Source organism: Cellulomonas sp. NTE-D12, from assembly GCF_027923705.1.
Taxonomy (GTDB): domain Bacteria; phylum Actinomycetota; class Actinomycetes; order Actinomycetales; family Cellulomonadaceae; genus Cellulomonas.
Genome location: NZ_AP026442.1, coordinates 1,022,010 through 1,079,264 on the forward strand (window position 1 = coordinate 1,022,010; position 57,255 = coordinate 1,079,264).

The following is a 57,255-nucleotide window of genomic DNA, read 5'->3' on the forward strand; positions in this document are numbered from 1 at the left end:
GGTCACCGTGGTGACCGCGACCCGCGGTGAACGCGGCGAGGTGATCGGCGAGCGCCTCGCCCACCTCGAGGGCGACGGGCCCGCGCTGGCCGCCCGTCGGGAGGCGGAGCTGGCGGCGGCACTGGCCGCCCTCGGCGTCCCCGACCAGGCGTTCCTCGACCGGCTGGCCCCGGTGTCCCCGAAGCGGTACGAGGACTCGGGCATGGTGTGGACCGGGTCGGCCCGCGCGGGGCTCGGCTCGGGGGTGCCCCCGGGCGCCTTCGTCGGCGTCCCGCTCGACGAGGCGGCCGAGCGGCTGGCCGGGCTGCTGCGTCGGCGCCGTCCGGACGTGCTCGCGACGTACGACCCGGAGGGCGGTTACGGCCACCCGGACCACGTCCGCACGCACCAGGTGACGATGCGCGCGCTGGAGCTGGCGACGGGACCGGCCTGGTGTCCCGTGGTGCTCTGGCGACGCGCGGGCCGGACCGAGACGGCGGCCGCCGCGGCGGCGCTCGACGCGCACGGGCCCTGGCCGGGCGGGCTGACGCTGACGGACCCCGCGGGGGAGACCGCCGCGCTCGTCGTGACGGACGACGCGGTGCACCTGGCGGTGGACGTGCGCCCCGTCCGTGACCAGGTGGTGGGCGCGCTGCGCGCGCATGCCACACAGGTGCAGGCCGTGACGTCGATCGACGACGACCCTCGGCTCGTCGGTGCGTTCGCCCTGAGCAACCGCCTCGTGCAGCCGCTCCTGCCCCACGAGGGCTACGAGGTGGCCGGCGGCGACCCCGGCGCCGTCGAGTGGCCGGCGCCCGTCCGCCGGCGCCGGACGGGCTCGGACGGCGCGCCCAGCACGCGCCGGTAGCCTGACCCGGTGCAACCCCTGACAGCCGCCGCGGCGGGTCGTGCCGCGGGTGCTCTGCTGCTCGGTGTGCTGGTCGGCACGGTCGGCACCGTCGTGCACCGCGCCTACCAGCCGTGGGGGATGGTCGGGGCCCTCGTCCTGGTGCTCAGCGCCGCCGTCACGGCGCGCGCCTGGTCCGGCTGGGTCACCTGGGTCGGCTTCCTCGGCGGTCTCTTCCTGGCGGTGCAGGTGCTCGCGCAGCGGGGACCGGGCGGGGACGTGCTGGTGCCCGCCGGGCTGCTGGGGCTGGTGTGGGTGATCGGGTCGCTGGTGGTGACGGCGGCGGTTGCGCTGCTGCCGCGCCGGCTGTTCGTCGACCGCCCGTGACCGCCGCCGACGAGCAGCAGGTGGACGCGTACCGGGCGGCCGCCGCCCGGCTCCCCGGTGGCGTGTGCGTGGTCACGGTCGGGTGGCGCGGGTCCGTGCACGCCACGACCGTCAGCTCCGTGGCGTCGGTCTCGTTGCGGCCGCCGCAGCTCCTGTTCTGCGTGCACGCCGACTCGCGGCTCGCGGATGCGCTCGACGAGACCGCGCGGTGGACGCTCAGCGTGCTGGCGGACGACCAGGCCCCGGTCGCGGACTGGCTGGCGTCGTACGGCCGGCCCGTCGTCGACCAGCTGGTCCGCGTGCCGCACACGGTCTCGGCGCTGACGGGCGGCGCTCGCGTGGACGGCGCCGCCGCCTGGTTCGACTGCGAGACCGTCGCGGCGTACGAGTCCGGTGACCACCGGATCGTCGTGGGCGGCGTGCTCGACGCGGTCCAGGGCGACGCCGAGGCCGGTTCGCTGGTGCACCTGAGAGGCCGGCTCCGACCGGTCCGCTGAGCCTGGCGGCGGCCTCGTCGGCGTCCGCACGTGGTCGCCGGGCGGCCGGCCCACGGGCACCTCCCCGGCCGCCGACCCCGGCCGCCGTAGAATCGCGCGACGCGGGAGAGCAGCCCCGCCACCCAGGGGGAGTGCATGACGAACGGGACCGACAGCGACTCCGTGCCGGTCGCCGATCCCACGCCGGGCGGTGATGGTGACGGCACCCGCTGGCCCACCTGGTCCGACATCAGCCGGCTGCACCACATCCCCTCGGCGCACCAGGGTGGCGACGGCCCGAGCACGCCGCGGGACGAGGCGGAGGCGACCCCGGTCGCTGAGACCCCGGAGCAGGCGCCGGAGGACGCCCCGGATGCGCGGGACGTCGTCGAGGGGACCGAACCACTCGACCGGATCCCCGGATCGGCGCCGGCCGAGCCGGTGGCCCCCGCTGAGAACGTGCCACCCGCCGAGACGGTGACCGGCGGCGAGACGGTGACCGGCGGCGACGTCGAGCAGACCGGCACCGCGGTGGAGACCCGGAGCGCGACGGAGCCCGCGCAGGCGGCCGACGGCGCCGACGCCCTGCCGGTCCCGCCGAGGACGCCTGACGGCCCTGTCGCCCCCGACGCCGCGGTTGCCGCCGACGCGCCGATCGCCCCCGACGCCCCGGTTGCCGCCGACCGGCCGGTGGCCCAGGACGCCCCGGTTGCCGACGGCACTGCTGAGCCGGTCACCGGTCCCCGCGAACCGACGGTCGAGACGGCCTCCGGTGGCTCGCCGGCCCCAGTCGATCCGCCTGTCGGCGCCCGTGCCGACGCGCCGGCGGTCCCCACGACCGCCGCCGAGCCAGCCGTCGCGGCCCCGGCCGTCTCTGCGGAGCCCACGGCTGCCACGGCGATCCCCTCGCGGACCAGCGCCTTCCCGGCGACCGCGGCCGGCGGCTCGTCGTCCCCGCACGTCCGGGCCGGCGCGGTTCCGGTCGTGAACCGAGAGACCTCCGTGCTCGACGACTTCGAGCCGGACGACGGCCGCCGTCGCTGGCCGCGCCAGCTGGCCGTCGTGCTCGGCATCGTCGTCGTGCTCGTCGGTGCGTACGCCGGTGCCTGCTACGCGCTCGGCCACCGGGTGCCGCGCGGGGCCACGGTCGCCGGGGTGGACATCGGCGGCCTGACCGAGACGGCGGCGGTGGACCGGCTGACTGGCCGCCTCGGCCCGGTCACCACTGGTTCGCTGGCCGTCGCGGCCGGCACCCAGCAGTCGCAGCTGGACCCCGCGCACGCCGGCCTGACGTTCGACGCTGCGGCGACCGTCCGGCGGCTGGTCGGCGTCGACCTGCTGCAGCCGGTCCGCCTCTGGAACCAGGTGGTCGGGGTGGGCGCCCAGCCCGCCGTCACCGCGGTCGACGCCGGCGCCCTGCACACCGCGGTCCAGCACCTGGCCGACTCGCTCCAGGTGGCGCCCGTCAACGGTTCGATCGTCTTCGCCGACGGCACCGCCCACGCCACCCCGGCGCAGGACGGCACCGACCTGGACGTCCCCGGCGCCGAGAAGACGATCCGGGACGGCTGGCTGGTCGGCGCACGACCTCTCGTGCTGCCGACCAGGTCGGTCGCACCGGACATCACCCAGGCCGAGACGGACGCGGCGCTCACCGAGGTCGCGCAGCGTGTCGCCGGTGCACCTGTGACGGTGACCGTCGCGGACCGGACGGTCAGCCTGCCCGCGAGCACCCTGGTCGCCAACGCGTCCTTCGTCGCCCAGGACGGCAAGCTGGTGCTGCAGCTCAACGGCCCCGCCCTGGTCGCCGCGGTGCTGGCGCAGACGCCGGGGCTGGTGACGCCGGCGTCGGACGCGCGCTTCGACTTCCAGAACGACGCCCCCGTGCTCGTCCCGGGGACCCCCGGCACGACGATCGACCCCAACGCCCTCGCGGCGGCGGTCGCCACGGCCGCGTCGTCCCCGACCCAGCGCACCGCCACCGTGTCGCTGGTGCCGTCGGACCCGGCGCAGAGCACGGCGGCGCTGCAGGCCCTCGGCATCAAGGAGATCGTCTCCGAGTTCGCGACGCCGCTGACCAGCGAGCCCCACCGCACGGTGAACATCACCGTCGGCGCGAGCAAGATCAACGGCGTGCTGGTGCGGCCCGGCGACACGTTCAGCCTCGGGACCGCGCTGAGCCCCATCGACGCCGCGCACGGCTACATCGACGCCGGCGCGATCGTCGACGGCGACCACGTCCAGGCCCTGGGCGGTGGGCTGTCGCAGGTCTCGACCACCACCTACAACGCCGCCTTCTTCGCGGGGTTCGAGGACGTGGCGCACACCCCGCACTCGGAGTGGTTCACGCGGTACCCGGAGGGTCGCGAGGCGACGATCTTCGTGCCGACGCTGGACATGAAGTGGAAGAACAACACGCCGTACGGCGCCCTCATCCAGGCCTGGGTGGCGGACAACCAGGTGCACGTGCGGATCTGGGGCACCAAGTACTGGACCGTCACGTCCACGACCAGCCCCCGGTCGAACGTGCACGCCCCGACGACCGTCTACTCCCAGTCGCCGACGTGCACGCCCCAGTCGGCGGGGAACCCGGGGTTCACCGTGACCGTGACGCGACAGCTGTCGCTGAACGGCGAGGTGAAGCAGTCGACGTCCCGGACCACCACCTACAAGGCGCAGGACACGATCATCTGCGGCCCTGCCCCGAGCGGGGCCTCACCGAGCCCGACGTCCTGACACCGGACACCGGACGGCAGCCTGGCGCTAGAGGGAGCGGGGCCGGCGACGCGGCGGTGCGGGCGGCACCACCTTGGTCAGCGCGATCGCACGTGCCGGGACGTGCACGTCACCGCGGCGGGTGCGGACCAGCACGCCCTCGTCGTCGACCTTCAGCAGGTCTCCCAGGACGTCCGTGTACCGGGGCTCACCAGGCGCGGGGCTGTCGTCGCGGAGTCGGCGCACCACCACGCGGATGCCCGGAGCCCACTCCCGCCAGCCGTCGTGGGTCACGCGGCGTCCCCGTCATGTGGACCGTGACCGGCCGGCAGGGGCATGTGAGCGATACTAGGCACGACTGATCCGGCGCCGGCACCCCGCCTGTCGCGCACCCGTGGAGGAGCACCGTGACGTACGTCATCGCCGAGCCCTGTGTCGACGTCAAGGACAAGGCGTGCATCGACGAGTGTCCTGTCGACTGCATCTACGAAGGGCGTCGTTCGCTCTACATCCACCCCGACGAGTGCGTGGACTGCGGCGCGTGCGAGCCGGTGTGCCCGGTCGAGGCGATCTACTACGAGGACGACGTCCCGGAGCAGTGGGCCACGTACTACCAGGCCAACGTCGAGTTCTTCGACGACCTGGGCTCGCCCGGCGGTGCCGCCAAGATGGGCCAGATCGACAAGGACCACCCGATCATCGCCACGCTGCCGCTGCGCATCAACGGCGAGTGACGTCCCCGTGGGACTGCTGACCGGCACCCTCCCGGACTTCCCCTGGGACACCCTGGCACCGGCGGCCGCCCGTGCTGCTGCGCACCCCGGCGGCATCGTCGACCTGTCCGTCGGCACACCCGTCGACCCGACGCCGGCCCTCGTGCGCGAGGCCCTCGCTGCCGCGGCCGACTCACCGGGGTACCCGACGACCCATGGCACCGGCGAGCTGCGCGAGGCGGTGTCGCGGTGGTTCGCCCGGCGTCGGCACGTGCCGCACCTCGACCCCACGGCGGTGCTGCCGACCGTCGGGTCCAAGGAGCTGGTGGCGCTGCTGCCGTCCCTCCTCGGGATCGGCCCGGGCGACGTGGTGCTGCACCCGGCGGTGGCGTACCCGACGTACGACGTCGGCGCCCGGCTGGCCGGTGCGACCCCGGAGCCGTGCGCCGACCCGGCCGCCCGGCTGGCCGCGGACGGCGCGGGTGCGGTGCGGCTCGTCTGGCTGAACTCGCCGGGCAACCCGGACGGCTCCGTGCTCGGCGTCTCGCAGCTGCATGCCGTGGTGGCGGCCGCACGGGAGGCGTCGGCCCGGCACGGGAAACCGGTCGTCATCGCGTCCGACGAGTGCTACGCCGAGCTCGCGTGGGACGCGCCCTGGGACGCCGAGGGTGTGCCGAGCCTGCTCGACCCGCGGGTGTGCGACGGCGACCACTCCGGTCTGCTGGCCGCCTACTCGCTCTCCAAGCAGTCGAACCTGGCGGGCTACCGGGCGGCGTTCGTCGCCGGTGACCTCGCGCTGGTGGGGGCGCTGCTGGAGGTCCGCAAGCACGCAGGCCTGATCGTGCCCGGGCCGGTGCAGGCGGCGATGACCGTGGCGCTGGACGACGACGCGCACGTGGCGGAGCAACGCGCTCGCTACGCACGTCGACGCCGGGTGCTGCGCGCGGCGCTCGAGGAGGCCGGGTACGCGGTGGACCGTTCGGCGGCCGGCCTCTACCTGTGGACCCGCCCGGCGGCCGGTGGGCAGGACTCGTGGGCGACCGTGGACGACCTGGCCGGCCTGGGCATCTTGGTGGCGCCCGGTGCGTTCTACGGGACGGCGGGAAGCGGCCACGTGCGCATCGCTCTGACGGCGTCGGACGAGCGCATCGGCGAGGCCGCGGCTCGTCTGACAGGGGCATGACGGACCGTGTGAGTCGCGTCACACATGGGACGAACGTCCGCCGGACGTTGGTCGTGTGACGAATTCGGCGGGTACTGTCACGCCACATCCTGCGGGGCCCTCACCACTGGCCCCGCCCGCTGAGGTACGCGACGATGCGGCTCATCCGGCCGGTGCAGGAAGGACGAACATGACGGAGACCCTCTCGGCGCCCACGCAGGCGCCGGTCCAGCTGGTGGTGGACGGCCAGGCCCGTGACCTGCCGATCGTCACCGCGACCGAGGGCAACGACGGCATCGTCGTCTCCTCGCTGCTGCGCGACACCGGCCTGGTGACCGTCGACCCCGGCTTCATGAACACCGCGTCGTGCGAGTCGAAGATCACCTACATCGACGGCGATGCGGGCATCCTGCGCTACCGCGGCTACCCGATCGACCAGCTCGCGGAGAGCTCCAGCTTCCTCGAGGTGGCGTACCTGCTGATCCACGGGGAGCTGCCGTCGCCGAGCGAGCTCGACGGCTTCGTCGAGCGCGTGAACCGGCACACGCTGGTGCACGAGGACTTCCGCACCTTCATGGGGACGTTCCCGCGCGGTGCGCACCCGATGGCCGTGATGGCCTCGGCGGTCAACGCGCTGTCGACCTTCTACCCCGAGTCGCTGGACCCGTTCGACCCCGAGGCGGTCGAGCTGGCCACGGTGCTGATCCTGGCCAAGACCCGCACCATCACGTCGTACGTGTACCGGGCGTCCAAGGGTGAGCCGCTGCTGTACCCCGACTACTCGCGGGGCTACGTCGAGGACTTCCTCCGCATGGCGTTCGCGGTGCCGTACCAGCAGTGGGCACCGAACCCGGTCGCCGTGAAGGCGCTCGACAAGCTGCTGATCCTGCACGCCGACCACGAGCAGAACTGCTCCACGTCGACCGTGCGGATCGTCGGCTCGAGCCACGCCAACGTGTACGCGTCGGTGGCGGCGGGCATCAACGCCCTCTCCGGACCGCTGCACGGCGGCGCCAACGAGGCCGTGCTCAAGATGCTCGTGGAGATCCAGAAGAACGGTGGCGACGCCACCTCGTTCATGCGGCGGGTCAAGGACAAGGAGGCCGGCGTCCGGCTGATGGGCTTCGGGCACCGCGTCTACAAGAACTACGACCCGCGTGCGGCGATCGTGAAGCAGAGCGCGCACGACGTGCTGCAGGCGCTCGGCACGCAGGACGAGCTGCTGGACATCGCCCTCCGCCTGGAGGAGATCGCGCTGTCCGACGACTACTTCATCTCGCGCAAGCTGTACCCGAACGTGGACTTCTACACCGGCCTGATCTACAAGGCGATGGGGTTCACCGAGGACATGTTCACGCCGCTGTTCGCCCTCGGACGCATGCCCGGGTGGATCGCGCAGTGGCGGGAGATGATGAACGACCCGCAGACCAAGATCGGGCGGCCTCGGCAGATCTACACCGGTGCCGTCGAGCGGGACTACGTGCCGGTCGAGCAGCGCTGACCGGGGCACTCGTCGCCGCACCGGTCGCGCCGCGCCGCACGCGGGACGCGGGCTCGGCTGCGGGCCCCGGGGTCGGCGGAGCGCGACGGCCGTCAGACGGCGAGCGTCAGCCGCACCTGACCGGGCGGCAGCGCGCCGGTGGTGGTCGGGTGCCAGCCGTCGGTGCCGCGCTTCCACACCTGGTCGGCGACGGCCACCTGGTCGACACCGACGGTCCAGGCCGCCGCGACCGCCCACTGGGCGGTCGCCCACCCCGCGCGGGCCGCGTCACCGGCGACCAGCGGCGTCGCGTCGAGCGCCACGACCGGCGCCGGAGCCACGGCGTGCCCCGAGCCCGGAGCCGGCGCGGCGGGGACGACGGTTCCGCTCAGGCCGAGGTCCCGGGCCGCCCTGCCCAGCACCGCGTCGGTGGTCCCTGGCGTCCCCGCCGGCCGCAGCGTGCAGCTCAGGGCGGCCGGTGACCATCCGGTCAGCGAGGAGGCCCAGGCCCGGGACCGGTCCTCGTGCACCGCGTACGCGTCGGGGAGGGCCGAGCGCTGCACGGCCTGGGCCGCCTCGGTGATCGGCAGGTTCTGGTAGTCGGGCACCTTCACCAGCCGGTCGTAGAACGTCCCGGTCGCGTAGACGGGGTCCATCACCTGGGCGGCGGTGCCCCAGCCCTGGGAGGGGCGCTGCTGGAAGAGCCCGAGCGAGTCCCGGTCGCCGTGGTCGAGGTTGATCAGGCCGGACTCCTGCAACGCCGTCGCCAGGGCGATCGTCGCCGCACGTGCGGGGAGCCCACGACGGACCGCCACCGCGGCGATCACGGCGGCGTTGTCGGACTGCTGCGGGCTCAGCCTGGCCGTGACGCCGTTGACCTCGGCGACACAGCTCTCCGCGACGGGTGGTCGGGGTGCCGCGTGGTCGAGCAGCGTCACGACCCCGGCCACCGCGGCGGCGACGAGCAGCAGCGACCCGACGACGGTGGCGAGGACGCGCCGCCCCCGCCGACGTCGCGGAGATCGACGCCCGGGGCGTCGGCCTGGCATCAGTTGGCGTGCAACGCCGCGTTGAGCTGCACGCCCACCCCGGTGCGCCGCACGGCCTCGACGGCCCCGGTGCGGGAGTTGCGACGGAACAGCACGCCGTCCGCACCGGACAGCTCGCGCGCCTTGACGACCTGGTGGCCGGGCTCGTCGTCGAACCCGACCAGCGTCACCTTGGTGCCCGCCGTGACGTAGAGCCCGGCCTCCACGACGCAGTCGTCGCCGAGCCGGATGCCGAGACCGGCGTTCGCGCCGAGCAGCGTCCGCCGCCCGATCGACACCCGCTCACGGCCACCGCCGGACAGGGTGCCCATGATCGACGCGCCACCGCCGACGTCCGAGCCGTCGTCCACGACGACGCCCTGCGAGATGCGGCCCTCGACCATGGAGACGCCGAGAGTGCCGGCGTTGTAGTTGACGAAGCCCTCGTGCATCACGGTGGTGCCGGGTGCGAGGTGCGCGCCCAGCCGCACGCGGTCCGCATCGGCGATCCGGACCCCGTCGGGGACGACGTAGTCGACCATCCGGGGGAACTTGTCCACGCCCAGGACCGTCACCGCACCGCGGGCGCGCAGGCGCAGGCGTGTCCGCTCGAAACCCTCGACGGCGCACGGGCCCGCCGAGGTCCAGACCACCGTGGGGAGCACGCCGAAGATGCCGTCGAGGTTCTGCTCGTTGGGCCGGACCAGGCGGTGCGAGAGCAGGTGCAGCCGCAGGTAGGCGTCGGCGCAGTCGGCGGGTGCGGCGTCGAGGTCGATCGACGTGGTCACCGCGACGACCGTCACGCCGCGCAGCGGGTCGTGGCCCGTCGCGGCCGCCAGCTCGGCGGGTGGCTCGGGATCGGCGGGCGGTGCGCCGAGCGCAGGCGCCGGGTACCAGACGTCCAGGGTGGTGCCGTCGTCGGCGACCGTGGCGAGGCCGTGGCCCCAGGCGGTGCGGGAGGACATGGCCGCCAGCCTAGGGCCGGGACCTAGGCCCGTTCGGCGGGCGTCCGGACAGTGTCTAGGGTGTGCTCGGCACGGGTGCCTGCCCGGTTCCGTGCCCCGGGCCGCCAGCTCCCCCGAAAGGGGCCCTGGCCTGCATCGAAGGGCAAGTGACGTGGCTGATCCCCGAGGGTTCCTCACCGTGCGGCAGCGAGCTCTGCCCGCCGACCGGCCCGTCGACGTCCGCATCCTGGACTGGCGCGAGATCCACGCGCACCGCGCAGGGGACCGGGACGCGCTCGCCACGCTGCACCAGCAGGCCGGCAGGTGCATGGACTGCGGCATCCCGTTCTGCCACAACGGCTGCCCGCTGGGGAACCTCGTCCCGGAGTGGAACGACCTGGTGTGGCGCGACCAGTGGGCCGACGCGACGGACCGGCTGCTGGCCACCAACAACTTCCCGGAGTTCACCGGTCGGCTCTGCCCGGCACCCTGCGAGACGGCCTGCGTGCTCGGCATCAACCAGCCGCCCGTCACCATCAAGAACGTCGAGGTCTCCATCATCGAGGAGGCCTACTCCCGCGGCCTGGTCACGCCGCAGGTGCCGCGCTGGTACACCGGGCACACGGTCGCGGTGATCGGCTCGGGACCCGCGGGCCTCGCCGCCGCCCAGCAGCTGACCCGGGCCGGTCACACCGTGGCGGTGTACGAGCGGGCGGACAAGCCGGGCGGCCTGCTCCGCTACGGCATCCCCGAGTTCAAGATGGAGAAGGACGTCATCGACCGTCGCCTCGCGCTGATGCGCGAGGAGGGGACCCGGTTCCACTCGGGTGTCGAGGTCGGCACCGACGTGTCCGGGGTGGAGCTGCGCGCCCGGTACGACGCGGTGGTCCTCGCGGTCGGCTCGACCGTCCCGCGGGACCTCGACGTACCCGGCCGCCAGGTGAGTGGCGTGCTGCAGGCGATGGAGTACCTCCCCCCGGCCAACCGGGCGGCGCTCGGCGAGGACGTGCCGGGCCAGGTGACCGCGACGGGCAAGGACGTCGTGGTGATCGGGGGCGGCGACACGGGTGCGGACTGCCTGGGCACCGCGATCCGGCAGGGTGCCCGCTCGGTGACGCAGCTCGAGATCATGCCGCGGCCGCCGCAGGACCGGCCCGCCGGCCAGCCGTGGCCGACGTACCCGAACCTGTTCCGCGTCGCGAGCGCCCACGAGGAGGGTGGCGAGCGCGTCTACGCGGTCAGCACGCAGGAGGTGCTGGCGGACGGCCAGGGCGCGGTGCGCGCGCTGCGGCTGGTGGACGTCGAGCTGGTGGACGGACGGATCGCCCAGGTTCCGGGCACGGAGCGCGACCTGCCGGCCCAGCTGGTGCTCCTGGCGATGGGTTTCACCGGGCCCGAGCGGAGCCCGCTGCTGGAGCAGCTCGGCGTGACGCTGACGGGCCGCGGCACGCTGGCGCGCGACGACGAGTTCGCGACGGACGTGCCCGGGGTGTTCGTCGCCGGGGACGCCGGCCGTGGCCAGTCGCTGATCGTGTGGGCCATCGCCGAGGGCCGTGCGGCGGCCCGCGCCGTCGACGCGTACCTGTCGGGGACCGGCACCAGCGAGCTGCCGGCACCGATCCGGGCCAGCACCGCGAGCCTGCGCCTCTGAGCCGTCGTCGGGGGGTCGTCGGTCTCCGGCGTCCCACATCGTGAGAACCAGCGGCCTTGCACGACGTCGTGCCGGCGCTGAACCTGGACGCCTGTCCATGCAGGTCAGACGCCTGATACGTCCGTTCTGACCGTTCTTTCGTGACGTGCTTCACGTCGTCTCGGGTAGACATGCCCGGTTTGCCGCCCCATGGTCGAGACACGCAAGTGCGGGCGCTGCAGGGCCATCCAGGTCGCAGCGAGACCGTCCTCGAGCCTTCGAGGGCAGGTCGTCCGCCGACCGGCGCCGACGACGCCGCCCATCCGCGAAGGAGTCTCTCCTTCGCGGCCTGGACGACGACGATGGAGGACCGGTGACCACGACCTTCGGGCGGCTGATGAGCGAGCCGCGCGCGACGGACGAGCCGTACGAGGTTCCTGCCCCGAGCGCCGAGAACGACGCGGCACGGAGCCCGTCGCTGGTGCTGCTCGTGCTGGCGGCCGCGGCGGGCGTCGTCCTGTACGCCGTCTTCCTGCTGAACCCGTCCAACCGCGGCGACTGGCTGCCGTACGTGATGGTGATGGCGGCCGAGGCGGTGCTCGTCGCGCACGCCCTGCTGGCGATGTGGACGATCCTCGCCGGCGGCGACAACCCCCGGAACTTCGCGTTCCACCATGCCCAGGACCGCCTGTACGAGATGGCGGAGATCGTCCGTGACCGCATGGAGGACGCGCCCTGGGCGTGGCGGATGTTCCTCAAGGACCGCGTGGTGGACGTGGACGTCTTCATCACCACCTTCGGCGAGGACCTCGGCACCATCCGCCGCACGGTCAGCGCGGCGATGGCGATGCAGGGCGCGCACGTCGTCTGGGTGCTCGACGACGGCGACGACGACGACGTCCGCGACCTCGCAGCCGAGCTCGGCGCCCGCTACGTGCGCCGGCTCGCCCATACCGGCGCCAAGGCCGGGAACATCAACCACGCGCTGTCGCTGAGCAGGGCGGAGCTGTTCGCGATCTTCGACGCCGACTTCGTGCCGGACCCGTCGTTCCTGCACGAGACGGTGCCCTTCTTCGCGGAGGACGACGTCGCGTTCGTCCAGACCCCGCAGGTGTACGGCAACCTCGACTCGATCATCTCCCGCGGTGCGGGCTACATGCAGTCGGTGTTCTACCGGTTCATCCAGCCGGGCCGGAACCGCTTCAACGCCGCGTTCTGCGTGGGCACCAACGTCGTGTTCCGCCGCGCCGCGATCGACTCCGTGGGCGGCATGTACGCCGACTCGAAGTCCGAGGACGTGTGGACCTCGTTGCGCTTGCACGAGCGCGGGTGGCGGTCCGTCTACATCCCCACGGCGCTCGCCGTCGGCGACACACCCGAGACCGTCGAGGCGTACACCAAGCAGCAGCTGCGGTGGGCGACGGGCGGGTTCGAGATCATGCTGCAGCGCTGGCCGTGGCGGCGCGGTCGCGGCCTGACGGTGGACCAGAAGGTCCAGTACACCGTCACCGCGACCCACTACCTGACGGGCATCGCGCCGGCGCTCCTGCTGCTGGTGCCGCCGCTGCAGATCTACTTCGACATGACGCCGATGAACCTGCACCTGACGCCCCTGACCTGGGCGTTGTACTACGCGGGCTTCTACGTGCTGCAGGTGCTGCTCGCCTTCTACACCCTCGGCTCGTTCCGCTGGGAGGTGCTGCTGCTGGCCTCCGTGTCCTTCCCGATCTACCTGCGGGCCCTGGTCAACGCGCTGCTGCGCCGTGAGCAGGTGTGGCACGTCACGGGCAAGAAGGGCGCGTACCGCTCGCCCTTCGCCTTCATCCAGCCGCAGGTGCTGATGTTCGTGCTGTTGGCCGTCACCACCGTGGTGGGCGTCTGGAAGGACGTCAGCAACGGCTACCCGAGCCTGGCGCTCGCCTGGAACATCACCAACACCCTGATCCTCGGTGGCTTCCTCGTCACCGCCCTGCGCGAGGCGCGCCGCGCCCGTCGCGCCGCCCGGCTCGCCCGCCGCAGCGGTCGCCGTGCCGTCCGCGCCGCCGCGCAGCAGAACCCCGACCTGATCCTCACCGGAGGTGCCGCATGACCTGGGCTTCCCGCCTGCGACTCCTGTTCGGCGTCGTGCTCGTCCTCGTCCTGGCCGCACTGGCCACCTACAAGCTCAACGAGAACCGCGGGCGTGCCACGAGCACGTCGGCGCAGATCGTCGGGCAGGAGATCGCCGTCGGCGCTCCGTACGCCGGCATCGTGCTGGACCGGCCCGTCAAGGTCGGCGACCAGGTGCACAAGGGGGACACCCTGTTCACCATCGACTCCGCGACGCTGTCGCAGGCCCGTGCGCAGGGCGCCGGTCAGGTGCCGGACGCGACCGTCGTGGACAAGGCAGGCCACCTGGTGGTGCAGGCCGCCGAGGACGGCACGGTGACGCAGCTCCAGGCCCAGCCCGGCAGCTTCGTCCAGGCCGGCGGCCAGCTGGGCACGGTGCAGCGCGCCGGCAGCCTGACCGTGGAGGCGCAGTACACGCTCACCCCCAAGGAGTACGCGCGGGTCAGCAAGCAGGAGCCGGTGACCATCGTGCTGCCGGACCAGCGCACGGTCGTCGGCTCCGTGGACCAGGTGCGCGTCACCACGGTGAACGGCAAGGCGCAGGCGGTGGTCGACGTGACCAGCCCCGGCCTGGCGTCCGGCGCCGGTGACGGGATGGTGACGGCCGGGACCCCGGTCGTCGCCCAGCTCCAGCTGCGCAACGACGGGGTGGTGACCACCGTCGCCGACAAGGTCCGCACCTACGTCCAGGGGCTGATCGGTTGAGCCGCCGCGTCATCGTCATCGTCAGCTCCGTCGCCGCCGTCGTGCTGATGGCCGCCATCGCCCTCGGCCTGTCGTCCTGGGGCCCGCGCGGCGCTCGGCTCGGTGCGGCGTCGTCCTCCGGCGGGCCCTCGGGCCCGGTCCAGGGGCCGGCCGACGCGCCGGTGCCCCAGGTGGACACCGCTGCCCTGGTGAAGGGGGTGCCGCACGCGACCGTCGCGCAGGGCGTGACCGCACCGCGGCTGGCTCCCGGCCTGGTGCCGCCGTCCAACCGGTGGTACTCCGGGCTCGTCTTCGGCGCCCAGCCGCAGCCGGTGTTCCCGCTCCCGTTGTCGTTCGCCCTGGCTGGCGGCGGCTTCCAGCTCGGCGCGCCCAAGCCGGTGGCCACCGCGAAGACGATCGCCGGACCGCACGTCCCGGCCGTGACGGTCGACGTGGGTGCCGCGTCGTCCCAGGTGATCGCCGCCGACCCGGTGAGCGTGACCGTCGCGCTGCTGGACGGCAGCGGCGCCCGGCTGGGGCACGTCGCGCTGGCCGAGGGGTCCCCGTTCGCGTCGTTCACCGCCGACCGCGCGGTCTCGTTCGGTGCCGGCGCCGGCTTCGCGGCCGGTGACGGTCCTGCGCCGACGGTCACCGTCGGCGACACCACCTGGGCGCTGGTCGTGCCGGGCGGCGCCCTGCACGGCTCGTCGGTCACGCTGCAGCCCGGGCAGACGGCGACGTGGTACCCCCTGCCGCACGGCGCGTCCGCGGAGGCCGCGACCGAGCTCGCCAGCGCCGCCGCCGACCCGGTCACCGGTGTCGACGTCTCCTACGGCGTGGGCGACCAGGTGGCCCGCACCACCCTGACCTACCGCACGGCCAAGAGCACACCCTCGGCCTACGTCCTGATGCCCCACCAGCGCACCGGCACCCAGCCGGCGCGCACGGGCTGCGACCTCGGCACCTACCCGAGCATCTACGGCGACCTCACGCTGTGCCGCGGCTCGGTGCTGACGGCGTACGCGCCGCTGGCGACGCCGTCCGGCTCCCTCGACCTGTCGCACCTGACCGCCGACCAGAAGGCGGCGATCGCCACGCAGGTGCGCGCCGACGTCGCCTCCACCGGCGCCTTCGCCTCCGACACCTACTTCGGCGGCAAGAACCTGTACCGCGCCGCGACGCTCGTCGTCCTCGGCGAGCAGGTCGGTGCCAAGGACGCGGTGGCGGACCTGCGCACCCGCACCGAGAAGGCGATCCAGGAGTGGGCGGACCCGAAGGGCTGCACCACCAGGGACGCGCGGTGCTTCGTGTACGACGACTCCGTCCGCTCGGTGATCGGCAAGACGCCGTCCTTCGGCTCCGACCAGCTGAACGACCACCACTTCCACTACGGCTACCTGCTGTCGGCCGCCGGGCTGCTCGCCAAGGGCGACCCGGGCTTGGCCGCCACGTTGCGCCCGGTGCTCGACCTGGTCGGGCAGGACATCGCGGCGGCGAAGCCCAGCGACCAGCTGCCGCAGCTGCGGGTGTTCGACCCCTACACGGGCCACTCGTGGGCGTCGGGCACCTCGCCCTTCGCGGACGGGAACAACCAGGAGTCCGGCTCCGAGGCGGTGAACGCCTGGAACGGTCTCGGCCTGTGGGCCGCGGCGAGCGGCCAGGACGCGCTCGGGACGGAGGCCACCTGGCTGATGTCCACGGAGGCCGCCTCGGTCCGCGCGTACTGGACGGCTCCGGACCTGTCGGCGTTCAGCGGGTTCCAGCACAAGGTGGTCGCCATGAACTGGGGCGGCAAGCGCGACTACGCCACGTGGTTCAGCCCGGAGCCCGGCGCGATGCTCGGCATCCAGCTGATCCCGATGAACCCGGCGTCCGGCTGGCTGGCCCAGGGGGTCGACCCGGCGCGGATCACGGCCGCCGTCGACGAGGCGGCACCGAACGGGTACGGCGTGCAGTTCGGCGACTACCTGCTCATGTACCGGTCGATGGCCGGCGGCAAGGAGGCGGCCGCCGCCTGGACCGCCGCCCAGCAGCTGCCGAACGCCTCGATCGACAACGCCAACTCCAAGGCCTACCTGCTGGCGTTCATCGCGGCGCACTCCCGCTGACCGGGGCCGCCGCGGTGCCACCGCCGGGAGTGGCTAGGGTCGCCCCGTGACCGACCTTGATCTCACGGCGGACCTGCTCACGCTGACCCGCGCCATCTGCGACGTCCCGTCGGTCAGCGGCGCGGAGGGGCCTCTGGCCGACCTCGTCGAACGGGCGCTGCGGGCGCAGCCGCACCTCGAGGTGCTCCGGGACGGCGACACCGTGGTGGCGCGCACGCGGCTGGGCCGGCCGCGGCGCGTCGCCGTCGCCGGGCACCTGGACACCGTGCCGGTCGCGGACAACGTCCCGAGCCACGTCGAGGGCTCCGGTGCCGACGCGGTGCTCTGGGGCCGCGGCACCGTGGACATGAAGGCCGGGGTCGCCGTCCAGCTCGCGCTCGCCGCCGAGCTCTCGGCACCGGTGCACGATGTCACGTGGGTCTTCTACGACCACGAGGAGGTCGCCGCCGACCTGAACGGTCTGGGCCGGGTCGCCGCGGCGCACCCGGACTGGCTGGCGGCGGACTTCGCGATCCTCGGCGAACCCACGGCGGGCGGCGTCGAGGGCGGCTGCAACGGCACGCTGCGGGCCGAGGTCGTCGTCCCGGGCGTCGCCGCCCACTCCGCCCGCGCCTGGATGGGTGTGAACGCGATCCATCGCGCCGGTGAGCTGCTCCGGCGCCTCGAGGCGTACCAGCCCGCCACCGTGACGGTCGACGGGCTGGAGTACAAGGAGGGCCTCAATGCCGTCCTCGTCTCCGGCGGCACGGCCGCCAACGTCATCCCGGACCGGTGCGTCGTCACGGTGAACTACCGGTTCGCCCCCACGCGCTCGGTGGCGGAGGCGGAGGCGCACGTGCGCGACGTGATGGCCGGCTACGACGTCACCGTCGTGGACGCCGCCGCGGGAGCGTTGCCTGGGCTCGACGAGCCGGCCGCCCGCGACTTCACGGCCGCCGTGCTCGGCGCCACGGGCCGCGCGCCGGTGGCGAAGCTCGGCTGGACGGACGTCGCGCGCTTCAGCGCGCTCGGGGTGCCGGCGGTCAACTTCGGCCCCGGCGACCCCCTGCTCGCGCACGCGCGCGACGAGCGTTGCCCGGTGGCCCAGATCGAGCAGGTGCACGCCGCGCTGCGGGCGTGGCTCGTCGGCTGACCCGCCAGGTCGCTCCAGGGTCGCGGCCCTAGAGTGCCCCCCATGGACGAGCAGCAGGGCGAGGACCGCGGCGCACGCGGCTCCTCGCGGGCAGGACGGTCCGAGGCGGGCCAGGGCGTCGACGGCCACGAGGTCGCACGCTCGGGTGACGGCCGCCGCCGCAAGGACATCACCGAGTACCGCCGGGGTCCCGTGCTGCTGCGCGGTCCGCAGATCCCCGCCACCACGTCCGACCAGCGCCTGCTGACCAGGGGCGACCGGGTCAGCTGGCTGCACGACGACCCCTGGCGCGTGATGCGGATCCAGAGCGAGTTCGTCGAGGGCTTCGGGGCGCTGGCCGAGGTCGGGCCCGCGGTGAGCGTGTTCGGCTCGGCGCGGATCCGCAAGGGTCGGCCGGAGTACGAGCTGGCGCGCCGAGTGGCGGCGAGCCTGGCGCGCGCCGGCTACGCGGTGATCACCGGCGGTGGCCCGGGCGTGATGGAGGCCGCCAACAAGGGCGCTGCGCAGGCCGGCGGGCTGTCCGTGGGGCTCGGCATCGAGCTGCCCTTCGAGCAGGGCATGAACAAGTGGGTCGACCTCGGCGTCAACTTCCGGTACTTCTTCGCCCGCAAGACGATGTTCGTCAAGTACGCCGAGGGGTTCGTGGTGCTGCCGGGCGGGTTCGGCACCCTCGACGAGCTGTTCGAGGCGCTGACCCTGGTGCAGACGCACAAGGTCGTCGGGTTCCCCATCGTCCTGATGGGCACCGACTACTGGGGCGGCCTGCTCGACTGGATCCGCAGCACCGTCACCGACCGCGGCATGGTCGGGCCGTCGGACGCGGACCTGCTGCGGCTGACGGACGACCCCGACGAGGCGGTCGAGATCGTCGTGCGCCGCGGGGCCGAGCTGCGGGCGCAGGAGGAGGCCGCCGTGGGTGCGGAGGCGAACGCCACGTCCACGCAGAGCACCGGCTGGTAGCGGCGTGGTGCTCGAGCCGTCGCCGTCGCTCCGGCGCGCCCGGACGGACCCGCGCAGCTGGCCCTGGTGGGGTCAGGTTCTCGCACTGTTCGGGCTGACCCGCCTGTTCACCGCAGCGGTCTTCGTCTGGGTGGCGCGGCTGCAGCTGCCGAACCTCTGGACGCCCGGGCACCCGTCGTACTGGAAGTTCGTCGGCCTGATGTTCGACGGGTCCTGGTACCGGCAGATCGCCGAGCACGGCTACCCGGCCACGCTGCCGCACGGCGCGGACGGTCTGGTGCAGCAGAACGCGTGGGCCTTCTTCCCGCTGTACCCGGCACTCGTGCGCGGCGTGATGACGGTGACCCGCCTGCCGTGGGAGGTGGCCGCCCCGGTGGTCGCCACGCTGCTGGGCGCCGGCGCCGTCCTCCTCGTCCACCGCTGCGTCGTCCTCGGCGCGCCCCGTGCGGTCGCCGCGTGGCCGGCGCTGCCGCTGGCGACCGTCGCCCTGGTCTGCGTCTTCCCGACGTCGCCGGTGCTCCAGGCGGGCTACACCGAGTCGCTCGCCCTGCTGCTGGTCACAGGCTCGCTCTACCTGCTGATGCGACGGCGCTACGGCGCGGCGGCGCTGGTCGTGGTGGCGTTGGGCTTCGCCCGTGCCGTCGCCCTGCCGATGGCCGTCGTCGTCGCGGTGCACGCGCTCGTGCGGTGGCGCGACGCCCGCCGGGGGAGCGAGGCGTTCCCGCTGCGCGACGTGCTGCGCGTCGCGGCCCTCGGTGCGGTCGCCGTGGTGTCCGGCTTCGCGTGGCCGCTCATCTGCGGCTGGATGACCGGAGTGCCGAACGGGTACCTGCTCACCCAGGAGTCGTGGCGGGGCGTGCGCACCACCACGCCGTTCTACGGCTGGAGCTACGTGCCGCAGTTCTGGTTCGGGCCTTGGGCGGCCCTCGTCGTGGTCGCGGGGTTCGGTCTCACGATCGCGCTGCTCGTCGCTCCCGCGGCCTGGCGGCTCGGCAACGAGCTGCACACCTGGTCCGCCGCGTACATCGGGTACATCGTCGCGGTGATCGAGCCGGGGAGCAGCCTGGCCCGCTTCCTCCTGCTGGCGTTCCCCATGGGTGCGGTCACCGCGGGGCTGGTCACCCGCCCGGAACGTGCCCGGCGGATCGCGTTCTGGGCTGTGCTGGCCCTCATGGTGGGGCTGCAGGTGCTGTGGATCCGCACGATGTGGCTGTTCAACCCGCACGGCGACTGGCCACCGTGACGGTGCGAGGGCCGGTCGGAAGGGGCGGGTGACCTAGGATGGGACCCGGACAACCGCCTTCCTGCGCAGGGAGGCCGGGTCACACCAGCCGAAGGAGAGGCCCCGCATGGCCGCGATGAAGCCGAGGACCGGCGACGGACCGCTGGAGGTCACCAAGGAGGGTCGTGGCATCGTCATGCGCGTCCCGCTCGAGGGCGGCGGCCGTCTGGTGGTCGAGCTCAACGCGACCGAGGCGGCGGAGCTGGGACAGGCTCTGACGTCGGTCGCCGGCTGAGGCCGGCCGGCGGGATGGCGCCGTCGGCACGTCATCGCACACCTCCGACCGTCACGCTGTCGGGCAGCGCGCTCGCGGACAGCCCTCTGCTCACGGACGGCTCTCTCGACGCCGTCGCCGTGCCGGTCGCACCGGGGCGCGAGGGTGACGAGGGGTTGGCCGCGGGTTCCGGGACCGCGCAGGCCGCGGCTCGGTACGGCATCGACCTGGCGGAGCTGGCGGAGCGCTCCGGCCTGACCGGCGCAGCCGGGGAGTCCTCCGTCGTGCAGCTGCCACGGCCGGTCGGCTCGGCCGTCGCCCTGCCGTGGACGGACCTTCCCCCGCGGATCGTGCTCGTCGGGGTCGGGCAGGGCTCGGACGCCGACCTGCGCCGGGCCGGTGCGGCGCTGGCTCGTGCGTCGCGGGGCTGGCGCGCGGTCGCGACCACCCTCGGCGACGACGACCACGCCGCGTCGTCGGACGTGGCGCGGACGACCCGGGCGCTCGTCGAGGGCTACCTCCTCGCCGCCTACGCCCAGCCGAGCGGTGCGCACAAGGACACCGTCAAGGCCGCCGCCGAGCTGGTGCTGCTGGGCCGCGACGGTGGCCGGGTCGGTGCGGCCGTCGTCGCCGCCCGCACGGCCGCCTCGGCGACGTGGCTGGTGCGGGACCTGGCGAACACGCCGTCCGGCGTGAAGAACCCGGCGTGGGTCGCCGACCAGGCGCGTCGGCTGGCCGCGCGCGCCGGTGTGAGCGTCGAGGTGCTGGGTCCCCGCGAGCTGGCCGCCCAGGGGTTCGGTGGCATCCTCGCGGTCGGCAGCGGCTCCGCCTCGACCCCCCGGCTGGTCGTCGCCAGGTACACGCCGCCGCAGCCGGCCGCGCACCACGTCGTGGTGGTCGGCAAGGGCATCACGTACGACACCGGTGGCCTGTCGATCAAGCCGCGCGAGTCGATGGTGCCGATGAAGACCGACATGGCGGGTGCTGCCGTCGCGCTCGCCACGGTGCTCGGCGCCGCGCACAGCGGCTCGGTGCACCGCGTCACGGCGGTCCTCCCGCTCGCGGAGAACCAGGTCGGCGCCGCCTCCTACCGGCCGGACGACGTGGTGCGGGTGTACGGCGGCACGACGGTCGAGGTGCAGAACACCGACGCCGAGGGCCGCATGGTCCTCGCCGACGCCCTCGCCTATGCCGATGCGGTGCTCGACCCCGACGTGCTGATCGACGTCGCCACCCTGACCGGTGCGGCGACGCTCGGGCTCGGCCGCGGCCACGCCGCTCTCTACGGCACGGACGACGAGCTCGTGCGGGCGCTGACCGCCGCCGGCCAGGCGACCGGTGAGCTCGCGTGGCCGATGCCCCTGTCGGCGGAGTACCAGGACTCGCTCCGCTCCGACGTCGCGGACGTGCGTCAGACCGCGCGGGACAAGCACATGGGCGGCGGCTCGGTGTTCGCGGCCCTGTTCCTGCAGCGCTTCGTCGGCACGCGCCGCTGGGCCCACCTGGACGTCGCCGGCACCGCACGGGCCACCGCCGACGCCCACGAGGTGACGGCCGGGGCGACGGGCTACGGCGCCCGTCTGCTGCTGCAGTACCTGGCCGACCTCAGCTGACCGGCCGTCGGACGCCGCGTCAGCGGCGGACGGCCACCAGCAGCCCGTCACCGCTGGGCAGCAGCGTCGAGATCAGCCGGGCGTCGTCGCGGACGGTGCGACCGACCTCGCGGACGACCGTCGTCGTCTCGTCGCGACGTGCCGGGTCGGCCACGCGGTCGTGCCACAGCGCGTTGTCCACGGCGAGCACGCCGCCGGACCGTAGCAGGCGCACGGCCTGCTCGACGTAGGCGGGGTAGGACTCCTTGTCCGCGTCCACCAGGACGAGGTCGTACGCGCCGTCCGTCAGCCGGGGCAGCACGTCGAGCGCCCGCCCGGAGATGGTGCGCGTACGGGTGGGCCGCACACCCTCCTCCGCGAACGCCTCCTTGGCGGCGCGCTGGTTCTCCACCTCGACGTCGATCGTGGTCAGCACGCCGTCCGCGGGCATGCCGCGCAGCAGGTAGAGGGCGCTGACACCGGCGCCCGTGCCGATCTCCACCACTGCACGGGCCCGGCTGGCAGCCGCGAGCACCTGCAGCACGGCCCCGGTGCCGGGCAGCACCGGGGTGCAGCCGAGCTGGTCGGCGCGCTCGCGGGCACGGCGCAGCACGTCGTCCTCGGGGACGAACTCCTCGCAGTAGACCCAGCTCTGGGCCTTGTCGGTGGGGATGGTGACCTCCTGATGGCGTTTCCGCGGGTCAGCGTATCGGTGCGGGGTCCGGGGCCGTCGGAGGCGGAACCGATCGACCGGTCAGGACGTTGCGCAGTGGTGGGAAGCCGCTCGGCCCTGGGAGGATCGGCGGACGACCCCACGAGACGACCACACCCGGCCGTCGACGTCGAACGGGCCACCCGCCCGGAGGAGGACCTGGACCAGATGACCACGCAGCCCGCCGAGTGGCAGGCCCCGACGTGGGAGGCGATCGTCCGGGACAACTCTGCTCGGGTGTACCGGCTCGCCTACCGGCTCACCGGCAACCGGCACGACGCCGAGGACCTGACGCAGGAGACCTTCGTCCGGGTGTTCCGCTCGCTCGACTCCTACGTGCCTGGCACGTTCGAGGGCTGGTTGCACCGGATCACCACGAACCTCTTCCTCGACCAGGCGCGGCGCCGCAAGCGCATCCGGATCGACGCGATGGGCGACGACACCGAGCGGTGGACCACGCCGGACGAGCTCGCCTCGCCCGAGCGCGCCTTCGAGCACGGCAACCTCGACCAGGACGTGCAGCGCGCGCTGGACGAGCTGCCACCGGAGTACCGCGCCGCCGTGGTGCTCTGCGACATCGAGGGGCTCTCCTACGAGGAGATCGCCGTCACGCTCGGGATCAAGCTCGGCACGGTCCGCTCGCGCATCCACCGCGCGCGGGCACGGCTGCGGGTGTCGCTCGAGCACCGGCGGCCGCAGGCGGACGACGCCAGGCCGGTCGGGCTCGCGCTCGGCGGCGACACCGCACCCGTCGCGGGGGCTCGGGGATGACCCACCTCGGTTCGCGGATCAGCGCGCTGGTCGACCACCAGCTGTCCGTCGCGGAGACGGAGCGGGCGCTCGCGCACGTCGCCGGGTGCCCACGCTGCGCCGGCGAGCTCGCGGCCGCCCGGCGTGCGCGGGACGTGCTGGCCTCCGCCGCCGGTCCCGTCGACCCCGCACCCGACCTGACGGCACGGCTCCTGTCCCTGGCGCCGGCACCCGAGCGCCGCCCCGCACCGCGCGACCCGTTCGCCGCCCCGCGCTCCGAGGAGCTGGCCTCCGCGTTCACGCTGCGTCCGGCGGTCGGCGCCCTCGGGCTCCGCGGTCAGTCCAGTGCGTTGCGCGGCGAGGTGACCGCACGCCGGTCGCCGAGCCGCCTCGTGGTCGGGGCGGTTGCCGGGCTCGGGCTGGCCGCGACGGGGCTGTTCGCGCTCGGTGCCCGCCCCGCGGTCGTGCCCACGGACCACCCGGCCGTCGCGCTCGGGCTGCTCGGGCAGGCGGCCGCCCCGGCGCCGTCCGCCGGTGGCACCGTGCGCACCACGTCGACGTCGTCGGTCGACGCGCTCGCAGGCAGCGGCTGGACCGCTCCGCAGCTGCCCGCCGGATGGGCGGTCGCGGGGGTCCGGTGCGACCCGGCGGAGACGTCGGTCGAGCTCGACCTGACCGGCCCGACGGGCGCCACGGTCGTCGTCACCGAGAGGCAGGGGCGGCTGGACACCGCGGCGCTGCACGGGGTGGCGGTGCACCAGGTGGACGGCCGGGCCGTGTACGTGCTCTCCACGTCACCGCGGCACCTCGTGTGGCAGTCCGACGGCAGCGTGGTCGAGGTGGTCTCGGCCTCGCGCGACGACAGCGTCGAGGCTCTCGTGGCCGCGTTCCCCGCCACACCGTTCGACGACGGCGTGCCGGCTCGGATCGGCCGCGGCTGGTCGACCGTCGCCCACGTGCTGGCCGGTCCCTGACCGCAGACCGAGCGGGTCGCCGGCATCCGGGGGCGCCGATCCCTGCGGGGTAGCCTTGGCCGGTGTTCGGTATCAACGGTGGCGAGCTGATCATCCTGCTCGTCGTCGTGGCCCTCGTCGTGGGGCCAGAACGGCTGCCGGCCTACGCCGAGCAGCTCGCCCGCTGGGCACGGGGCCTGCGCCAGCTGGCGTCGGACGCGCGCGCCCGGGTCGACTCCGAGCTCGGCGACACCGGCATCGACTGGGAGGCGCTGGACCCGCGTCGGTACGACCCGCGCCGCATCGTGCGCGACGCGCTGCTGGACGACGGGCTCGGCACCGGCCGGGGTCCCGCGGGTCCCGTGGGCCGCCCGGCGACGAGTGCCACCGGCTCGCCGGTACCGTCGTCCGAGGTCGGTCTCGCGGGACCGGCGCCGTACGACGACGAGGCAACATGAGGAGAGACACGCAGATGCTGACCGCCGGCATGCCCCGGGTGTTCTCGGGGATGCAGCCGACCTCCGACTCGCTGCACCTGGGCAACTACCTCGGCGCCCTGACGCAGTGGGTGGCGCTGCAGGAGGACCACGACGCGATCTACTGCGTCGTCGACCTGCACGCCCTGACCGTCGGCCCGGACCCCGCGGTGCTGCGCGAGCGCACCCGTCGCACGGCGGCCCAGTACCTGGCGGCGGGGGTCGACCCGGCTCGGTCGATGCTGTTCGTCCAGTCCCACGTGCCGGAGCACGCCGAGCTGGCGTGGCTCCTGTCCTGCCACACCGGGTTCGGCGAGGCGGGTCGCATGACCCAGTTCAAGGACAAGTCGACGCGCCACGGCACCGAGGGCACCAACGTCGGCCTGTTCACCTACCCGGTGCTGATGGCCGCCGACATCCTGCTGTACGACACGGCTCTCGTCCCGGTGGGGGAGGACCAGCGCCAGCACCTGGAGCTCAGCCGGACGCTCGCCCAGCGGCTGAACGCCCGGCTCGGGGCCGGGTCGGTGGTGGTGCCCGAGGCGTTCATCGTCAAGAGCACGGCGAAGATCTACGACCTGCAGGACCCGACGGCCAAGATGAGCAAGTCGGCGGCGAGCCCCAACGGGCTGATCGAGCTGCTCGACGACCCCAAGGTGGTCGCCAAGCGGATCCGCTCCGCGGTGACCGACACCGAGCGGGAGATCCGCTTCGACCCGGTCGCCAAGCCCGGCATCGCCAACCTGCTGACCATCTTCTCCGCTCTGACGGACCGCTCGGTGCCGCAGCTTGAGGCCGAGTACGAGGGCCGGGGCTACGGCGACCTGAAGAAGGACCTCGCCGAGGTCGTGGTCGACTTCCTCACCCCGTTCCAGGAGCGGGTGCAGCACTTCCTCGCCGACCCCGCGGCGCTCGACGAGGTGCTCGCGGAGGGCGCCGGCAAGGCCCGCGACATCGCGGCCGTCACCCTCGACCGGCTCTACGAGCGGTCCGGTCTGCTCGCCCGCCGAGGGCGCCGATGACCGTGCCGCCCGGCGTGGTGCGGATCGGCGTCGTCGTCGGCGTCCCCGAGCCGCACGGTCCCGTGCTGCGCGCCGAGCGCATCGCCACCGGCGACCCGGAGGCGCACGCCATCGCACCGCACATCACGCTGCTCGGTCCGACGGACCTCGTCGCCGGGGCGCTCGACGACGTCGACGCGCACCTCGCGGCGGTCGCGTCGGCGCACCGCCCCTTCGTCGTGCAGCTGCGGGGCACCGGCACGTTCCGGCCCGTGACGCCCGTCGTGTTCCTGCAGCTGAGCCGAGGCATCTCCGACTGCGAACAGCTCGAGCGCGGGATCCGTCAGGGTCCGCTCGCCACGCCGGTGCGGTTCCCGTACCACCCGCACGTCACGGTCGCGCACGGTGTGCCGGAGCCGGTACTGGACGAGGTCTTCGACCGGCTCTCCGGTTTCGAGGCGACCTTCGTGGTGACGGGGTTCAGCCGCTACGAGCAGGAGGACGACGGGACGTGGTGCGCCGTCCGCACGTTCCGGTTGCGCGGCGCCGCCGCTCGCGCGGGCGTTCCGCAGCCCGCGGCACCGGATGCCAGGGTGGTGCGGCCGACCTAGGGTCGGCCCGTGGACCATCAGACCGACCCGACCGTCGAGCCTCCGGCCGGCTCCGGCGCCGCACATGCGCGTGCCTCGGCCGCGGCCCCGGATCCCGCCGGGGCCGGTGAGGCCGCCCAGCGATCCGGTACCGGGGCGTGGACCGGGCTCGTGGAGCGGGTCAAGCGTCTGCTGGCGTGGTGGCAGCGCAGTCGTGCCGGCCGGGCGAACGCGCGGTTCGGTGCCGCCGGCGGGGGGCTGCTGACCGGCGGCATCGCCTACGCGGCCCTGTTCGCGGTCTTCTCGGCGCTCACCCTCGGGTGGTCGGTCTTCATGCTGGTGCTCGGCCGCAACAAGGCCGTGCACGACAGGGTGATCACCACGGTGGCGAACACCCTGCCTGGACTGATCGACACCGGCGACGGCAAGGGGGTCATCAAGCCCGACCAGCTGCGGCTCTCGGCCGGTCTCTCGGTGGCCGGGATCGTCGCGCTGGTCACGCTGGTGCTCAGCGCTCTGTCGGCGGTCGGCGCGCTCCAGACCAGTGTCCGGGCGATGTTCGGCCGGATGCAGCACGGCAGCACCCTGTCGAACAAGCTGCGGGAGCTCGGTGGCTTCGCGGCCATGAGCCTCGCGGTGCTGGTGTCCGCCGTGCTCGGGCTCGCGCTGACCTCTGCGGCGGACTGGCTCCTCGGTGCGGTCGGCTGGGGTGCCATGGCGCGGTTCACCGGCCGGGTGCTCGGCATCGCCGTGACCTTCGTCGTCGACGCGGTGACGTTCGTCGTCGTGGTCAAGGTCCTCGCCGGTGAGTCACCGCCACGCAAGGACCTGCTCGGTGGCGCCGCCATCGCCGGCGTGGGTCTGGGCGTGGTCCGCGTGCTCGGTACGTCGGTGGTGTCCGGCAGCGTGCGCCACAACCCCGTGCTGGCGTCGTTCGCCGTCATCGTGGTGCTGCTGCTGTGGATCAACCTCGTGTCGCGGATCGTCCTGCTCGCTGCGGCCTGGACTGCGAACCCGCCCCTGACACAGCCGGAGCCGACCCCCGCGCCGGAGGGCGCGAAGGTCGGCTCGGGAGGCTGAGCTGCAGGAGGCCGACGCTCAGAAGGCCCGGGTGATCATCGCCCGCTTGACCTCGGCGATCGCCTTGGTCACCTCGATGCCGCGGGGGCAGGCCTCGGTGCAGTTGAAGGTGGTGCGGCAGCGCCACACGCCTTCCTTGTCGTTGAGGATCTCCAGACGCTGCGAGCCGCCCTCGTCACGGCTGTCGAAGATGAACCGGTGCGCGTTGACGATCGCGGCGGGGCCGAAGTACTGGCCGTCGTTCCAGAACACCGGGCAGCTCGACGTGCAGCAGGCGCACAGGATGCACTTGGTGGTGTCGTCGTAGCGCGCCCGCTCGGTCGGCGACTGCAGGCGCTCCCGGGTCGGCTCGTTTCCCGACGTGATGAGGAACGGCATGATCTCGCGGTACGAGGCGAAGAACGGCTCCATGTCGACCACGAGGTCCTTGATCACGGCCAGGCCCTTGATCGGCTCGATGACGATCGGCTTGGTCGGGTCGAGGTCCTTGAGCAGCGTCTTGCACGCGAGCCGGTTGCGACCGTTGATCCGCATCGCGTCCGAGCCGCACACGCCGTGGGCGCACGAGCGGCGGAACGTGAGCGAGCCGTCCTGCTCCCACTTCACCTTGTGCAGGGCGTCGAGCACGCGGTCGGTGCCGTGCACCTGCACCACGAACTCCTGCCACGTCGAGGGTCCCTGCTCGACCACCTCTCCGTAGGGCGCCGGTTCGGCGTCCGCAGGCTGGTAGCGGCGGATCTTCAGCCGGACCTCGAACGTCGGCACCTCGCCCATGGGGGCGCCGGAGGCAGCGGGCTTGTCCATGGTTGCTGTCATCAGTACTTGCGCTCCATCGGCTGGTAGCGGGTGACGGTGACGGGCTTCGAGCCCAGGACCAGCTGGTAGTCGTCGAACTGGGTGACGCGGTGGAACGAGCCCTCCTGGTCGCCGTCCGTCTCCGCCGGGTCCACGGTCAGCGGACGGCGGTAGGCGAGGGTGTGGCGCATGTAGCCGGCGTCGTCCCGCTTGGGGAAGTCCTCGCGGAAGTGGCCGCCGCGCGACTCGTTGCGGTTGAGGGCACCGACCACCACGGTCTCGGCGATGTCGAGCAGGAAGCCGAGCTCCACCGCCTCGAGCAGGTCCGTGTTGAACGTGCGGCTCTTGTCCTGCACGGAGACGGCCTGGTAGCGCTTCTGCAGCGCCTTGACGTCCTCCAACGCCTGCGTCAGGGACTCCGCGGTACGGAACACCTGGGCGTTGGTGTCCATCGTCTGCTGCAGGTCCCGGCGGATGTCCGCGACCCGCTCGCCGTCCGGTCGGGTGCGGATGCCCTCGAGCTCGGCCTCGACCGACTCGGCCGGGTTCTCCGGCAGGTCCACCCACTCGGCGTCCGCGGCGTACTCGGCGGCGGCGATGCCGGACCGCTTGCCGAACACGTTGATGTCCAGCAGCGAGTTGGTGCCGAGCCGGTTCGAGCCGTGCACCGACACGCAGGCGCACTCGCCGGCGGCGTACAGCCCGCGGATCACGTCGGTCTCGTTGCGCAGCACCTCGCCGCGGATGTTGGTCGGCACGCCGCCCATCAGGTAGTGGGCCGTCGGGTACACCGGGATGGGCTCGGTGTACGGCTCGACACCGAGGTACGTGCGGGCGAACTCGGTGATGTCCGGCAGCTTGGCGTCGATGTGCGCCGGCTCGAGGTGGGTCAGGTCGAGCAGCACGTAGTCCTTGTTCGGCCCTGCACCACGTCCCTCGCGCACCTCGTTGGCCATCGACCGCGCGACGATGTCGCGGGGCGCCAGGTCCTTGATCGTCGGTGCGTAGCGCTCCATGAAGCGCTCGCCCTCGCTGTTGCGCAGGATCGCGCCCTCACCGCGGGCCGCCTCGGACAGCAGGATGCCGAGCCCCGCCAGGCCCGTCGGGTGGAACTGGAAGAACTCCATGTCCTCCAGCGGGATGCCGCGCCGGTAGGCGAGGGCGATGCCGTCACCGGTCAGGGTGTGCGCGTTCGACGTCGTCTTGAAGATCTTGCCGGCGCCACCCGTGGCCAGGATGACGGACTTGGCCTGGAACACGTGGATCTCGCCGCTGGCCAGGTCGTACGCGACGACGCCCGAGGCGTGCACCTCCTCGCCCTCCGGCACGTGGCCGGCCGCGAGGTCGTGGTCCACCAGCAGGTCGAGCACGTAGAACTCGTTGTAGAACTCGACGTTCTGCTTCACGCAGTTCTGGTAGAGGGTCTGCAGGATCATGTGGCCGGTGCGGTCCGCCGCGTAGCAGGCCCGGCGCACCGGTGCCTCGCCGTGCTTGCGGGTGTGGCCGCCGAAGCGGCGCTGGTCGATCCGGCCTTCAGGCGTGCGGTTGAACGGCAGGCCCATCTTCTCCAGGTCGAGCACCGCGTCGATGGCCTCCTTGGCCATCACCTCGGCGGCGTCCTGGTCGACCAGGTAGTCACCGCCCTTCACGGTGTCGAAGGTGTGCCACTCCCAGTTGTCCTCCTCGACGTTGGCGAGCGCGGCGCACATGCCGCCCTGCGCCGCGCCCGTGTGGGACCGGGTGGGGTAGAGCTTGGAGATGACCGCCGTGCGCGCGCGGGTGGACGACTCGAGCGCCGCCCGCATGCCGGCGCCGCCGGCGCCGACGATCACCACGTCGTACTGATGGGTCTGCATGGTTGTCCTCGGGTCTCGGGCGCGGTCAGGCGTGGCAGAACGACGGCAGCAGGTTTGCGGGGGCGCCCGCCGGGCACGGGTCGAAGGTGAAGATCACCAGGGTGCCCAGCACGACCACCACCACGAACGCGAGCGCCAGGACCGACTTGAGCACCAGCCGGGTGGTGTCCCGCTCGGCGTAGTCATTGATGACGGTCCGGACGCCGTTGGTGCCGTGGATCATCGCCAGCCACAGCATGAGCAGGTCCCAGACCTGCCAGAACGGGGACGCCCACTTGCCGGCGACGAAGCCGAAGTCGATCGCGTGGATGCCCTTGCCGGCCCACAGGTTGACGAACAGGTGGCCGAAGATCAGCACCACGAGCAGCACGCCGGAGGCGCGCATGAAGATCCAGCCCCACAGCTCGGTGTTGCCCCGGGTGGTCCGCCGGTTGCGGCGGACGAACGGGGCCTTCGGGTCGGCGATCGCGCTCATCAGTTGCCCCCTCCGAAGACGTGCATCAGGTGCCGCGGCAGGAAGCCGGCCATGGTGAGGACCCACAGCCCGACGACCACCCAGAGCATCACGCGCTGGTACCTGGCGCCCTTGGCCCAGAAGTCCACGAGGATGATCCGCAGGCCGTTGAAGGCGTGGAAGACGACCGCTGCGACCAGCCCCGCCTCGCCCAGGCCCATCACGGGGTTCTTGTACGTGCCGATCACCGAGTTGTAGGCCTCGGGCGACACCCGCACCAACGCGGTGTCGAGGATGTGCACGAGCAGGAAGAAGAAGATCGCGACGCCGGTGACGCGGTGCGCGACCCACGACCACATGCCTTCCCGCCCGCGGTAGAGCGTTCCGGCCGGCGCTGAGGGCGCTGTAGGCACTTGAGGGCCTTCCTGGCGAAGGTTCACAGGGGAGGACGTCGACGTCCTGGGTTCACTGTACTGACCGGGCCGCGGAGCTCCGGACCGATGGTCCCGGCGTGGCCGTCCCGACGACCCTGCCCGGAGCCGCCCGGGACGTGCGCCGCTACCCTGGCCGCCATGCCCGCCGACCTCGCCACGACGCCCGTCCCCGGCTTCCACGCCGTCGTCCCGGCGGGGGGTGCCGGCACCCGGCTGTGGCCGCTGTCCCGTGCGGGCCACCCGAAGTTCCTGCTCGACCTCACCGGGACGGGCCGCACGCTGCTGCAGGCGACGGTGGACCGGCTGACGCCGTTGACGGGCGCCGGAAACGTGCTCGTGGTGACGGGCGCTCGGCATGCCGCGGCCGTGGGCGGTCAGCTGCCCGAGCTGCTCGCCGACGGCACCGAGCGGGTGCTGGCCGAACCGTCGCCGCGGGACTCGATGGCCGCGATCGGGCTGGCGGCCGCGGTGCTGGAGCACCGGCACGGTCCGGACGTGGTGCTCGGCTCGTTCGCCGCCGACCACGTGATCAGCGGTGCCGAGGAGTTCGGCCGGGCGGTCCGTGAGGGTGTCGCGGCCGCGCGTGCCGGCTACGTCGCGACCATCGGCATCGCCGCCACCGAACCGTCCACCGCGTTCGGCTACGTGCACGCCGGTGCGCCGCTCGGGGTGCCCGAGGCGCCGAGCGCGCGCCACGTCGTGGGCTTCACCGAGAAGCCGGACGCGCAGACGGCCGCGGAGTACCTGGCGACGGGGGAGTACCGCTGGAACGCGGGCATGTTCATCGTCAAGGCGCAGGTGCTGCTCGACCACCTCGCCACGCAGCTGCCGGCACTGGCGGACGGCGTCCGCAAGCTCGCGCGGGTGTGGGACACCCCGGAGCGGGACGCTGCGCTGGCCCGGATCTGGCCGGGACTGACCAAGATCGCGATCGACCACGCGATCGCCGAACCGGTCGCCGCCGCGGGCGGCGTCGCCGTGGTGCCGGGCGAGTTCGGCTGGGACGACATCGGCGACTTCGCCTCGCTCGGTGCGCTGCTGCAGGCGGCGGGCGGCACGACGCTCGGCGACGACGCCGCGGTGCTGCGAGTCGACGCCGCCGACGCGTTGGTGGTGACCGGCGGTCGGACCGTCTCGGTGGTCGGGGTGCCGGGAGCCGTGGTGGTGGACACCGCCGACGCGGTGCTGGTCACCACCCGCGAGCACGCCCAGGCGGTGAAGGCTGCGGTCGACGGGTGGCGTGCCCGGGGCCGGGAGGACCTCCTCTGACGGTACGGAGCAGCGGCGGGCGTCCGTCCGCTGGTCGCGCTCGGTGGGCCGCCACCGGCCGCGACTAGGCTCGTCGTGTGTCGCAGCCCGAGCCGGATTCCGTGCTACCGCTCCAGCTGACGGCCTCGACCGACCCCGTGCCGCCGATCACCTCGTTGACACCGGCGCCCGAGACCGCGCCCGCGGCGCGCCTGCACGGCATCGTCGGCGCCCTCCGTCCGGAGCTCGTCGCGATCCGTCGTGACCTGCACGCCCACCCGGAGCTCGGCCGCACCGAGAAGCGCACCACGCGGGTGGTCGCCGACCGGCTGGCCGCCGCCGGGCTGCGTCCCCGGCTGCTGCCGGGCGCCGGGCTGCTGTGCGACCTCGGGCCCACCGGTCCGAACGTCCGTCGCGTCGCGCTGCGGGCCGACATCGACGCCCTCCCGGTGGTCGACCGCTGCGAGCTGCCGTGGAGCTCGACCGTCCGCAACGTCGCGCACGCCTGCGGCCACGACGTGCACACCACGGCGGTCCTCGGTGCCGGTCTCGCGCTGGCGCAGCTCGACGCGACGGGGGACCTGCGCACCGCGGTACGGCTGGTCTTCCAGCCGGCGGAGGAGGTCCAGCCGGGCGGGTCCATCGACGTGATGAACGCCGGCGGACTGGACGGCGTCGCCCAGATCTTCGCGGTGCACTGCGACCCCAAGCTCGACGTCGGCCTGGTCGGCACCCGGATCGGCCCGATCACCTCGGCGTCGGACGAGGTGTACGTCACCCTGACGGGGCCCGGTGGTCACACCTCGCGTCCGCACCTGACTGCCGACGTCGTGTTCGCCCTCGCCCAGGTGATCACCCAGGTGCCTGCCGTCCTCGGACGGCGGCTCGACCCGCGCTCGGGCGTCAACCTGACGTGGGGTGCTGTGCGCGCCGGCGCCGCACCCAACGCGATCCCGCCGACCGGCTCGCTGTCCGGCACCCTCCGCTGCCTCGACGTCCGCGCGTGGGAGCACGCCTCGGAGGTGTTCGAGTCCGCCGTGCGTGAGGTGGTCCAGCCCTACGGCGTCGAGCTCGAGGTCCGCCACGAGCGCGGTGTGCCGCCCGTGGAGAACGACGAGCGGAGCACCGCGGTGCTCGAGGCGGCCGCACGCGACGTGCTCGGCCCGGACGCCGTGACGCTGACCGAGCAGTCGCTCGGCGGCGAGGACTTCGCGTGGTACCTGACCAAGGTGCCGGGGGCGCTGGCCCGGCTCGGCACGCGGACCCCGGGCGGCCACACGTACGACATCCACCAGGGCGACCTCCGGGTCGACGAGCGCGCGATCGAGGCGGGTGCGCTGCTGCTGGCCCGCACTGCGATGCTCGGCGGCCGGCACGAGCCCGTCGAGACGGTGCGCTGAGCGCCGTACCGCTGGGACAGTCACCCGTCCGGCGGTGTGCGCGGCCGGTCCAGGTACCAATGCGGTAACGGATGCTCGATCGATACCGCCAGGTAACGCTACGGACACGCGCCGCTCACTAGGGTCGCGTCTGATCGATGCCGGTCGGCTTCCGACCCGGCGGCGGCGCAACGGCGCGTCGTCGCCGGTTCGGACCCCTGGCCACCGGCGCGGCGACGAGAACCCCAGGAGACCCAGTGAAGAACGTGATTCGAGCGGCGGCGCTGACCGGCGCGATCGCCCTCGCGCTCGCGGCGTGCGGCAGCGCCCCGACGACCGGTGGTTCGACCTCGTCGGCAGCCGCCAGCGGTGCAGCCAGCTCCAGCTTCAAGGGCTGCATCGTCTCCGACTCCGGCGGCTTCAACGACAAGTCCTTCAACGAGTCCGGCTTCCAGGGCCTGAAGGACGCCGCAGGCAAGCTGGGGATCCAGACGGCCAGCGCCGAGTCGAAGACGGACGACGCGTACACGCCGAACATCCAGAACATGCTCAGCCAGAACTGCAACATCATCGTCACGGTCGGCTTCAAGCTGTCCACGGCGACCGGTGACGCCGCGAAGGCCAACACCAGCACCAAGTTCGCGCTCGTCGACGCTCAGCCGACCGACGCGCAGGGCAACGCGCTGACCCTGCCGAACGTCAAGCCCCTCGAGTTCGACACCGCGCAGGCCGCGTACCTCGCCGGCTACCTCGCCGCGGGCATGTCGAAGACGGGCAAGGTCGGCACCTACGGCGGCCTGAAGATCCCGACGGTCACCGTGTTCATGGACGGCTTCGCCGACGGCATCGCGAAGTACAACCAGGTCAAGGGCAAGAACGTCCAGCTGATCGGGTGGGACAAGGCCAAGCAGGACGGCCTGTTCGACGGCGGCAACAGCCCGTTCGACCCGGGCTCGGGCAAGGCCAACGCCGACTCGCTGGTCGCCGCGGGCGCGGACATCCTGCTGCCGGTCGCCGGCGGCGCCGCGCTCGACGCCCTCACGGCCGCCAAGGCCACCCCGGGCACCCTGGTGATCTGGGTCGACTCCGACGGTGCGCTGATCAACCCCGACTCGTCCTCGATCATCCTCACCTCGGTGATGAAGCTGATCGGTGCGGCCGTGGGCTCCGCGGTCACCGACGCGGCGGGCAACAAGTTCGACGCGACGCCGTACGTCGGCACGCTGAAGAACAACGGGGTCGGCATCGCGCCGTACCACGACCTCGACTCGAAGGTGCCGTCCGACCTGAAGTCGGAGGTCGACCAGCTGAAGGCCGACATCATCTCCGGCAAGATCACGGTCCAGTCGGCGAACGCGCCGAAGGCCTCCTGAGTCCGTCGACCGAGCCGGTCCGGGCACGTCCCGGGCCGGCTCGGTCGCGTCTGAGCCCGCGGCCGACGGTGGCCGCTACTGTCGTCGGTGCGGTCGGCGGGGCCGGCCAGCGTCGGCAGGCCCGAGGAGGGGCACGTGAAGCTGGAGCTGCGGGGGATCACCAAGCGGTTCGGGCCGTTGGTGGCCAACGACCGCATCGACCTGGTCGTCGAGCCGGGTCAGATCCACGCCCTGCTGGGCGAGAACGGCGCAGGGAAGTCGACGTTGATGAACGTCCTGTTCGGCCTGTACGAGCCGGACTCGGGGCAGATCCTCATCGACGACCAGCCGGCGAAGATCAAGGGTCCGGCGGACGCCCTGTCCGCCGGGATCGGCATGGTGCACCAGCACTTCATGCTCGTCCCGGTCTTCACGGTGGCGGAGAGCGTGATGCTCGGTCACGAGTCGACCCGCGGGGCCGGGCTGCTGGACCTGGACGCCGCGCGCCGGCAGGTGCGCGAGCTGTCCGCACGGTTCGGGTTCGACGTCGAGCCCGATGCCGTGATCGAGGACCTGCCGGTCGGCGTGCAGCAGCGCGTGGAGATCATCAAGGCGATGGCACGGGACGCGAAGGTGCTGATCCTGGACGAGCCGACCGCCGTGCTGACGCCGCAGGAGACCGACGAGCTGATCGAGATCATGCGGCAGCTGCGGGCAGCCGGGACGTCGATCGTCTTCATCACCCACAAGCTGCGTGAGGTCAAAGCCGTCGCCGACGTCATCACGGTCATCCGGCGCGGTCGCGTGGTCGGTCAGGCCGACCCCGGCGCCCCCGAGTCCGAGCTGGCGGCGATGATGGTGGGCCGGTCGGTGATGCTGCAGGTCGACAAGGCCCCCGCGCAGCCCGGCGAGGTCGCCCTGTCCGTGCGGGACCTCGTCGTGACGGACCGCACCGGCGCCCGCGTGGTGGACCACGTGTCCTTCGACCTCGCGCGCGGCGAGATCCTCGCGATCGCCGGGGTGCAGGGCAACGGGCAGTCCGAGCTCGCCGAGGCGATCCTGGCGCTGGTGCCGGCCACCGGGTCGATGGTGCTCGAGGGCCGTGAGCTGGTCGGCAGCTCCGTCCGTGAGGTGCTGGACCACGGCGTCGGCTTCGTCCCCGAGGACCGCTCGCACGACGGGCTGGTGGGCGAGTTCACCGTCGCGGAGAACCTGGTGCTCGACCTGTTCGCCGATGCCCGGTTCCGCGGCGGTCTCGGCATGGACCTCGCGGCGATCAAGAGCAACGCGGAGGCGCGGATCGCCGAGTTCGACATCCGCACGCGTGGGCCGGAGCAGCCGGCGGAACGGCTCTCCGGCGGCAACCAGCAGAAGGTGGTCGTCGCCCGGGAGATGTCCCGGCCGCTGCGCCTGTTCGTGGCCAGCCAGCCCACACGTGGCGTGGACGTCGGCTCGATCGAGTTCCTGCACCGGCGGATCGTCGCGGAGCGGGACAACGGCACCCCGGTGCTGATCGTCTCCACCGAGCTCGACGAGGTCAGCGCGCTGGCCGACCGCGTCGCCGTGATGTTCCGCGGGCGGATCGTCGGCATCGTCCCCGGCGACACCCCACGCGACGTGCTCGGCCTGATGATGGCCGGCGTGCCGTACGAGGAGGCGCAGCGCCATGCCGCCGAGCACCCCACCACAGAGACGCTGATCGAGCAGGACCCGTCCGCGGCGGCCGCCGCCGGGCCCGAGGAGGGTGAGGTCCCGTGACCGACGAGCTGGTTCCCGACCGAGCCGCGGCGCCGCCCGTGGTGCCGCCGGAGCCGTCGAGCGAGGAGCGGGCGTCGTCGTGGCTGCGACGCGTCTCGAGCGGCGAGGTGCTGACCACTGTCCTGGCGTTCGTCCTGGCGCTGGTGATCGGCGGCATCCTGATCGCGGCGGTCGACAAGAAGGTCACCGCCGCTGCCGGCTACTTCTTCGCCCGCCCGGGTGACCTGCTCGGAGCCGCCTGGCACTCGGTCAGCGGCGCGTACGCCGCGCTCTTCCGCGGCGCCGTCCTGGACTACCAGGCCACCACGGTCCTCAAGGCGATCCGGCCGCTGACCGAGACGATCACCACCTCGACCCCGCTGATCATCGCGGCGCTCGCGGTGGCGGTGGCGTTCCGCGCCGGGCTGTTCAACATCGGCGCTCAGGGGCAGGTGATCATGGGCGCGGTGGTGTCGGGCTACGTCGGGTTCACGTTCCACCTGCCGCCCGTGGTGGCGGTGCTGGTCGCGCTCGTCGTCGGCGTCCTCGCCGGTGCGGTGTGGGGCGGTATCGCCGGTGTGCTCAAGGCGAGGACCGGCGCCCACGAGGTGATCGTGACGATCATGCTCAACTACGTCGCGTCGTTCCTGCTGGCGTGGTTGCTGACCACGACGGCGTTCCGCGTGCACGGCTCGCAGGAGCCCAAGTCCCAGACCGTGCTGACGAACGCGCAGCTGCCGCTGCTGTTCGGCTCGCAGTACCGGGCCACGTGGGGCTTCGTGCTGGCACTCCTCGCCGCCCTGTTCGTGTGGTGGCTGATGTCCCGCTCGCGGCTGGGCTTCCAGTTCCGGGCGGTCGGCGCGAACCCGTACGCCTCCCGCACAGCGGGCATCAGCGTGGCCCGCATGACGACGTACGTGATGCTGGCCTCCGGTGCGCTGGCCGGCCTGGCCGGCGCGGTGCAGCTGCTGGGCACCAGCAAGTACCTGACCGACGGCATCGCCGGCACGATCGGCTTCGACGCGATCACCGTCGCGCTGCTCGGTCGTTCCAAGCCCGGCGGCATCGTCGCGGCCGGTCTGCTGTACGGCGGACTGTCGGCCGGAGGCCGTTTCATGGAGGTCGTCACCGGCACGCCGATCGACATCGTGCTGGTGCTCCAGGCGCTCGTCGTCCTGTTCATCGCCGCACCTGGTCTGGTCCGCACGATCTTCCGTCTGCCGGCGCCCAGCGCCGACGTCGAGGGGGCCCTGGCATGAGCACCGTCACCGCAACCCCGCCGGCCCAGCCGCTGGCAGCCCCCGAGCGGGGCGTCGTCGCACCGAGGCTGTCGTGGCGGGTGCCCGGCATCACCGCCGCGGCCGGGCTGCTGGCCCTGCTCGCCTTCGGCGTCGGGGCTCCGTCCGGCGCGCACAGCCGGTTCGACCTGTCGTTCCGTACCGACGCCGTGCAGCTGTCGCCGCTGGTCGTGCCGTCGCAGGTGACCGGCATCGTCATCGGCGTGGTGTGCCTGCTGATCGCCGCCTTCGCGGTAGCGCAGACGGCGCGACGCCGGCGCACGCCGATGTGGCTGCTGGCCGGGTTCGGCGTGCTGTGGGTGTTCGCCTTCCTGGTGTGGGCGGTCGCCGGCAAGCAGACGTCGCTGGTGGACCTGCTGCAGGGCTCGCTGCTGCTGGCGGTGCCGCTGGCGTTCGGCGCCTTCGGCGGTGTGCTGTGCGAGCGGTCCGGTGTCGTCAACATCGCGATCGAGGGCCAGCTGCTGGTGGGGGCCTTCGCGGCGGCGGTCGTGGCGTCGGTGACGCACAACGTCTACGCCGGCCTCCTCGCGGCGCCTGTCGCCGGCTACCTGCTCGGGCTGCTGCTCGCGCTGTTCACGGTGCGGTACGCGGTGAACCAGATCATCGTCGGCGTGGTGCTCAACGTCCTGGCCGTCGGGCTGACCAGCTTCCTGTTCTCCGCGGTGCTGAAGCCGAACTCCGCGCGCCTGAACACCCCGCCGCTGATGCAGCCGATCGCGATCCCGCTGCTCGAGAAGATCCCGGTGCTCGGCCCGGTGCTGTTCCGGCAGACGGTGATCGTCTACGCCCTCTACATCACCGTTGCGGTGCTCACCATCGGCCTGTTCCGCACCCGCTGGGGCCTGCGCGTGCGGGCCGTCGGCGAGCACCCCGAGGCGGCCGACACCGTCGGCATCCCCGTGAACAAGGTGCGCTGGCGCAACGTGGTGATGGGGTCGGCGACCGCCGGGTTCGGCGGAGCGTTCCTCACCATCGGGTACATCGGGCAGTTCGGCCAGGAGATGTCCGGTGGGCGCGGGTACATCGCGCTCGCCGCGATGATCCTGGGCCGATGGACCCCGTTCGGGTCGCTCGGCGCCGCCCTGCTGTTCGGCTTCGCCACCAAGCTGGCGTCCGTGCTGTCCGTGGTCGGCACACCGGTGCCCAGCCAGTTCATGCTCATGCTGCCGTACGTGCTGACCGTGCTGGCGGTGGCCGGGTTCGTGGGGCGTGTGCGCGCCCCCGCGGCCGACGGCGTCCCCTACGTGAAGGGCTGACATGGAGATCGACTGGGACGGGCTGCGGACGGCGGCTCGGGAGGTCTCGCGGCGCGCCTACGTGCCCTACTCGAAGTTCCCGGTCGGGGCCGCCGCGGTGGTGGACGACGGGCGGGTGGTGACCGGCTGCAACGTGGAGAACGCGTCCTACGGGCTGACCCTGTGCGCCGAGTGCGCGCTGGTGTCCGGGCTGCACGTGTCCGGCGGCGGCCGGCTGGTGGCGTTCACCTGCGTCGCGGGTGACGGTCAGGTGCTGGCCCCGTGCGGCCGGTGCCGGCAGCTGCTGTTCGAGCACGGCGGCCCGGACCTGCTGGTCGAGACGGTGTCCGGGATCCGGCCGATGAGCGAGGTGCTGCCGGACGCGTTCGGCCCGGCCGACCTCGGCACGCGGGCGGGGGCGGCCCGATGAGCGCGGAGGCCTTCGACGCGGTCGACGTGATCGTCGCCAAGCGGGACGGCCGCCGGCTGTCGGACGCCCAGATCGACTGGGTGCTCGACGCCTACACGCGCGGCGTGGTCGCGGACGAGCAGATGTCCGCGCTGGCCATGGCGATCCTGCTGAACGGGATGGACCGTGCCGAGATCGCCCGCTGGACGGCGGCGATGATCGCCAGCGGCGAGCGGATGGACTTCTCCGGTCTGTCGCGGCCGACGTCCGACAAGCACTCGACGGGCGGCGTCGGCGACAAGATCACGCTCCCGCTGGCACCGCTGGTGGCGGTGTTCGGCGTGGCGGTGCCGCAGCTGTCCGGCCGCGGTCTGGGTCACACGGGCGGCACGCTCGACAAGCTCGAGTCGATCCCCGGCTGGCGGGCGTCGCTGTCCAACGACGAGATGCTGCGCCAGCTCGAGGAGGTCGGCGCCGTGATCTGCGCCGCCGGCTCCGGCCTGGCGCCGGCCGACCGCAAGCTCTACGCGCTGCGCGACGTCACCGGCACGGTCGAGGCGATCCCGCTGATCGCCAGCTCGATCATGAGCAAGAAGATCGCCGAGGGCACCGGTTCGCTGGTCCTCGACGTGAAGGTGGGCTCCGGGGCGTTCATGAAGGACGTCGACCGGGCCCGCGAGCTCGCGCAGACGATGGTGGCGCTGGGCACCGACGCCGGGGTGCGCACGGTGGCGCTGCTGACGGACATGTCCACGCCGCTGGGCCTCACCGCGGGCAACGCCCTCGAGGTGCGCGAGTCGGTGGAGGTGCTGGCCGGCGGCGGACCGGCGGACGTCGTCGAGCTGACCGTCGCCCTGGCGCGGGAGATGCTCGCCGGCGCCGGGCGGCCCGACGCCGACCCTGCGGCCGCGCTCGCCGACGGTCGCGCGATGGACGTGTGGCGGTCGATGATCGCCGCGCAGGGCGGCGACCCCGACGCGACGCTGCCGGTCGCACGCGAGACGGAGCAGGTGCTGGCGGAGGCCGATGGGGTGCTCACAGCCCTGGATGCCTACGCCGTCGGCATCGCCGCGTGGCGGCTCGGCGCCGGGCGGGCCCGCAAGGAGGACCCCGTGCAGGCCGGTGCCGGTGTGCAGCTGCACGCCAAGCCGGGCGACCGGGTGCGTGCCGGTCAGCCCCTGATGACGCTGCACACCGACACCCCGGAACGGTTCGGCCGGGCCCGCGAGGCGCTCGTCGGCGCCGTCAGCATCAGCGCGGACGCGGCTCCGGAGCGGGGCCCGCTGGTCCTCGAGCGCGTCGCCGACTGAGCCCGCGCCACGGGCGGTGGCGCGCCGGTCCGCGCGACCGCGACCGACGCGAGACCGGGCGGTCGCGGTGCTGGCGCGCGGCTCGGCGTCGGACCAGGATGGGAGGCGGACAGCGTCGACCCCAGGAGGACCGATGAGCACCGTGCCCGGACAGGACTCCTGGCGGGACGCCGGCCTCGAGCCGGTGGACCCCGAGGTCCCGCGGCGGCTGACCGACGAGGCCGAGCCGGAACCCGACGCGGAGGAGTACGCCCCCGGCTTCCCGCGGCCCGACCGTGACGACGCCGCCGCCGAGGCGGACGTCGTCGAGCAGGACACCGAGGTCGGTGCCGACGACGAGCCCGACGAGATCTGAGGGCACGTGCGCAGTGGTCCCGGGCACCGACCCGCCGACACTACGGTGAGCGCATGACGAGCCTGCCGGAGCCCTCCGTGGCACCGGACAACGCGCCCGACGGATCCTTGACGGTCCCGCCCGCACCGGCCGGTGGCGGACGGGACGGGACCCGAGCACCAGCTCCGGCACAGTCGTTGACGGACCTGGTGGCCGGCCTGCCGAAGGTGCTGCTGCACGACCACCTCGACGGTGGTCTGCGGCCGGCGACGGTGGTGGACCTCGCGGACGCCGCCGGTCACCAGCTGCCGACCTCCGATCCGGACGAGCTCGGCGACTGGTTCGTGCGGGCAGCCGGGTCGGGGTCGCTGGAGCGGTACCTCGAGACGTTCGCCCACACCGTGGCCGTGCTCCAGACCGCCGAGGCGCTGCACCGGGTCGCGCGCGAGGCGGTGCTCGACCTCGCCGCCGACGGCGTGGTGTACGCCGAGGAGCGGTTCGCCCCCGAGCAGCACCAGCTGGGCGGCCTGGGCCTCGAGCAGGTGCTCGACGCGGTCCTCGCCGGGTTCGCCGAGGGGGAGCAGGAGGCCGCGGACCAGGGCCGGACGATCCGGGTACGTGCGCTGCTGTCGGCCATGCGGCAGGCGGACCGGGGTGACGAGGTGGCGGCCCTGGCGCTCGCGTACCGGGACCGCGGGGTCGTCGGCTTCGACATCGCGGGGCCGGAGGCCGGCTTCCCGCCCTCGCGCCTGACGTCCGCGTTCGGCGCGCTGCGCGCCGGGCTGCTGCCGGTGACGGTGCACGCCGGCGAGGCGGCAGGTCTGGACTCCATCGCGGAAGCCCTGCAGGTGGGCGCCTGCCGCCTGGGCCACGGCGTGCGGATCGCCGACGACGTCTCGGCGGACGGGCAGCTCGGCACGCTGGCGCACTGGGTGCGCGACCGGCGGATACCCCTGGAGCTGTGCCCGTCGTCCAACGTCCAGACCGGTGCCGCGACCTCGGTGGCGGACCACCCGATCACCCGGCTGCTGCGCCTGGGGTTCGCCGTCACGGTGAGCACCGACAACCGGCTGCAGTCCGGCACCACCCCCGGTCGCGAGCTGCGGCAGCTGGTCGAGCAGGCCGGCTGGACCCTCGACGACCTGCGGCAGGTCACGCTGACCGCCGCACACCACGCGTTCGTCCACGAGGACGAGCGGACCCGACTCATCGACGAGGTCATCACCCCGGGCTTCGCCCGGGCTGCTGGCGGGAGGCACCGCGCATGAACCACCACATCACCCTCGAGGGCCCTCACCGGCCGCTGGACGCCGCCGGCCTGGCGACCTTCGTGGACCACACGCTGCTCAAGCCCGAGGCGACGCGGGCCGATGTGAACGCCCTGGTGGCCGAGGCCGTGCAGCTCGGGGTGTACGCCGTCTGCGTCTCGCCGTCCTTCCTCCCGCTGGAGATCCCGGTCGGTCTCGACGGTGCGCCGGACCTGAAGGTCGCGACGGTGGTCGGGTTCCCGTCCGGCAAGCACCACAGCGACGTCAAGGCCGCCGAGGCGGCCCGCGCGGTGCGGGACGGTGCCGACGAGGTCGACATGGTGATCGACATCGGCGCGGCCAAGGAGCGGCGCTTCGAGGACGTGCAGGCCGACATCGCGGCCGTCCGCGCGGCAGCGCCGCACCCGACGGTGCTGAAGGTGATCCTCGAGACGGCCGCGTTGTCCGACCACGAGATCATCGAGTCGTGCCGCGCGGCGGCGGCGGCCGGTGCCGACTTCGTCAAGACCTCCACGGGGTTCCACCCGGCCGGCGGTGCGACGGTGCGCGCGGTCGGGATCATGGCCGGCACGGTCGGCGGCCGGCTGGGCATCAAGGCGTCCGGCGGGATCAGGACGGCGGCCGACGCGATCGCGATGATCAACGCGGGGGCGACCCGGCTGGGCCTGTCCTCCACCGCCGCGGTGCTGGGCGGTCTGACGGCCGACGAGGGTTCGTACTGAGTCGGCGGACGGGTCGGTAGGTCGGCCGAGAGGGGCGGGTGCGCACGCACCCGCCCCTCTCGCGTGCCGTGTCGTCGCGTCGGGACGGGCGACCGGGCTCGCGGCGCTACAGGCCCAGCGCGGAGCTGATCTCGCGAGCGAGGACGTCCAGGCGGGACCGTGCCGTGGTGCGTGCCGAGGTGACGTCGGCGTCCGAGGCGTCCGGCGCGACGGGGACGATCACCTCGAGGTAGCACTTCACCTTCGGCTCCGTGCCGCTGGGCCGCACGACGACGCGGGTGCTGTCCTCGGTGAGCAGGCGGAGGCCCTCGGTCGGGGGCAGACCGCCGCGGTCGTCGTCCGTGCCCGCCGCCAGGTCGTCGATGCGGACCACCGGCGAGCCGGCGAGCCGTGCCGGCGGGGCCGAGCGCAACCGGTCGACGGCAGCGGCGATGCCCGCGACGTCCTCGAAGCGGGCCGCTACCTGCCCGGACAGGTACAGCCCGTAGCGCCGCGCCAGGTCGTCCAGCAGGCCCGGCAGCGTCCGGCCGTCGCCCTTGAGCGCGGCCGCGAGGCGCGCCACCCGCAGCGCGGCGCTGATCCCGTCCTTGTCGTGGACGTGCTGCGGGTCGACGCAGTAGCCGAGCGCCTCCTCGTAGCCGAACACCAGGCCCTCGACGCGGGACAGCCACTTGAACCCGGTCAGGGTGGGGGTGAAGCCGAGACCGTGGTCGGTGGCGATGCGCTCCAGCTGGCGTGACGACACGATCGACGACGCCAGCACGGCGCCGGGACGGCCGGACAGCTCCTCCGCCACCGACCAGCCGAGCAGCGCCCCCGTCTCGTCGCCGTGCAGCCCGCGCCAGCCCTCCGCGGCGGCCGTCTCGGGACCGTGGAACGAGCGTGCGCGGCGGTCCAAGACCCCGACGGCGCACCGGTCGGCATCCGGGTCGAGGGCGAGCACCAGGTCGGCGCCCTCGTCGCGCGCCAGCCCCAGCGCCAGGTCGAGTGCACCGGGCTCCTCGGGGTTGGGGAACGCCACCGTGGGGAAGTCCGGGTCGGGTTCCGCCTGCTCCGGCACCACGGTGACGTGCGTGAAACCCGCCTCGGCGAGCACCCGCGTGGCGACCCGCGCGCCGACGCCGTGCATCGGGGTGAGCACGATGCGCAGGTCGGAGGCCAGCGCCAGGTCGGCGGGTGTCGGGGGTGCGGCCGAGAGGGTGGCTGCGACGTACTCGTCCACCACGTCGGTGCCGAGCACCCGCCAGCCGGACTCCGCGCGGGGCACCGAGGCGACGGAGCGGACGTGCGCGATGTGCGCGGCGATCGCGGCGTCCACGGGGGGCACGATCTGGGATCCGCGGGCGGCGTCCTCCGTCACCCGACCACCGAGGTAGACCTTGTACCCGTTGTCGGCCGCGGGGTTGTGCGAGGCGGTGACCATGATGCCGGCGTCGGCGCCCAGGTGCCGGACGCAGAACGCCAGCACCGGCGTCGGGAGGGCCGCGGGCAGCAGCAGCGCCTCGATGCCGACCGCCGTCAGCACCGCGACGGAGTCGAGCGCGAAGTCGCGGGAACGGTGCCGGGCGTCGTAGCCGACGACGACCCGTGGCGGCGGTGCCATCCCCTCGAGCTCGCCGAGCAGGTACTCGCCCAGACCGGCCGCGGCGCGGATCACCACCGCACGGTTCATCCGGTGCGGACCGCCGCCCATCGCCCCGCGCAGACCCGCGGTACCGAACTCGAGCAGCCCGGAGAACCGGTCCTCGAGCTCGGCCCGGGCGAGCTCGGCATCCTGCCGTGCACGCTGGTGGACCGGGTCGTCCCGGTGGTCCGGCGCGGGCTGCACGGGCGTCTCGGCCTGGGCCAGCAGGGCCGTCAGCTCCGCCGCGGTGGTCGGGTCGGGGTCGTCGTCGATCCAGGCCCTGACCCGCGAGCCGAGGTCGGACGAGGCGTCGTCGCTGCTCATGGGGCCACGGTAGGGCAGACGGGTGCGGCCGGTCAGATCCGGCGGACCACCTGCGCCAGCAGCGCGCTGATCCGCGGCCCGGCGGCGGCACCGGCCGCCAGCACCTCGGCGTGGGACAGCGGTTCCGGGCTGATCCCGGCTGCCGCGTTGGTCACCAGCGAGACCCCGAGCACCTCGAGCCCCGCGTGGCGTGCGGCGATGGCCTCGAGCGTGGTGGACATCCCGACCAGGTGGCCGCCGATGCGACCGGCCATCGCGACCTCCGCCGGCGTCTCGTAGTGGGGCCCGCGGAACTGGACGTACACGCCCTCGGCGAGCGTCGGGTCCACCTCGTGCGCCACGGCGCGCAGCCGCGCGGAGTACAGGTCCGTCAGGTCGACGAAAGTGGCTCCCTCCAGCGGCGAGGTCGCGGTGAGGTTGATGTGGTCGCTGATCAGCACCGGCGTGCCGGGAGCCCAGGCGGGGTCCAGGCCGCCGCAGCCGTTGGTCAGCACGACGGCCCGCGCGCCGGTGGCCGCCGCGGTGCGGACGCCGTGCACCACCCGGCGCACACCGCGACCCTCGTACAGGTGCGTGCGCGACCCGAGCACGAGGGCGAACCGGTCCGTCCCGTCCGGCGCCGCGTACCGCACCGACCGCAACGTCCCCGTGTGGCCGACGACGGCCGGCCGGCTGAATCCCGGCACCTCGTGGCTCGGCAGCTCGGCGACCGTCTCGCCCAGCAGGTCCGCCGCGCCGCCCCAGCCCGAACCGAGGACCAGGGCCACGTCGTGGTGGTGCACCCCGGTGCGCGCCGCGATCACCGCGGCGGCGGCCCGGGCCACCTCGGCAGGGTCGGTGGTGGGGTCGTCCAGGTCGGGGACGGTGGCGAGCGTCTCGCCGGTGGTGGGGTCGGGCACGGGTCCGGTCATGGCTCGAAGGCTAGCGGCGGACACTCCGTGCCCAGGTGAGCGGCTCCGGGCGAGGGTCGGCAGAATGCGGGGGTGAGCGCTCCCGCCGTCCCGACCGGTCGTGTCGTCGTCATCGGCGGAGGGCCGGGTGGTTACGAAGCCGCGCTGGTCGCCCGGCGCCTCGGGGCCGACGTCACCGTGGTGGAGCGCACCGGGCTCGGCGGGGCCGCCGTGCTGACCGACGTGGTGCCGTCCAAGACGCTGATCGCGACGGCGGAGTGGATGACCACGGCCTCCCTGGCGCCGGAGCTCGGGGTGGGGGTGCCGCAGGCCCAGGGGCCGACGATCGACCTGGCGGCGGTCAACACCCGGGTCAAGGCGCTCGCGGCCGCCCAGTCGGCGGACATCGGCGCGCGGCTGGAGCGGGAGGGTGTCCGGGTGCTCCTCGGCGAGGGGTCGCTGCAGGACGCCCAGCACGTGGCGGTCCGGACCCCGGCGGGCCGGGACGACCTGGTGGTCGAGGCGGACGTGGTGCTGCTGGCCACCGGCGCGACGCCGCGCGTGCTGCCCGAGGCGATGCCGGACGGCGAGCGCATCCTGACCTGGACGCAGCTGTACGACCTCGCGGAGCTGCCGCGCCGGCTGATCGTGGTCGGGTCCGGCGTGACCGGTGCCGAGTTCGCCGGCGCCTACAGCGCGCTGGGCGTGGACGTGGTGCTGGTCTCGAGCCGCGACCATGTGCTGCCGGGGGAGGACGCCGACGCAGCCGAGCTGCTGGAGCAGGTGTTCACCGCCGGCGGCATGACCGTGCTGGGCCGCACGCGCGCGGTGGCGGCCCGCCGCACGGCGGACGGTGTCGAGGTGGAGCTGTCCGACGGACGGGTGGTGACCGGGTCCCACGTGCTGCTCGCGGTCGGGTCCATCCCCAGCACCGCCGGGCTCGGGCTCGAGGAGGCCGGTGTCCGGCTCGGACCGGCCGGCCACGTGCTGGTCGACCAGGTGTCCCGCACGTCCGCGCGGGGCGTCTACGCCGCGGGCGACTGCACGGGCGTCCTCCCGCTCGCCTCCGTCGCGGCGACCCAGGGCCGCATCGCGATGTCCCACGCGCTCGGCGACGCCGTCGCACCGCTGTCGCTGCGCGGCGTGGCGGCGAACGTCTTCACCACCCCCGAGATCGCCACCGTCGGCCTGTCCGAGGCGCGGCTGCGGGAGACCGGCACACCCTACGAGGTCAGCAGCCTGCCCCTGGCGCGCAACCCGCGCGCCAAGATGCTGGGCGTGCACGAGGGCTTCGTGAAGCTGTTCGCCCACCCCTCGAGCGGGACGGTGCTGGGCGCCGTCGTCGTCGGGCCCCGGGCCAGCGAGCAGGTGTTCCCGCTGACGCTCGCGGTGGCGCACCGGATGACGGCGGACCAGCTGGCCGACGCGATCACGGTGTACCCGTCGATGTCCGGGACCATCGCGGAGGTGGCGCGCATGCTGCACCACCGGCCCGTGGACTGACCCGGCGGGCCGGTCGGGACGGGCCCGCGCCTCAGCCGGCGGCGACCACCGCCGGGTCCGCGCGCCGAACGCGCCGGGGGAACGCGGTGCGCACGAAGGCGGTCAGCACCACGCCGACGTACAGCACCCAGACGACCGCCTGCAGCCACGTCGTCGCGGGGGAGAAGTTCAGCACGCCCTTGAGGAGCACCCCGTACCAGCTGCCGGGCGGCACGGCGCCGGAGACGTCGAACGCGAGGGCGTCCTCACCGGGCAGGATGCCCGCCTCCTGCAGGTCGTGGATGCCGTAGGCCGCCACCCCGGCGGCGACGACCACCAGGGACGCGCCCGTCCAGGCGAAGAACGCCCGCAGGTCCAGGTGGACGCTGCCGCGGTAGAGCAGCCAGCCGAGCAGCACGGCGGTCGCGAGCCCCAGCGCGGCACCGGTCAGCGGTGCGGCACTCGTCGTCCCGGCCGCCTTGGCGCCGGCCCACAGGAACAGCGCCGTCTCCAGCCCCTCGCGGCCGACGGCGAGCAGGGCCGTGACCAGGACGGCGGCCCGCCCGGCCGCCACGGCGTCGTCGAGGCGGTGCTGCAGGTCCGAGCGCATCGACCGGGCCGTGCGCGCCATCCAGAAGATCATCCAGGTGACCAGGCCGACGGCCGCGAGCGAGAGCAGGCCGCCCAGTGCCTCCTGAGCGCGGAACGTCAGACCCGACGGACCGAAGGTCAGCAGCGCCCCGAAGGCGAGGGAGACGGTCACCGCGGCGGCCACGCCGGCCCAGAGAGCGGGGAGCAGGTCGCGCCGGCCCAGGCGGACCAGGTAGGCGACCAGGATGCTGGCGACGAGGGCGGCCTCGAGGCCTTCGCGGAGGCCGATCAGGTAGTTGGCGAGCATCGTGCACCTTCGTGGTCGGTGGGCCGCTGGGCGCCTGGACGGTCGGTGAGGTAAGGCTAGCCTAAGTGCCCATCTCAGTCGAACGCCGCCTGGCCGACGAACGGGCTCGCTGCGGTCGTGACCGGCGTCCCGTCCGCCCCCAGCACGAGGGAGCCCTCCGCGAGGCCCGCTGGCACGGCGTACAGCCCGGAACCCGTGTGCTGCACGTACTCGCCCATGGCGTCCGACCGGGCCAGCGCCGTCTGCATCGGCACGTAGTGCGTGCGGGGGTCCCGGACGAACGCCAGGAACATCAGCCCGGCGTCGAGCCGGCCGAGCGCGTCGTTGCCGTCCGTGAACGTGTAGCCGCGCCGCAGCATCCGCACCCCGCCGTTGGTGCTCGGGTGCGCGAGCCGGACGTGGGAGTCCGCCGGTACGAGGCGGCTGCCGCCGGGCCCCGTGGCGGCCAGGTCGGGCTCCGTGCGCTCGGTGCCGCCCGAAAGCGGCGCGCCCTCACCCTTGGTCCGCCCGACGACGGCCTCCTGCTCGCGCAGCGAGGCGCGGTCCCACGTCTCGATGCTCATCCGGATGCGCCGCGCGACCAGGTACGAACCTCCCGCAAGCCATGCCTCGCCGGACGGTACCCAGACGTGCTGCGCCAGGGCCTCGGTGTCCTCCGCCATGACGTTGGCCGTGCCGTCCTTGAAGCCGAACAGGTTCCGTGGCGTCTGCTGCGCCGTCGAGGTGGACGACGTGCGGCCGTAGCCGAGCTGGGTCCACCGGATCGTCGCGGCCCCGAACGCTGCACGGGACAGGTTGCGCACGGCGTGCACCGCCACCTGCTGGTCGTCGGAGCACGCCTGCACCACCAGGTCACCGCCGCTGCGCGTCGGGTCGAGGGCGTCGCCGGCGAAGTGCGGCAGCTCGACGAGGCCGTCCGGCAGCCGCGCCGCGAGGCCGAAGCGGTCGTGCCTCGCCGCACCGTCCCCGACGAACAGCGAGCGGCCGAAGCCGAAGGTGACCGTCAGCCGTGCCGGCGGCAGGCCGAGCGCCTCGCCGGTGTCGTCCGGCGGTGCGTCGTACGGACCCGACACCGGACCGAGCGGACCGGCCGAAAGGCCCTGCGTCAGCCGCGCGGCGATCGTCGTCCAGCGGCGCAGCAGCCCGACGACCTCGTCGCGGGACGTGGTCGTCACGTCGAACGCAGCCAGGTACAGGCGGTCCTGAGCCGGGGTGACGATCCCCGCCTGGTGGGGTCCGGTGAACGGATGGGTGCCCGCCGGGCTGCCGGGGAGCCGTTCGACCGCGGCGCGCCGGCCGACCTCGAACCCGGCGGCTCCGACCGCGCCCGCGGCCAGGACCCCGGAGCCGAGCCCGAGGAACGCCCGTCGGGACAGGGTGGGCACCGGTCGCGTGCCCGCGTCGCCGGCCGTGGGCCGCCCGGGCCGAGCGGACGGCGTCACGCGGCGACCACGGCCGCGGCCAGCCGGGACAGGGGTTCGGAGAGCGCGTCGACCGCGACCGACAGCTGCTTGACCTCGTCGGCACCGAGGGAGTCGTAGGCGGCGAACCCGGCGTCGTAGGAGCCGTGCGTCGCCATCAGCGCGGAGACGGCCTGGAAGCGCTCGTCGAGCTCGCTGGCCAGGTCGGGGTCGGTGGCCCGCACCAGGTCGGCGAGCACCTGGTAGGCCACGCGCGCGCCGTCCAGGTTCGCCTGCAGGTCCCACAGGTCGGTGTGGGACCACGTCTCCTCCTCGCCGGTGACCTTGCCGGTCGCCACCTCGTCGAGCAGCTCCTTGGCACCGTTCGCGATCTGGGACGCCTCGACGGTGAAGTCCGCGGCGGTCACGCGGTCCATCAGCTGCTGCGTGGTCGCGACCAGCTGGTCGGCGGCCGACCGGCGCTCCGCGGCGGTCAGCGGGACGTACGGCGCGCCGTTCGCCGCGGCGTCCGGCGCCCACAGGTCCTTCTCGAGCAGGTGCCAGCCGGTCCACGCCTGCCCGGCCGTCAGGTCGGCCTGCCGCAGGTCGAGCAGCGGGTCGAGGTCGCCGAACGACTCGGCGACCGGTTCCACCCGCTCCCAGTGCACCCGGGTCGCGGCGTACAGGCTGCGGGCCGCCGCGTCGTCGCCGCTCGTGTACGCGTCCGCGAACCGGCGGGTGCCCGCCAGCAGCTGCTCGGTCTGGTCGCGGACGTAGGCGACGTACGACGTCTGCGCCGCCGACAGCACCTCCGCGCGGCTCGCGTCGACGGTCGCCGCCGAACCGACCACCGTGAAGGGGGCCTTGATGCCGTCCCCCACCATCCCGGGCTTGCACGCCGTGCGGTACGTGCCCGGCTCGAGCCGCACGACGAGGTCGCGGGACAGCCCCGGACCGATGTTCTCGGCCTCCGCCAGCACGCGGAGCCCGTCGGGCCCGAGCAGGTAGAACTCGGTGACATCCGAACCGTCGTTGCGCACCCGGAAGGTGACGGTGCCGGCTGCCGCCTCGGCGGTGGACAGGCGGCACCCGTCCGAGGTCGAGCTGACCGAGACCGTGCCGGCTCCGGTGGTCGTGGGGCCGCTGACCTCCGGTTGGTTCGGGACGCAGGCGCCGACGGTGAGCACGGCAGCGGTGGCGGCCAGCGCGAACGGGGCGCGGCTGAGGGGGCGGCGGGGCATGGTGCTCCTCGTCGACGGCGCGGCACGACCGCGTCAGGCGGGTTAGGTATGCCTACCCTAACTAACCGAGCATGGGCGCCGACAAGGGGATGTCACCGTCGTGGGCTCCCGGGGGCTCAGCCGCCGATCCGTGCGCGCAGCTCCGGCCACGCATCGGCGAAGGCCGTCAGCAGCGGTCGCGCCGTCACCTGGTCCACCGGCACCCACTCGACGGCCGCGCTCTCGGCATCCGTCACCGCGGGGACCACGTGCCCCGCCTCGTCGGCCAGCACCGTGGTGTACGACCAGTCGGGGTGCGCCAGCACGTGCTCACCTCGCACGGCCACGGCCGACGGGTCGATGCCTGCCTCCTCGTGCGCCTCCCTCAGGGCGCCCGCCACCGCCGACTCGCCGGGAGCGATCGCGCCGCCCGGCAGCGCCCACGTCCCGCCCTGGTCGCTCCAGGTGGCGCGGTGCTGCAGCACCACGTGCGTCGGTCTGCCGTCGTGATCCCGTCGCACCAGCAGCAGTCCTGCCGCGCCGAACAGACCCCAGTGGCGGCGCCCGCAGCGGCAGTCCACCCAGCCGTCGCCGGGCTGGCGGTGCAGCCGGTCACGGGGCGGCACCGCGGCGTCCGTCACGTGGTCAGCCGACGATCTCGCAGATGGCGGTGCCGGCCGAGACGCTGGACCCCACCCCGGCGCTGAGCGCCGTCACGGTGCCCGCACGGTGCGCCAGCAGGGGCTGCTCCATCTTCATCGCCTCGAGGACCACCACCAGGTCACCCTCGGCCACCTGGGTGCCCTCCGCAACGGCGACCTTGACGATGGTGCCCTGCATCGGCGACGTCAGCGTGGTGCCGCCCGGCTTGGCGGCCACCGCGCGACGCACCGGCCGGCGTGCCGTCTGCAGCGCCGCGCGACCACGGGGGCCGGTGCGTCCGCCGGCGAGTGCAGCGGGGAGGACCACCTCGAGGCGCTTGCCGCCGACCTCGACCACCACGCGCTCCAGCGCGTCCGGCTCGTCGTCCTCGTCGTCGGCGGTCCTCGGGGGGGCCGGTGCCAGGGCCGCGAGGCGGTCCGCGAACTCGGTCTCGATCCAGCGGGTGTGCACCGTGAACGGCTGCGCCGGGTCTGCCGGCGCGAACTCCTCGGTCTGCAGCACGGCCCGGTGGAACGGCACCACCGTGGGGATGCCGACCACCTCGAGCTCGGACAGCGCGCGGCGGGCGCGTTGGATCGCCTGGGGCCGGTCGGCGCCGGTGACGATCAGCTTGGCGATCATCGAGTCGAAGGCGCCGGAGACGGTGTCGCCCTCGACCACGCCGGAGTCGACGCGGACCCCGGGGCCGGAGGGGAACCGCAGGGTGCTGATCCGGCCGGGGGCAGGCAGGAAGCCGGCCGCCGGGTCCTCGCCGTTGAGGCGGAACTCGATCGAGTGGCCGCGGGTCGGCACGGAGTCGTAGCCGAGCGGCTCGCCGGCGGCGACCCGGAGCTGCTCGCGGACCAGGTCGATGCCGCTGACCTCCTCGCTGACCGGGTGCTCCACCTGCAGCCGGGTGTTCACCTCGAGGAACGAGATGGTGCCGTCCGCCGCGAGCAGGAACTCGCAGGTGCCGGCGCCGACATAGCCCGCCTCGCGCATGATGGCGATCGACGCCCGGACCAGCTCGTCGTGCTGCTCCGCGGTGACGAAGGGTGCGGGCGCCTCCTCCACCAGCTTCTGGTGGCGACGCTGCAGCGAGCAGTCTCGGGTGGAGACGACGACGACCGTCCCGTGCTGGTCGGCCAGGCACTGCGTCTCCACGTGCCGGGGCCGGTCCAGGTAGCGCTCGACGAAGCACTCGCCACGGCCGAAGGCGGCGACCGCCTCGCGCACCGCCGACTCGTACAGCTCGTCGATCTCGTCGTCCGTGCGGGCCACCTTCAGGCCGCGCCCGCCGCCGCCGAACGCCGCCTTGATCGCCACCGGCAACCCGTGCTCGGCGGCGAACGCGTGCACCTCGGCCGGACCGGTCACCGGGTCCGGCGTGCCGGCCACCAGCGGGGCCCCGGCACGCTGCGCGATGTGCCGCGCGCTCACCTTGTCGCCGAGCGACTCGATCGCGACGGGCGGCGGACCGATCCACACCAGCCCGGCGTCGATCACGGCCTGCGCGAACGCGGCGTTCTCCGAGAGGAAGCCGTAGCCGGGGTGCACGGCGTCGGCACCGGCGCGCCGGGCGACGTCGAGCAGCTTGGCGGAGTCGAGGTAGGTGTCCGCGGCGCGGGCGCCGCAGAGCGAGTACGCCTCGTCGGCCAGCCGCACGTGCAGAGCCTCCCGGTCGGGCTCGGCGTACACGGCGACGGAGGCGATACCGGCATCGCGGCAGGCACGTGCGATGCGCACGGCGATCTCGCCCCGGTTCGCGACCAGGACCTTGGTGATGGCGGGCACGGCTCACCGTAACGCCCGGTCCATCGCGGGGACGGGTGCGGCTGGGCGGTGCCGGTCAGGTTTGGGCGAACCACCAAGGCGCGCGCCGTCCGGGTTGTGCAGGTCCCACACGTGGCGGCGGGAGCAGCGGGGTCGGTCAGGCCCAGAGGTCGGTCAGCGGCACGTCGACCCGCGCCAGCAGGTGGCGCAGCAGCGGCAGCGAGAGGCCGACGACGTTGTGGTGGTCGCCCTCGATGCGCTCGACGAACGGACCGCCGCGGCCGTCGACGGTGAAGGCGCCCGCCACCAGCAGCGGCTCGCCGGTCGCCACGTACGCCGCCACCTCGGCATCGGACAGGTCGGCGAAGTGGACGACGGTGGACGCCGTCTCCCCGAACGCGCGGCCGGTGCCGCCGGCGGTCGTCGCCCGTGCGTCCACCAGCCAGTGCCCGGTGTGCAGCACGCCCCTGCGGCCACGCATGGCGTCCCAGCGGGACACCGCGTCGTCGGCGTCCGTCGGCTTGCCGAGCACCTGGCCGTCCAGCTCGAGCATCGAGTCGCAGCCGAGCACGACGAGGTCGTGCGTGCGCGGGTGCCGGTCGGGCAGCGCGGCGTGCACGGCCTCGGCCTTGGCGCGGGCGAGGACCAGGACCGCCTCGGCAGGGGAGAGCCGGCCGGCGGCGGCGAGCACGGCGTCCTCGTCCACCTCGGAGACGAGCACGAGCGGCTCGATGCCGGCGGCCCGGAGGGTGGCACGGCGGGCGGGGGAGGCGGAGGCCAGCAGCAGGCGCGTCACGCTGGGGAACAGTAGCCGCGGGACCTCGGGGCGGCCCGGCGACCGGCCCCTGCGCCGTGCCGGCGGGCCGTGCCGAGGCGCGGGGCTTCGGCCCTCCGTCGCCCCCGGGTTCGTCGGGCACAATGGCGCACGACGAGACGGGGAGGGGCCGTGGCACACACGCGCGCAGGGTCCGGCGGCGACGGCGTCGAGCTGGACGACGTGCTGGACGACGAGGTCGACGGCCTCGACGGGACGGAGGACCCGCAGCTGCTTGTACCCGCCCCGACGCGGTGGGTGCGCCGCACGGCGATCGAGATGATCGTGTCGGGGCTGCTCGGGCTCTACACGTCCTTCGTGCTGTCGATCGAGGCCTGGCACCTGGCGGCCAACCCCAACGCGGTGTTCTCGTGCGACATCAGCAGCGTGATCAGCTGTGGCACGGTCGCCCGGACGTGGCAGGCCCAGCTGCTCGGCTTCCCCAACGCGTTCCTCGGCATCCTGTTCGAGTCGGTGGTGCTGACCATCTCCGTCGCGGTGCTGGCCGGCGTCCGGTTCCCCCGGTGGTTCATGCTCGGCGCCCAGGTGCTCTACACGATCGGCCTGCTGTTCGCCCTCTGGCTGTTCACCCAGTCGTACTTCGTCATCCACGCGCTGTGCCCGTGGTGCCTGCTGATCACCTTCACCACGACGCTGGTGTGGGCCGGCCTGACCCGGTTCAACGTCCGCGAGGGCAACCTGGCACTGCGCGGCGCGGCGGGTGTGGGCGCGCGCCGGTTCGTCGCGTCCGGCAACGACTGGTTCGTCACCGGGGCCTTCTGCGTGGTGCTGCTGGCGATGATCGTCATCCGGTACGGCGCCGGCCTGCTGGGCTGAGACCGGCCGCTCAGCGCACGGGGACCGTCTCGAGGAGCGCGCGCAGCGCCTGCTCGTCCCGGCTGCCGGGGCGCGCCGTCACCAGCACCACCTGCTGGTCGTCCTCCGGCACCAGGAGCACGTCGCAGTCCACGCGCAACCGTCCCGCGACGGGATGGTCCACCGTCTTGGTCCGGTGCCCCGGAGTCCTGGTGGGCTCGGCCGCCCACAACGCGCGGAACGAGGCGCTGCCCGCCTGGAGCTCCGCCAGCAGGCCTGTCAGGCCGGGGTCTGCCGGGTAGCGCGTCGCCGCCGCGCGCAGCCGGGCGACGGCGACCTCGGCGAACCCGTCGGCGTCCGAGCTCCAGTGCCGACCGTCGAGGAAGAAGCGACGGGCGAGGTTCGGCTCGGTGCGCAGGTGCCCGATCAGCGCGTCGGCCAGGGCGTTGGAGGCGATGACGTCGTAGGAGGCCGCCGTGACGAGCGCCGCGGTGCCGGGGATCCGGTGCAGCAGCTCCACGACATCGGGGCGGACGTCCCGCGGCACCGTCGCCGGCGGGGTCGGCGCCGTCGCGGCCAGCGCGAACAGCCGCGTCCGGTCGGCCGCGTCGAGCTCGAGCGCGAGGCTGAGCGAGCCGAGGATCCGCGCCGACGGCCGCGCCCCTCGGCCCTGCTCCAGGCGTGTGTAGTACTCGACCGACATGCTCGCGCGGCCGGCGACCTCCTCGCGGCGGAGCCCCGGTGTGCGTCGTGGTCCGTCGTCCACCGGACGCAGGCGTGCGCGTCGGTCGCGCAGGAAGCGCGCCAGCTCTGCCCTCGACGTCGCACCTGCGCCGGGTGGTACGAGGTGGGCCTGGTTCGTCGCACCGCCATGGCCGAGCCTGGACGTCATGACCTTCCCTCTCGCACTCGTGACCGGTGCCACCAGCGGCATCGGCAAGCAGATCGCCCGTCAGCTGGTGGACCGCGGCTGGACCGTACTGGTCGGCTCCCGCGACCCCGGCAGGGGTGAGCGGACCGCCGCGGAGATCGGCGGCCGGGCCCTGCCGCTCGACGTGACCGATCCCGCCAGCATCGCGGCAGCGTCCGCCACCGTCCCGGTGCTGGACGTCCTGGTGAACAACGCCGGCGTGTCCTTCGATACCGGCACCGTGCTCACCGAGGTCGAGGTGGACGTGTTTCGGCGCACCTACGAGACGAACGTGTTCGGGGTGGTCGCGGTGACCAACGCGTTCGTGCCGGCGCTGCGACGCTCGGCCCACCCCCGGGTCGTCAACCTCTCCAGCGGCACCGGATCGCTGACGTGGAGCACCGGACCCAACCCGCAGTTCGACCACCGCGCCGCCGGGACCGGTCGTGGGGCGGCGTACCGGTCGTCGAAGACGGCGCTCGACGCTCTCACGGTGTTCTACGCGCAGGCGCTCGCGGGCGACCGCATCAAGGTGAACGCGCTCGCCCCGGGTCTCCGGGCGACGCGGCTCAACCCGCAGGCCGCCGCTGCGGGCGGCGACCCGGCAGAGGCCGCCGCGGCCGCCGTCCGGCTCGCGACGCTGCCCGACGACGGTCCGAGCGGCGTGCTCTTCTCCTGGGACGGCACGGTCGTGCCCTGGTGAGGCCGGCGGCCGGGTTCTCGCCTGCCCGCGTCAGCGGCGGGCGATCGCCGTCGGCAGCACCTGCAGGGGGAGCGAGCCGAGCGACAGCGCGTGGTCGTGGAACGTGCGTAGGTCGAACGCCTCACCGCGGGCCGTGGCCGCCAGCGCGGCGTGGTCCCGGGTCTGCTGCCACAGCCGCTGTCCCACCAGGTAGGACGGTGCCTGGCCCGGCCAGCCGAGGTACCGCATCCACTCGAACCGGATGAACGACTCCGGCATGTGGATGTTGTCCCGCAGCAGCGCCCACCCCTTGTCGGCGTCCCACGTCCCGCCGCCGTACTGCTCCGGTGCAGGCAGGCCCAGGTGCACGCCGATGTCGAACACCACGCGAGCGGCGCGCATCCGCTGACCGTCGAGCATGCCGAGGCGGTCGCCGTCGTCCTCCAGGAAGCCCAGGTCGGCCATCAGCCGCTCGGCGTACAGGGCCCAGCCCTCGCCGTGGCCGGAGGTCCACGCCATCAGGCGGCGCCAGCGGTTCAGCCGCTGGCGGTTCACCACGGTGACTCCGACCTGCAGGTGATGGCCGGGCACGCCCTCGTGGTAGACGGTGGTCCGCTCACGCCAGGTGTTGAACTCGGTGACGTCCGGCGGCACCGACCACCACATCCGTCCGGGGCGTGACAGGTCGTCCGAGGGGCCGGTGTAGTAGATGCCGCCCGTCTGCGTCGGCGCGATGCGGCACTCGAGGTGCCGCAGCGGTGCGGGGATGTCGAAGTGCACGCCGTCCAGGGCCGCGATGGCGGCGTCGGCGGTGCGCTGCATCCACTCCTGGAGGGCGTCGGTGCCGTGCAGCGTCCGCTCCGGGTCGGTGTCGAGCGCGGCGACGGCCTGCTCGACGGTCGCGCCGGGTCCGGCGATCCGAGCGGCGACCTGCTCCTGCTCGGC

General features: G+C 73.6%; 54 protein-coding genes (2 of these 54 running past the window's edge). 36 read left to right on the forward strand and 18 right to left on the reverse strand.

What is annotated here, in order from left to right:
• The 4 genes from QMF98_RS04685 to QMF98_RS04700 form a co-directional block, all read left to right on the forward strand.
• Nucleotides 1-847: the 3' portion of a PIG-L family deacetylase gene (locus tag QMF98_RS04685; protein ID WP_337974904.1), read on the forward strand. Its footprint begins 95 nt before the window's first position; only the last 847 of its 942 coding nucleotides appear in the window; its start codon lies off the left edge, out of view; the stop codon is at nt 845-847.
• Nucleotides 848-856: 9 nt separating this feature from the next.
• The gene (locus QMF98_RS04690; RefSeq protein WP_337974905.1) at nt 857-1,213 is read left to right on the forward strand and encodes a hypothetical protein; all 357 of its coding nucleotides are present in this window, start codon (nt 857-859) and stop codon (nt 1,211-1,213) included.
• Nucleotides 1,210-1,710, forward strand: coding sequence for a flavin reductase family protein (locus QMF98_RS04695; protein WP_337974906.1), 501 nt, complete (start codon nt 1,210-1,212; stop codon nt 1,708-1,710). Before QMF98_RS04690 ends, QMF98_RS04695 begins: the two co-directional genes overlap by 4 nt.
• Before the next feature lie 135 nt (nt 1,711-1,845).
• Complete coding sequence (locus QMF98_RS04700; RefSeq protein WP_337974907.1) at nt 1,846-4,425, forward strand: VanW family protein; 2,580 nt, start codon at nt 1,846-1,848, stop codon at nt 4,423-4,425.
• Nucleotides 4,426-4,452: 27 nt separating this feature from the next.
• Here the strand turns inward: QMF98_RS04700 and QMF98_RS04705 are convergent, their stop codons facing one another.
• Nucleotides 4,453-4,698 carry a putative acetyltransferase gene (locus QMF98_RS04705; RefSeq protein WP_337974908.1) on the reverse strand — a complete coding sequence of 82 codons (246 nt, stop codon included), beginning with the start codon at nt 4,696-4,698 and terminating at the stop codon, nt 4,453-4,455.
• A gap of 113 nt (nt 4,699-4,811) precedes the next feature.
• Between QMF98_RS04705 and fdxA the strand changes: the two genes are divergently transcribed.
• The 3 genes from fdxA to QMF98_RS04720 all read left to right on the forward strand — a co-directional run bounded on the left by fdxA (nt 4,812) and on the right by QMF98_RS04720 (nt 7,780).
• The gene (fdxA, locus tag QMF98_RS04710) at nt 4,812-5,138 is read left to right on the forward strand and encodes a ferredoxin (protein ID WP_263731699.1); all 327 of its coding nucleotides are present in this window, start codon (nt 4,812-4,814) and stop codon (nt 5,136-5,138) included.
• A gap of 7 nt (nt 5,139-5,145) precedes the next feature.
• Complete coding sequence (gene dapC, locus QMF98_RS04715; protein ID WP_337974909.1) at nt 5,146-6,300, forward strand: succinyldiaminopimelate transaminase; 1,155 nt, start codon at nt 5,146-5,148, stop codon at nt 6,298-6,300.
• Nucleotides 6,301-6,469: 169 nt separating this feature from the next.
• Nucleotides 6,470-7,780, forward strand: coding sequence for a citrate synthase (locus QMF98_RS04720; protein WP_291763202.1), 1,311 nt, complete (start codon nt 6,470-6,472; stop codon nt 7,778-7,780).
• Between the two features lie 92 nt (nt 7,781-7,872).
• On the opposite strand, the gene QMF98_RS04725 is transcribed toward QMF98_RS04720, so the two are convergent.
• Nucleotides 7,873-8,808: a hypothetical protein gene (locus QMF98_RS04725; protein WP_337974910.1), complete on the reverse strand. Its 936-nt coding sequence runs from the start codon at nt 8,806-8,808 to the stop codon at nt 7,873-7,875.
• Nucleotides 8,808-9,752 carry a 2,3,4,5-tetrahydropyridine-2,6-dicarboxylate N-succinyltransferase gene (dapD, locus tag QMF98_RS04730; protein ID WP_337974911.1) on the reverse strand — a complete coding sequence of 315 codons (945 nt, stop codon included), beginning with the start codon at nt 9,750-9,752 and terminating at the stop codon, nt 8,808-8,810. Before dapD ends, QMF98_RS04725 begins: the two co-directional genes overlap by 1 nt.
• A 151-nt stretch (nt 9,753-9,903) precedes the next feature.
• Here dapD and QMF98_RS04735 point away from each other — a divergent pair, with 151 nt between their 5' ends.
• The 9 genes from QMF98_RS04735 (at nt 9,904) to QMF98_RS04775 (ending at nt 21,463) form a co-directional block, all read left to right on the forward strand.
• Nucleotides 9,904-11,382, forward strand: a complete 1,479-nt coding sequence (locus QMF98_RS04735) for a glutamate synthase subunit beta (protein WP_337974912.1) — start codon at nt 9,904-9,906, stop codon at nt 11,380-11,382.
• Between the two features lie 352 nt (nt 11,383-11,734).
• On the forward strand, nt 11,735-13,450 hold the full coding sequence (locus tag QMF98_RS04740) for a glycosyltransferase family 2 protein (protein WP_337974913.1): 1,716 nt from the start codon (nt 11,735-11,737) through the stop codon (nt 13,448-13,450).
• Nucleotides 13,447-14,175, forward strand: coding sequence for an efflux RND transporter periplasmic adaptor subunit (locus tag QMF98_RS04745; RefSeq protein ID WP_291763192.1), 729 nt, complete (start codon nt 13,447-13,449; stop codon nt 14,173-14,175). Before QMF98_RS04740 ends, QMF98_RS04745 begins: the two co-directional genes overlap by 4 nt.
• Nucleotides 14,172-16,262, forward strand: coding sequence for a glycosyl hydrolase (locus tag QMF98_RS04750; RefSeq protein ID WP_337974914.1), 2,091 nt, complete (start codon nt 14,172-14,174; stop codon nt 16,260-16,262). Before QMF98_RS04745 ends, QMF98_RS04750 begins: the two co-directional genes overlap by 4 nt.
• Nucleotides 16,263-16,308: 46 nt before the next feature.
• Entirely contained in the window at nt 16,309-17,394 is a 1,086-nt protein-coding gene (gene dapE / locus QMF98_RS04755; protein WP_337974915.1) for a succinyl-diaminopimelate desuccinylase, read from the forward strand.
• Between the two features lie 42 nt (nt 17,395-17,436).
• A complete protein-coding gene (locus QMF98_RS04760) occupies nt 17,437-18,354 on the forward strand; it encodes an LOG family protein (RefSeq protein ID WP_337974916.1) in 918 nt (305 codons plus the stop codon).
• Nucleotides 18,355-18,358: 4 nt separating this feature from the next.
• Nucleotides 18,359-19,597 carry a hypothetical protein gene (locus tag QMF98_RS04765; protein ID WP_337974917.1) on the forward strand — a complete coding sequence of 413 codons (1,239 nt, stop codon included), beginning with the start codon at nt 18,359-18,361 and terminating at the stop codon, nt 19,595-19,597.
• 106 nt (nt 19,598-19,703) lie between these two features.
• A complete protein-coding gene (locus tag QMF98_RS04770; RefSeq protein ID WP_263731687.1) occupies nt 19,704-19,871 on the forward strand; it encodes a DUF3117 domain-containing protein in 168 nt (55 codons plus the stop codon).
• Nucleotides 19,872-19,990: 119 nt separating this feature from the next.
• Nucleotides 19,991-21,463 carry a leucyl aminopeptidase family protein gene (locus QMF98_RS04775; protein WP_337974918.1) on the forward strand — a complete coding sequence of 491 codons (1,473 nt, stop codon included), beginning with the start codon at nt 19,991-19,993 and terminating at the stop codon, nt 21,461-21,463.
• 19 nt (nt 21,464-21,482) lie between these two features.
• On the opposite strand, the gene QMF98_RS04780 is transcribed toward QMF98_RS04775, so the two are convergent.
• Entirely contained in the window at nt 21,483-22,115 is a 633-nt protein-coding gene (locus tag QMF98_RS04780) for an O-methyltransferase (RefSeq protein WP_337975542.1), read from the reverse strand.
• Between the two features lie 207 nt (nt 22,116-22,322).
• On the opposite strand from QMF98_RS04780, the gene sigE reads away from it, so the two are divergent.
• From sigE to QMF98_RS04810, 6 genes are all read left to right on the forward strand, one after another.
• Nucleotides 22,323-22,925, forward strand: a complete 603-nt coding sequence (gene sigE / locus QMF98_RS04785; RefSeq protein ID WP_337974919.1) for an RNA polymerase sigma factor SigE — start codon at nt 22,323-22,325, stop codon at nt 22,923-22,925.
• A complete protein-coding gene (locus QMF98_RS04790) occupies nt 22,922-23,878 on the forward strand; it encodes a zf-HC2 domain-containing protein (RefSeq protein ID WP_337974920.1) in 957 nt (318 codons plus the stop codon). The genes sigE and QMF98_RS04790 overlap by 4 nt, the downstream gene beginning before the upstream one ends.
• Before the next feature lie 62 nt (nt 23,879-23,940).
• A complete protein-coding gene (locus QMF98_RS04795) occupies nt 23,941-24,315 on the forward strand; it encodes a twin-arginine translocase TatA/TatE family subunit (RefSeq protein ID WP_337974921.1) in 375 nt (124 codons plus the stop codon).
• Nucleotides 24,312-25,355 (forward strand): tryptophan--tRNA ligase, encoded by a 1,044-nt coding sequence (gene trpS / locus QMF98_RS04800; RefSeq protein ID WP_337974922.1) that lies wholly within the window; start codon nt 24,312-24,314, stop codon nt 25,353-25,355. The genes QMF98_RS04795 and trpS overlap by 4 nt, the downstream gene beginning before the upstream one ends.
• On the forward strand, nt 25,352-25,945 hold the full coding sequence (locus tag QMF98_RS04805) for a 2'-5' RNA ligase family protein (RefSeq protein WP_337974923.1): 594 nt from the start codon (nt 25,352-25,354) through the stop codon (nt 25,943-25,945). Before trpS ends, QMF98_RS04805 begins: the two co-directional genes overlap by 4 nt.
• Before the next feature lie 9 nt (nt 25,946-25,954).
• On the forward strand, nt 25,955-27,004 hold the full coding sequence (locus tag QMF98_RS04810) for a YihY/virulence factor BrkB family protein (protein WP_337974924.1): 1,050 nt from the start codon (nt 25,955-25,957) through the stop codon (nt 27,002-27,004).
• 18 nt (nt 27,005-27,022) lie between these two features.
• Here QMF98_RS04810 and QMF98_RS04815 read toward each other — a convergent pair whose 3' ends face one another.
• From QMF98_RS04815 to sdhC, 4 genes are read right to left on the reverse strand one after another with little or no spacing between them, the layout of a single operon-like run.
• Nucleotides 27,023-27,820 (reverse strand): succinate dehydrogenase iron-sulfur subunit, encoded by a 798-nt coding sequence (locus QMF98_RS04815; protein ID WP_263731679.1) that lies wholly within the window; start codon nt 27,818-27,820, stop codon nt 27,023-27,025.
• Nucleotides 27,820-29,655, reverse strand: a complete 1,836-nt coding sequence (gene sdhA / locus QMF98_RS04820) for a succinate dehydrogenase flavoprotein subunit (protein ID WP_337974925.1) — start codon at nt 29,653-29,655, stop codon at nt 27,820-27,822. Before sdhA ends, QMF98_RS04815 begins: the two co-directional genes overlap by 1 nt.
• Nucleotides 29,656-29,680: 25 nt before the next feature.
• Entirely contained in the window at nt 29,681-30,130 is a 450-nt protein-coding gene (locus QMF98_RS04825) for a succinate dehydrogenase hydrophobic membrane anchor subunit (RefSeq protein ID WP_263731677.1), read from the reverse strand.
• The gene (gene sdhC, locus QMF98_RS04830) at nt 30,130-30,522 is read right to left on the reverse strand and encodes a succinate dehydrogenase, cytochrome b556 subunit (protein WP_263731676.1); all 393 of its coding nucleotides are present in this window, start codon (nt 30,520-30,522) and stop codon (nt 30,130-30,132) included. Before sdhC ends, QMF98_RS04825 begins: the two co-directional genes overlap by 1 nt.
• Nucleotides 30,523-30,681: 159 nt before the next feature.
• On the opposite strand from sdhC, the gene QMF98_RS04835 reads away from it, so the two are divergent.
• The 11 genes from QMF98_RS04835 (at nt 30,682) to deoC (ending at nt 42,835) form a co-directional block, all read left to right on the forward strand.
• A complete protein-coding gene (locus tag QMF98_RS04835) occupies nt 30,682-31,812 on the forward strand; it encodes a mannose-1-phosphate guanylyltransferase (RefSeq protein WP_337974926.1) in 1,131 nt (376 codons plus the stop codon).
• A 155-nt stretch (nt 31,813-31,967) separates the two neighbouring features.
• Nucleotides 31,968-33,191: an amidohydrolase gene (locus tag QMF98_RS04840; RefSeq protein WP_490715660.1), complete on the forward strand. Its 1,224-nt coding sequence runs from the start codon at nt 31,968-31,970 to the stop codon at nt 33,189-33,191.
• A 236-nt stretch (nt 33,192-33,427) separates the two neighbouring features.
• A complete protein-coding gene (locus QMF98_RS04845; protein WP_337974927.1) occupies nt 33,428-34,543 on the forward strand; it encodes a BMP family lipoprotein in 1,116 nt (371 codons plus the stop codon).
• A gap of 135 nt (nt 34,544-34,678) precedes the next feature.
• On the forward strand, nt 34,679-36,280 hold the full coding sequence (locus QMF98_RS04850; RefSeq protein WP_337974928.1) for an ABC transporter ATP-binding protein: 1,602 nt from the start codon (nt 34,679-34,681) through the stop codon (nt 36,278-36,280).
• Complete coding sequence (locus QMF98_RS04855; RefSeq protein ID WP_337974929.1) at nt 36,277-37,518, forward strand: ABC transporter permease; 1,242 nt, start codon at nt 36,277-36,279, stop codon at nt 37,516-37,518. The genes QMF98_RS04850 and QMF98_RS04855 overlap by 4 nt, the downstream gene beginning before the upstream one ends.
• Nucleotides 37,515-38,813 carry an ABC transporter permease gene (locus tag QMF98_RS04860; protein ID WP_337974930.1) on the forward strand — a complete coding sequence of 433 codons (1,299 nt, stop codon included), beginning with the start codon at nt 37,515-37,517 and terminating at the stop codon, nt 38,811-38,813. The genes QMF98_RS04855 and QMF98_RS04860 overlap by 4 nt, the downstream gene beginning before the upstream one ends.
• A gap of 1 nt (nt 38,814) precedes the next feature.
• Nucleotides 38,815-39,222, forward strand: coding sequence for a cytidine deaminase (locus QMF98_RS04865; protein ID WP_337974931.1), 408 nt, complete (start codon nt 38,815-38,817; stop codon nt 39,220-39,222).
• Complete coding sequence (locus QMF98_RS04870) at nt 39,219-40,511, forward strand: thymidine phosphorylase (protein WP_337974932.1); 1,293 nt, start codon at nt 39,219-39,221, stop codon at nt 40,509-40,511. The genes QMF98_RS04865 and QMF98_RS04870 overlap by 4 nt, the downstream gene beginning before the upstream one ends.
• 133 nt (nt 40,512-40,644) lie before the next feature.
• A complete protein-coding gene (locus tag QMF98_RS04875) occupies nt 40,645-40,866 on the forward strand; it encodes a hypothetical protein (RefSeq protein ID WP_337974933.1) in 222 nt (73 codons plus the stop codon).
• A 53-nt stretch (nt 40,867-40,919) separates the two neighbouring features.
• Nucleotides 40,920-42,113 carry an adenosine deaminase gene (locus QMF98_RS04880; RefSeq protein ID WP_337974934.1) on the forward strand — a complete coding sequence of 398 codons (1,194 nt, stop codon included), beginning with the start codon at nt 40,920-40,922 and terminating at the stop codon, nt 42,111-42,113.
• Nucleotides 42,110-42,835, forward strand: coding sequence for a deoxyribose-phosphate aldolase (gene deoC, locus QMF98_RS04885; protein ID WP_337974935.1), 726 nt, complete (start codon nt 42,110-42,112; stop codon nt 42,833-42,835). The genes QMF98_RS04880 and deoC overlap by 4 nt, the downstream gene beginning before the upstream one ends.
• 106 nt (nt 42,836-42,941) lie before the next feature.
• Here the strand turns inward: deoC and QMF98_RS04890 are convergent, their stop codons facing one another.
• Nucleotides 42,942-44,783 carry a phospho-sugar mutase gene (locus tag QMF98_RS04890; protein WP_337974936.1) on the reverse strand — a complete coding sequence of 614 codons (1,842 nt, stop codon included), beginning with the start codon at nt 44,781-44,783 and terminating at the stop codon, nt 42,942-42,944.
• 32 nt (nt 44,784-44,815) lie between these two features.
• Nucleotides 44,816-45,694 (reverse strand): purine-nucleoside phosphorylase, encoded by an 879-nt coding sequence (locus QMF98_RS04895; RefSeq protein ID WP_337974937.1) that lies wholly within the window; start codon nt 45,692-45,694, stop codon nt 44,816-44,818.
• Between the two features lie 72 nt (nt 45,695-45,766).
• Here QMF98_RS04895 and QMF98_RS04900 point away from each other — a divergent pair, with 72 nt between their 5' ends.
• A complete protein-coding gene (locus tag QMF98_RS04900) occupies nt 45,767-47,176 on the forward strand; it encodes an NAD(P)H-quinone dehydrogenase (RefSeq protein ID WP_337974938.1) in 1,410 nt (469 codons plus the stop codon).
• A gap of 31 nt (nt 47,177-47,207) precedes the next feature.
• On the opposite strand, the gene efeU is transcribed toward QMF98_RS04900, so the two are convergent.
• The 6 genes from efeU to QMF98_RS04930 all read right to left on the reverse strand — a co-directional run bounded on the left by efeU (nt 47,208) and on the right by QMF98_RS04930 (nt 53,884).
• Nucleotides 47,208-48,053 carry an iron uptake transporter permease EfeU gene (efeU, locus tag QMF98_RS04905; protein WP_337974939.1) on the reverse strand — a complete coding sequence of 282 codons (846 nt, stop codon included), beginning with the start codon at nt 48,051-48,053 and terminating at the stop codon, nt 47,208-47,210.
• A gap of 74 nt (nt 48,054-48,127) precedes the next feature.
• Complete coding sequence (gene efeB / locus QMF98_RS04910) at nt 48,128-49,438, reverse strand: iron uptake transporter deferrochelatase/peroxidase subunit (RefSeq protein WP_337974940.1); 1,311 nt, start codon at nt 49,436-49,438, stop codon at nt 48,128-48,130.
• A gap of 53 nt (nt 49,439-49,491) precedes the next feature.
• A complete protein-coding gene (gene efeO / locus QMF98_RS04915) occupies nt 49,492-50,694 on the reverse strand; it encodes an iron uptake system protein EfeO (protein ID WP_337974941.1) in 1,203 nt (400 codons plus the stop codon).
• 116 nt (nt 50,695-50,810) lie between these two features.
• Complete coding sequence (locus QMF98_RS04920) at nt 50,811-51,314, reverse strand: NUDIX hydrolase (RefSeq protein WP_337974942.1); 504 nt, start codon at nt 51,312-51,314, stop codon at nt 50,811-50,813.
• Between the two features lie 4 nt (nt 51,315-51,318).
• Nucleotides 51,319-53,109: an acetyl/propionyl/methylcrotonyl-CoA carboxylase subunit alpha gene (locus QMF98_RS04925; RefSeq protein ID WP_337974943.1), complete on the reverse strand. Its 1,791-nt coding sequence runs from the start codon at nt 53,107-53,109 to the stop codon at nt 51,319-51,321.
• A gap of 136 nt (nt 53,110-53,245) precedes the next feature.
• Nucleotides 53,246-53,884, reverse strand: a complete 639-nt coding sequence (locus QMF98_RS04930; protein WP_337974944.1) for a Maf family protein — start codon at nt 53,882-53,884, stop codon at nt 53,246-53,248.
• A gap of 150 nt (nt 53,885-54,034) precedes the next feature.
• Between QMF98_RS04930 and QMF98_RS04935 the strand changes: the two genes are divergently transcribed.
• The gene (locus tag QMF98_RS04935; RefSeq protein WP_490715644.1) at nt 54,035-54,739 is read left to right on the forward strand and encodes a vitamin K epoxide reductase family protein; all 705 of its coding nucleotides are present in this window, start codon (nt 54,035-54,037) and stop codon (nt 54,737-54,739) included.
• A 10-nt stretch (nt 54,740-54,749) separates the two neighbouring features.
• Here the strand turns inward: QMF98_RS04935 and QMF98_RS04940 are convergent, their stop codons facing one another.
• Entirely contained in the window at nt 54,750-55,610 is an 861-nt protein-coding gene (locus QMF98_RS04940; RefSeq protein WP_337974945.1) for a helix-turn-helix transcriptional regulator, read from the reverse strand.
• Here QMF98_RS04940 and QMF98_RS04945 point away from each other — a divergent pair.
• Nucleotides 55,609-56,331: an SDR family NAD(P)-dependent oxidoreductase gene (locus tag QMF98_RS04945; protein WP_337974946.1), complete on the forward strand. Its 723-nt coding sequence runs from the start codon at nt 55,609-55,611 to the stop codon at nt 56,329-56,331. The genes QMF98_RS04940 and QMF98_RS04945 overlap by 2 nt on opposite strands.
• Nucleotides 56,332-56,361: 30 nt before the next feature.
• On the opposite strand, the gene QMF98_RS04950 is transcribed toward QMF98_RS04945, so the two are convergent.
• Nucleotides 56,362-57,255, reverse strand: the 3' portion of a protein-coding gene (locus QMF98_RS04950) for a DUF885 domain-containing protein (protein ID WP_337974947.1). Its footprint extends 801 nt past the window's final position; the window shows 894 of its 1,695 coding nt (coding positions 802-1,695); the start codon falls outside the window, past its right edge — the gene reads right to left on this strand; it ends in the stop codon at nt 56,362-56,364.

Excerpts from the sequence above, each read along its gene's own strand:
- QMF98_RS04725 (WP_337974910.1), bottom strand. The coding sequence starts at position 8,808 with ATGCCAGGCCGACGCCCCGGGCGTCGATCTCCGCGACGTCGGCGGGGG.
- QMF98_RS04745 (WP_291763192.1), top strand. The coding sequence starts at position 13,447 with ATGACCTGGGCTTCCCGCCTGCGACTCCTGTTCGGCGTCGTGCTCGTC.
- dapD (WP_337974911.1), bottom strand. The coding sequence starts at position 9,752 with ATGTCCTCCCGCACCGCCTGGGGCCACGGCCTCGCCACGGTCGCCGAC.
- QMF98_RS04790 (WP_337974920.1), top strand. The coding sequence starts at position 22,922 with ATGACCCACCTCGGTTCGCGGATCAGCGCGCTGGTCGACCACCAGCTG.
- sdhA (WP_337974925.1), bottom strand. The coding sequence starts at position 29,655 with ATGCAGACCCATCAGTACGACGTGGTGATCGTCGGCGCCGGCGGCGCC.
- QMF98_RS04865 (WP_337974931.1), top strand. The coding sequence starts at position 38,815 with ATGGAGATCGACTGGGACGGGCTGCGGACGGCGGCTCGGGAGGTCTCG.
- trpS (WP_337974922.1), top strand. The coding sequence starts at position 24,312 with ATGAGGAGAGACACGCAGATGCTGACCGCCGGCATGCCCCGGGTGTTC.
- QMF98_RS04760 (WP_337974916.1), top strand. The coding sequence starts at position 17,437 with ATGGACGAGCAGCAGGGCGAGGACCGCGGCGCACGCGGCTCCTCGCGG.
- QMF98_RS04940 (WP_337974945.1), bottom strand. The coding sequence starts at position 55,610 with ATGACGTCCAGGCTCGGCCATGGCGGTGCGACGAACCAGGCCCACCTC.
- QMF98_RS04875 (WP_337974933.1), top strand. The coding sequence starts at position 40,645 with ATGAGCACCGTGCCCGGACAGGACTCCTGGCGGGACGCCGGCCTCGAG.
- QMF98_RS04945 (WP_337974946.1), top strand. The coding sequence starts at position 55,609 with ATGACCTTCCCTCTCGCACTCGTGACCGGTGCCACCAGCGGCATCGGC.
- QMF98_RS04815 (WP_263731679.1), bottom strand. The coding sequence starts at position 27,820 with ATGACAGCAACCATGGACAAGCCCGCTGCCTCCGGCGCCCCCATGGGC.
- QMF98_RS04880 (WP_337974934.1), top strand. The coding sequence starts at position 40,920 with ATGACGAGCCTGCCGGAGCCCTCCGTGGCACCGGACAACGCGCCCGAC.
- QMF98_RS04835 (WP_337974926.1), top strand. The coding sequence starts at position 30,682 with ATGCCCGCCGACCTCGCCACGACGCCCGTCCCCGGCTTCCACGCCGTC.
- QMF98_RS04860 (WP_337974930.1), top strand. The coding sequence starts at position 37,515 with ATGAGCACCGTCACCGCAACCCCGCCGGCCCAGCCGCTGGCAGCCCCC.
- efeU (WP_337974939.1), bottom strand. The coding sequence starts at position 48,053 with ATGCTCGCCAACTACCTGATCGGCCTCCGCGAAGGCCTCGAGGCCGCC.
- QMF98_RS04770 (WP_263731687.1), top strand. The coding sequence starts at position 19,704 with ATGGCCGCGATGAAGCCGAGGACCGGCGACGGACCGCTGGAGGTCACC.
- QMF98_RS04805 (WP_337974923.1), top strand. The coding sequence starts at position 25,352 with ATGACCGTGCCGCCCGGCGTGGTGCGGATCGGCGTCGTCGTCGGCGTC.
- QMF98_RS04895 (WP_337974937.1), bottom strand. The coding sequence starts at position 45,694 with ATGACCGGACCCGTGCCCGACCCCACCACCGGCGAGACGCTCGCCACC.
- QMF98_RS04890 (WP_337974936.1), bottom strand. The coding sequence starts at position 44,783 with ATGAGCAGCGACGACGCCTCGTCCGACCTCGGCTCGCGGGTCAGGGCC.
- deoC (WP_337974935.1), top strand. The coding sequence starts at position 42,110 with ATGAACCACCACATCACCCTCGAGGGCCCTCACCGGCCGCTGGACGCC.
- QMF98_RS04720 (WP_291763202.1), top strand. The coding sequence starts at position 6,470 with ATGACGGAGACCCTCTCGGCGCCCACGCAGGCGCCGGTCCAGCTGGTG.
- QMF98_RS04825 (WP_263731677.1), bottom strand. The coding sequence starts at position 30,130 with ATGAGCGCGATCGCCGACCCGAAGGCCCCGTTCGTCCGCCGCAACCGG.
- QMF98_RS04870 (WP_337974932.1), top strand. The coding sequence starts at position 39,219 with ATGAGCGCGGAGGCCTTCGACGCGGTCGACGTGATCGTCGCCAAGCGG.
- QMF98_RS04700 (WP_337974907.1), top strand. The coding sequence starts at position 1,846 with ATGACGAACGGGACCGACAGCGACTCCGTGCCGGTCGCCGATCCCACG.
- efeO (WP_337974941.1), bottom strand. The coding sequence starts at position 50,694 with ATGCCCCGCCGCCCCCTCAGCCGCGCCCCGTTCGCGCTGGCCGCCACC.
- sigE (WP_337974919.1), top strand. The coding sequence starts at position 22,323 with ATGACCACGCAGCCCGCCGAGTGGCAGGCCCCGACGTGGGAGGCGATC.